The 57,671-nt window shown below is 70.8% G+C and carries 52 protein-coding genes, 1 tRNA gene and 1 rRNA gene (2 of these 54 only partly in view); 38 read left to right on the top strand and 16 right to left on the bottom strand.

The genetic code is table 11. The features are described 5' to 3' along the window. Window positions 1–333 carry the 5' portion of a metallopeptidase family protein gene (locus ACGH48_RS12435; protein ID WP_111085978.1) on the bottom strand. It extends 108 nt beyond the left edge of the window, so only the first 333 of its 441 coding nucleotides appear in the window; it begins with the start codon at window positions 331–333; its stop codon lies beyond the left edge, outside the window. Between the two features lie 78 nt (window positions 334–411). Between ACGH48_RS12435 and ACGH48_RS12430 the strand changes: the two genes are divergently transcribed. Beyond that, window positions 412–627, top strand: a complete 216-nt coding sequence (locus ACGH48_RS12430; RefSeq protein ID WP_111085977.1) for a DUF3499 family protein — start codon at window positions 412–414, stop codon at window positions 625–627. Between the two features lie 104 nt (window positions 628–731). After that, window positions 732–2,210, top strand: a complete 1,479-nt coding sequence (gene ahcY / locus ACGH48_RS12425; protein WP_396288824.1) for an adenosylhomocysteinase — start codon at window positions 732–734, stop codon at window positions 2,208–2,210. A gap of 114 nt (window positions 2,211–2,324) precedes the next feature. On the opposite strand, the gene ACGH48_RS12420 is transcribed toward ahcY, so the two are convergent. Beyond that, entirely contained in the window at window positions 2,325–3,194 is an 870-nt protein-coding gene (locus ACGH48_RS12420; protein WP_123313701.1) for an RDD family protein, read from the bottom strand. Between the two features lie 42 nt (window positions 3,195–3,236). Between ACGH48_RS12420 and ACGH48_RS12415 the strand changes: the two genes are divergently transcribed. Continuing rightward, window positions 3,237–4,235, top strand: a complete 999-nt coding sequence (locus ACGH48_RS12415; RefSeq protein ID WP_396288823.1) for a stage II sporulation protein M — start codon at window positions 3,237–3,239, stop codon at window positions 4,233–4,235. A 12-nt stretch (window positions 4,236–4,247) separates the two neighbouring features. On the opposite strand, the gene ACGH48_RS12410 is transcribed toward ACGH48_RS12415, so the two are convergent. The 5 genes from ACGH48_RS12410 to ACGH48_RS12390 are packed head-to-tail and all read right to left on the bottom strand — an operon-like array spanning window position 4,248 to window position 9,691. Further along, complete coding sequence (locus ACGH48_RS12410) at window positions 4,248–5,600, bottom strand: DUF58 domain-containing protein (protein ID WP_123313699.1); 1,353 nt, start codon at window positions 5,598–5,600, stop codon at window positions 4,248–4,250. After that, window positions 5,600–6,604 (bottom strand): AAA family ATPase, encoded by a 1,005-nt coding sequence (locus ACGH48_RS12405; protein ID WP_395872255.1) that lies wholly within the window; start codon window positions 6,602–6,604, stop codon window positions 5,600–5,602. The genes ACGH48_RS12410 and ACGH48_RS12405 overlap by 1 nt, the downstream gene beginning before the upstream one ends. A gap of 5 nt (window positions 6,605–6,609) precedes the next feature. After that, a complete protein-coding gene (locus tag ACGH48_RS12400) occupies window positions 6,610–7,851 on the bottom strand; it encodes a DUF4350 domain-containing protein (RefSeq protein WP_396288822.1) in 1,242 nt (413 codons plus the stop codon). Beyond that, complete coding sequence (locus tag ACGH48_RS12395) at window positions 7,848–8,489, bottom strand: DUF4129 domain-containing protein (RefSeq protein WP_396288821.1); 642 nt, start codon at window positions 8,487–8,489, stop codon at window positions 7,848–7,850. The genes ACGH48_RS12400 and ACGH48_RS12395 overlap by 4 nt, the downstream gene beginning before the upstream one ends. Beyond that, on the bottom strand, window positions 8,486–9,691 hold the full coding sequence (locus tag ACGH48_RS12390; RefSeq protein ID WP_396288819.1) for a glycerophosphoryl diester phosphodiesterase membrane domain-containing protein: 1,206 nt from the start codon (window positions 9,689–9,691) through the stop codon (window positions 8,486–8,488). The genes ACGH48_RS12395 and ACGH48_RS12390 overlap by 4 nt, the downstream gene beginning before the upstream one ends. Window positions 9,692–10,010: 319 nt before the next feature. Here ACGH48_RS12390 and mtrA point away from each other — a divergent pair, with 319 nt between their 5' ends. The 6 genes from mtrA (at window position 10,011) to secA (ending at window position 18,741) form a co-directional block, all read left to right on the top strand. Further along, window positions 10,011–10,685 (top strand): MtrAB system response regulator MtrA, encoded by a 675-nt coding sequence (gene mtrA, locus ACGH48_RS12385; protein ID WP_123292246.1) that lies wholly within the window; start codon window positions 10,011–10,013, stop codon window positions 10,683–10,685. A 5-nt stretch (window positions 10,686–10,690) separates the two neighbouring features. Further along, the gene (gene mtrB / locus ACGH48_RS12380; RefSeq protein ID WP_260233125.1) at window positions 10,691–12,412 is read left to right on the top strand and encodes an MtrAB system histidine kinase MtrB; all 1,722 of its coding nucleotides are present in this window, start codon (window positions 10,691–10,693) and stop codon (window positions 12,410–12,412) included. Further along, window positions 12,412–14,106: a GerMN domain-containing protein gene (locus ACGH48_RS12375; protein ID WP_123313695.1), complete on the top strand. Its 1,695-nt coding sequence runs from the start codon at window positions 12,412–12,414 to the stop codon at window positions 14,104–14,106. The genes mtrB and ACGH48_RS12375 overlap by 1 nt, the downstream gene beginning before the upstream one ends. Before the next feature lie 100 nt (window positions 14,107–14,206). Continuing rightward, a complete protein-coding gene (locus ACGH48_RS12370; protein ID WP_396288818.1) occupies window positions 14,207–14,926 on the top strand; it encodes a ComF family protein in 720 nt (239 codons plus the stop codon). Between the two features lie 160 nt (window positions 14,927–15,086). Further along, window positions 15,087–15,788: a ribosome hibernation-promoting factor, HPF/YfiA family gene (gene hpf / locus ACGH48_RS12365; protein WP_123313693.1), complete on the top strand. Its 702-nt coding sequence runs from the start codon at window positions 15,087–15,089 to the stop codon at window positions 15,786–15,788. A gap of 169 nt (window positions 15,789–15,957) precedes the next feature. Further along, complete coding sequence (secA, locus tag ACGH48_RS12360) at window positions 15,958–18,741, top strand: preprotein translocase subunit SecA (RefSeq protein ID WP_123313692.1); 2,784 nt, start codon at window positions 15,958–15,960, stop codon at window positions 18,739–18,741. Window positions 18,742–18,809: 68 nt separating this feature from the next. On the opposite strand, the gene ACGH48_RS12355 is transcribed toward secA, so the two are convergent. Then, a complete protein-coding gene (locus ACGH48_RS12355; RefSeq protein ID WP_396288817.1) occupies window positions 18,810–19,250 on the bottom strand; it encodes an Rv3235 family protein in 441 nt (146 codons plus the stop codon). Between the two features lie 118 nt (window positions 19,251–19,368). On the opposite strand from ACGH48_RS12355, the gene ACGH48_RS12350 reads away from it, so the two are divergent. Further along, the gene (locus ACGH48_RS12350) at window positions 19,369–20,868 is read left to right on the top strand and encodes a sensor histidine kinase (RefSeq protein ID WP_123313690.1); all 1,500 of its coding nucleotides are present in this window, start codon (window positions 19,369–19,371) and stop codon (window positions 20,866–20,868) included. A 412-nt stretch (window positions 20,869–21,280) separates the two neighbouring features. Here ACGH48_RS12350 and ACGH48_RS12345 read toward each other — a convergent pair whose 3' ends face one another. Beyond that, window positions 21,281–21,529 carry a WhiB family transcriptional regulator gene (locus ACGH48_RS12345; RefSeq protein WP_017888820.1) on the bottom strand — a complete coding sequence of 83 codons (249 nt, stop codon included), beginning with the start codon at window positions 21,527–21,529 and terminating at the stop codon, window positions 21,281–21,283. Between the two features lie 260 nt (window positions 21,530–21,789). Here ACGH48_RS12345 and ACGH48_RS12340 point away from each other — a divergent pair, with 260 nt between their 5' ends. Then, the gene (locus ACGH48_RS12340; protein WP_396288816.1) at window positions 21,790–22,212 is read left to right on the top strand and encodes a hypothetical protein; all 423 of its coding nucleotides are present in this window, start codon (window positions 21,790–21,792) and stop codon (window positions 22,210–22,212) included. 73 nt (window positions 22,213–22,285) lie between these two features. Here ACGH48_RS12340 and bcp read toward each other — a convergent pair whose 3' ends face one another. Beyond that, entirely contained in the window at window positions 22,286–22,756 is a 471-nt protein-coding gene (gene bcp, locus ACGH48_RS12335; protein WP_111085961.1) for a thioredoxin-dependent thiol peroxidase, read from the bottom strand. Between the two features lie 93 nt (window positions 22,757–22,849). Here bcp and ACGH48_RS12330 point away from each other — a divergent pair. Then, window positions 22,850–22,922 (top strand) — tRNA-Lys (locus ACGH48_RS12330). A 106-nt stretch (window positions 22,923–23,028) separates the two neighbouring features. Here the strand turns inward: ACGH48_RS12330 and ACGH48_RS12325 are convergent. After that, complete coding sequence (locus tag ACGH48_RS12325) at window positions 23,029–23,679, bottom strand: YigZ family protein (protein ID WP_396288815.1); 651 nt, start codon at window positions 23,677–23,679, stop codon at window positions 23,029–23,031. 75 nt (window positions 23,680–23,754) lie between these two features. Between ACGH48_RS12325 and ACGH48_RS12320 the strand changes: the two genes are divergently transcribed. The 7 genes from ACGH48_RS12320 to ACGH48_RS12290 all read left to right on the top strand — a co-directional run bounded on the left by ACGH48_RS12320 (window position 23,755) and on the right by ACGH48_RS12290 (window position 28,727). Next, entirely contained in the window at window positions 23,755–24,195 is a 441-nt protein-coding gene (locus tag ACGH48_RS12320; RefSeq protein WP_123313687.1) for a hypothetical protein, read from the top strand. Next, window positions 24,192–24,653 carry an ImmA/IrrE family metallo-endopeptidase gene (locus ACGH48_RS12315; RefSeq protein WP_396288814.1) on the top strand — a complete coding sequence of 154 codons (462 nt, stop codon included), beginning with the start codon at window positions 24,192–24,194 and terminating at the stop codon, window positions 24,651–24,653. Before ACGH48_RS12320 ends, ACGH48_RS12315 begins: the two co-directional genes overlap by 4 nt. Then, a complete protein-coding gene (locus ACGH48_RS12310; RefSeq protein ID WP_123313685.1) occupies window positions 24,650–25,576 on the top strand; it encodes a hypothetical protein in 927 nt (308 codons plus the stop codon). Before ACGH48_RS12315 ends, ACGH48_RS12310 begins: the two co-directional genes overlap by 4 nt. A gap of 141 nt (window positions 25,577–25,717) precedes the next feature. Beyond that, complete coding sequence (locus ACGH48_RS12305; RefSeq protein WP_111085956.1) at window positions 25,718–25,930, top strand: SCO4848 family membrane protein; 213 nt, start codon at window positions 25,718–25,720, stop codon at window positions 25,928–25,930. A 75-nt stretch (window positions 25,931–26,005) separates the two neighbouring features. Continuing rightward, window positions 26,006–26,683: a response regulator transcription factor gene (locus ACGH48_RS12300; RefSeq protein WP_396288813.1), complete on the top strand. Its 678-nt coding sequence runs from the start codon at window positions 26,006–26,008 to the stop codon at window positions 26,681–26,683. Next, window positions 26,676–28,034, top strand: a complete 1,359-nt coding sequence (locus ACGH48_RS12295; protein ID WP_396288812.1) for a sensor histidine kinase — start codon at window positions 26,676–26,678, stop codon at window positions 28,032–28,034. The genes ACGH48_RS12300 and ACGH48_RS12295 overlap by 8 nt, the downstream gene beginning before the upstream one ends. 48 nt (window positions 28,035–28,082) lie before the next feature. Beyond that, complete coding sequence (locus ACGH48_RS12290; RefSeq protein WP_340196414.1) at window positions 28,083–28,727, top strand: PepSY domain-containing protein; 645 nt, start codon at window positions 28,083–28,085, stop codon at window positions 28,725–28,727. 8 nt (window positions 28,728–28,735) lie between these two features. Here the strand turns inward: ACGH48_RS12290 and ACGH48_RS12285 are convergent, their stop codons facing one another. Both ACGH48_RS12285 and ACGH48_RS12280 read right to left on the bottom strand, forming a co-directional pair. Further along, complete coding sequence (locus tag ACGH48_RS12285) at window positions 28,736–29,050, bottom strand: hypothetical protein (protein WP_148061791.1); 315 nt, start codon at window positions 29,048–29,050, stop codon at window positions 28,736–28,738. 70 nt (window positions 29,051–29,120) lie between these two features. Next, a complete protein-coding gene (locus ACGH48_RS12280) occupies window positions 29,121–30,686 on the bottom strand; it encodes an amino acid permease (RefSeq protein ID WP_123313680.1) in 1,566 nt (521 codons plus the stop codon). A 432-nt stretch (window positions 30,687–31,118) separates the two neighbouring features. On the opposite strand from ACGH48_RS12280, the gene ACGH48_RS12275 reads away from it, so the two are divergent. From ACGH48_RS12275 to ACGH48_RS12260, 4 genes are all read left to right on the top strand, one after another. Continuing rightward, the gene (locus ACGH48_RS12275; protein ID WP_396288810.1) at window positions 31,119–32,501 is read left to right on the top strand and encodes a glycine betaine/L-proline ABC transporter ATP-binding protein; all 1,383 of its coding nucleotides are present in this window, start codon (window positions 31,119–31,121) and stop codon (window positions 32,499–32,501) included. Next, a complete protein-coding gene (locus ACGH48_RS12270; RefSeq protein ID WP_340196415.1) occupies window positions 32,498–33,472 on the top strand; it encodes a proline/glycine betaine ABC transporter permease in 975 nt (324 codons plus the stop codon). Before ACGH48_RS12275 ends, ACGH48_RS12270 begins: the two co-directional genes overlap by 4 nt. Window positions 33,473–33,486: 14 nt before the next feature. Next, window positions 33,487–34,401, top strand: coding sequence for a glycine betaine ABC transporter substrate-binding protein (locus tag ACGH48_RS12265; RefSeq protein WP_396288809.1), 915 nt, complete (start codon window positions 33,487–33,489; stop codon window positions 34,399–34,401). Between the two features lie 107 nt (window positions 34,402–34,508). After that, a complete protein-coding gene (locus ACGH48_RS12260) occupies window positions 34,509–35,672 on the top strand; it encodes a mechanosensitive ion channel family protein (protein WP_123313677.1) in 1,164 nt (387 codons plus the stop codon). 163 nt (window positions 35,673–35,835) lie between these two features. Here the strand turns inward: ACGH48_RS12260 and ACGH48_RS12255 are convergent, their stop codons facing one another. Further along, a complete protein-coding gene (locus ACGH48_RS12255) occupies window positions 35,836–36,027 on the bottom strand; it encodes a hypothetical protein (RefSeq protein WP_111085947.1) in 192 nt (63 codons plus the stop codon). Between the two features lie 93 nt (window positions 36,028–36,120). Here ACGH48_RS12255 and ACGH48_RS12250 point away from each other — a divergent pair, with 93 nt between their 5' ends. Further along, on the top strand, window positions 36,121–37,272 hold the full coding sequence (locus ACGH48_RS12250; RefSeq protein WP_396288808.1) for an SLC13 family permease: 1,152 nt from the start codon (window positions 36,121–36,123) through the stop codon (window positions 37,270–37,272). A gap of 369 nt (window positions 37,273–37,641) precedes the next feature. On the opposite strand, the gene ACGH48_RS12245 is transcribed toward ACGH48_RS12250, so the two are convergent. Then, window positions 37,642–38,610, bottom strand: a complete 969-nt coding sequence (locus ACGH48_RS12245; RefSeq protein ID WP_396288807.1) for a magnesium transporter CorA family protein — start codon at window positions 38,608–38,610, stop codon at window positions 37,642–37,644. A 62-nt stretch (window positions 38,611–38,672) separates the two neighbouring features. After that, window positions 38,673–41,285 carry a hypothetical protein gene (locus ACGH48_RS12240; RefSeq protein ID WP_396288806.1) on the bottom strand — a complete coding sequence of 871 codons (2,613 nt, stop codon included), beginning with the start codon at window positions 41,283–41,285 and terminating at the stop codon, window positions 38,673–38,675. A gap of 135 nt (window positions 41,286–41,420) precedes the next feature. Here ACGH48_RS12240 and otsA point away from each other — a divergent pair, with 135 nt between their 5' ends. The 14 genes from otsA to ACGH48_RS12170 all read left to right on the top strand — a co-directional run. Then, on the top strand, window positions 41,421–43,013 hold the full coding sequence (gene otsA, locus ACGH48_RS12235) for an alpha,alpha-trehalose-phosphate synthase (UDP-forming) (RefSeq protein ID WP_396288804.1): 1,593 nt from the start codon (window positions 41,421–41,423) through the stop codon (window positions 43,011–43,013). Then, complete coding sequence (gene otsB / locus ACGH48_RS12230; protein WP_340196421.1) at window positions 43,006–43,803, top strand: trehalose-phosphatase; 798 nt, start codon at window positions 43,006–43,008, stop codon at window positions 43,801–43,803. The genes otsA and otsB overlap by 8 nt, the downstream gene beginning before the upstream one ends. A 92-nt stretch (window positions 43,804–43,895) precedes the next feature. Next, window positions 43,896–45,590 carry a dihydroxy-acid dehydratase gene (ilvD, locus tag ACGH48_RS12225; RefSeq protein ID WP_123292267.1) on the top strand — a complete coding sequence of 565 codons (1,695 nt, stop codon included), beginning with the start codon at window positions 43,896–43,898 and terminating at the stop codon, window positions 45,588–45,590. Between the two features lie 47 nt (window positions 45,591–45,637). Continuing rightward, on the top strand, window positions 45,638–47,461 hold the full coding sequence (locus ACGH48_RS12220) for an acetolactate synthase large subunit (RefSeq protein ID WP_396288803.1): 1,824 nt from the start codon (window positions 45,638–45,640) through the stop codon (window positions 47,459–47,461). Then, window positions 47,458–47,958, top strand: a complete 501-nt coding sequence (ilvN, locus tag ACGH48_RS12215; RefSeq protein ID WP_022907763.1) for an acetolactate synthase small subunit — start codon at window positions 47,458–47,460, stop codon at window positions 47,956–47,958. Before ACGH48_RS12220 ends, ilvN begins: the two co-directional genes overlap by 4 nt. 51 nt (window positions 47,959–48,009) lie before the next feature. Beyond that, a complete protein-coding gene (gene ilvC / locus ACGH48_RS12210) occupies window positions 48,010–49,035 on the top strand; it encodes a ketol-acid reductoisomerase (protein WP_123313670.1) in 1,026 nt (341 codons plus the stop codon). 212 nt (window positions 49,036–49,247) lie between these two features. Continuing rightward, the gene (locus ACGH48_RS12205; protein ID WP_123313669.1) at window positions 49,248–50,438 is read left to right on the top strand and encodes a mannitol-1-phosphate 5-dehydrogenase; all 1,191 of its coding nucleotides are present in this window, start codon (window positions 49,248–49,250) and stop codon (window positions 50,436–50,438) included. Window positions 50,439–50,499: 61 nt separating this feature from the next. Next, window positions 50,500–50,964: a hypothetical protein gene (locus ACGH48_RS12200; RefSeq protein ID WP_111085937.1), complete on the top strand. Its 465-nt coding sequence runs from the start codon at window positions 50,500–50,502 to the stop codon at window positions 50,962–50,964. Continuing rightward, window positions 50,961–51,341, top strand: coding sequence for a hypothetical protein (locus ACGH48_RS12195; RefSeq protein ID WP_123313668.1), 381 nt, complete (start codon window positions 50,961–50,963; stop codon window positions 51,339–51,341). Before ACGH48_RS12200 ends, ACGH48_RS12195 begins: the two co-directional genes overlap by 4 nt. 78 nt (window positions 51,342–51,419) lie before the next feature. Next, the gene (gene serA / locus ACGH48_RS12190) at window positions 51,420–53,009 is read left to right on the top strand and encodes a phosphoglycerate dehydrogenase (RefSeq protein ID WP_396288802.1); all 1,590 of its coding nucleotides are present in this window, start codon (window positions 51,420–51,422) and stop codon (window positions 53,007–53,009) included. Continuing rightward, window positions 53,009–54,079, top strand: coding sequence for a 3-isopropylmalate dehydrogenase (locus ACGH48_RS12185; RefSeq protein ID WP_396288801.1), 1,071 nt, complete (start codon window positions 53,009–53,011; stop codon window positions 54,077–54,079). Before serA ends, ACGH48_RS12185 begins: the two co-directional genes overlap by 1 nt. A 15-nt stretch (window positions 54,080–54,094) precedes the next feature. Further along, window positions 54,095–55,204: a branched-chain amino acid aminotransferase gene (locus ACGH48_RS12180; protein ID WP_396288800.1), complete on the top strand. Its 1,110-nt coding sequence runs from the start codon at window positions 54,095–54,097 to the stop codon at window positions 55,202–55,204. Window positions 55,205–55,234: 30 nt separating this feature from the next. Then, window positions 55,235–56,005 (top strand): fumarylacetoacetate hydrolase family protein, encoded by a 771-nt coding sequence (locus ACGH48_RS12175; protein ID WP_111085932.1) that lies wholly within the window; start codon window positions 55,235–55,237, stop codon window positions 56,003–56,005. Window positions 56,006–56,466: 461 nt separating this feature from the next. Further along, a 16S ribosomal RNA gene (locus ACGH48_RS12170) occupies window positions 56,467–57,671 on the top strand (it continues 317 nt past the right edge of the window).

The following is a 57,671-nucleotide window of genomic DNA, read 5'->3' as shown; positions in this document are numbered from 1 at the left end:
GTCCTTCTCGGGGCTGCGGTTCACGCGCTCGACGGGGATCCGGAACACGGTGACCCTGCGGGTGTCGCGGTCGATCCGCCACCGGGGCATCGCATCGGGCAGCGTCGCGTCGGTCGGCATGTCGGCCACCTGGAACACCACGCCCGCCAGTTCGTCCGGCCACAGGCCGATCAGGTAGTGGGCGCTGTCGCCGACGATGCGGTCGAACGCCTCGGCGCGGGTGGTGATCGGCGCGAGCTCGGGACCGGTCACGCTCGACCGCCCACCGCGTCCGTGCCGGGACCGTCCTCGACCGCGGTCGACCGGGGTGACGAGGCGGGGCTTGCGACGCATCCCCACATCGTACGCGTGCCGCCGTCGCTCCTGGTCGCTCCGGTCGCCCGTGCGCGCTCCGCTAGGCTCCCTGACGACATGGACGTGAGGATCTGCAGCAAGGTCGCGTGCGCCGCGAGCGCTTCGGCGACCCTGACGTACGACTACGGCGACTCCATGGTCGTGGTCGGGCCGCTCTCCACGCGGGTCGAACCGCACGGCTACGACCTCTGCGCCCGGCACGCCGCCGGTCTGCGCGTCCCGCGCGGCTGGCAGGTGGTGCGGCGCGAGCCGCTGCAGCGCGAGACCGACTGACGGCTCGCGTCCGCGACGCACCAGCGGTGGTGGACGGGAGGCCCGTGGAACGTGACCGACGTCGGCTGGGGACCCGCGCCTCCCGGCATGGAAGACTGATGGGCATGCCCACCGAAGCCCAGACCGCAGCACCGTACCGCGTCGCCGACCTCTCGCTCGCCGAGGCGGGCCGCCACCAGATCCGCCTCGCCGAGAACGAGATGCCGGGCCTGATGGCCCTGCGCGAGGAGTTCGGTGCGTCGCAGCCGCTGGCCGGCGCGCGCATCGCCGGATCGCTGCACATGACGGTGCAGACCGCCGTCCTGATCGAGACGCTCGTCGCCCTCGGCGCGCAGGTGCGCTGGGCGAGCTGCAACATCTTCTCCACGCAGGACGAAGCCGCCGCGGCCGTCGCGGTCGGGCCGACCGGCACGCCGGACGCACCAGCCGGCGTCCCCGTGTTCGCGTGGAAGGGCGAGACGCTCGAGGAGTACTGGTGGTGCACCAGCCGCATCTTCGACTGGACCGCCGAGGCCGCCGCCGTCGGAGCCGACTGGGCCGGTCCGAACCTGATCCTGGACGATGGCGGTGACGCCACCATGCTCGTGCACACCGGTGCCGACGCCGAAGCGGCTGGTGCTGCTCCCGTCGCCGCCGCCGACGCGAGCGCCGAGTGGAAGATCGTGCTCGACACCGTCGCCGCGTCGCTCGAGACGTCGGCCGACCGCTGGACCCGCATCGCCGCGGACATCGAGGGCGTCACCGAGGAGACCACCACGGGCGTGCACCGCCTGTACGAGCTGTCGCGGAACGGGCAGCTGCGGTTCCCTGCGATCAACGTCAACGACTCCGTCACGAAGTCGAAGTTCGACAACAAGTACGGCATCCGCCACTCCCTGCCCGACGGCCTGAACCGGGCGACCGACGTCCTGATGGGCGGCAAGGTCGCGTTCGTCGTCGGCTACGGTGACGTCGGCAAGGGGGCGGCCGAGGCGCTGCGCGGCCAGGGCGCCCGCGTCATCGTCAGCGAGGTCGACCCGATCTGCGCGCTGCAGGCCGCGATGGACGGCTACCAGGTGGCGCGACTGGCCGACGTCGTCGACACCGTCGACATGGTCATCACCTGCACGGGCAACCTCGGCGTCGTGGGCGTCGACGAGATGCTCGGGCTGAAGCACCTGGCCATCGTCGCCAACGTCGGGCACTTCGACAACGAGATCGACATGGCCGGCCTCGAGTCGCTGCCCGGTGTGGAGAAGGTCGAGATCAAGCCGCAGGTGCACGAGTGGCGCCTGCCGACCGGTCGGTCGATCCTGGTGCTGTCCGAAGGGCGGCTCATGAACCTCGGCAACGCCACCGGGCACCCGTCGTTCGTGATGAGCAACTCGTTCACGAACCAGGTCCTGGCGCAGATCGAGCTGCACACCCGTCGTGACGAGTACCCGACCGGGGTCTACGTGCTGCCGAAGCACCTGGACGAGAAGGTCGCGCGCCTGCACCTGGGCGCCCTCGGGGTGGAGCTGACGGAGCTGCGTCCCGAGCAGGCGGCGTACATCGGCGTCCCGGTCGAGGGACCGTTCAAGCCGGAGCACTACCGCTACTGAGCGGTCGCGCGGCCGGCGGCGCGCCGCGGCCACGCGGAACCAGGTTCCGGACACAGCACTGCGCAACGGCGTGGTGCTGTGTCCGGAACCTGGTGCCGTGCCGAACGCGCGGCGCTAGCGCGGGAAGCCCGGCGGCCGCGCCGACGCCGACGCCCCCGCCGCGGTGAGCACCGCGACGCGGGAGCGCAGCGCCTGCACGTCCCGCCCGCGCCGCAGCACGACGACACCGGCGAGGAACACCTCGGCGGGGACCGGCGGCACCGGGTGGGCGAAGGCCGCGACGTCCGCGGCCAGCGCGCGGGCGGCGGACTCCCGGAGCTCGGGGCGCATCACGGCGGCCCCGCGGAAGAACGCGCCGAGCCGGTTCTCGAGCCGCTGCGGCAGCGCCGAGACGTCCGCGACCGTCGCCCAGGCCGCGAGCTCCGGCGGCAGCACGACCTGGGGGTCGCGCTGCTTCGGCAACCGCTCGTGCTGCACGACGGTGCCGGCGAGCAGGTCCCCGAGTCTCCGTGGACGACTGCCGAACAGTGCGACGAGCAGCGCCACCGACCCGAACGTCATCCACAGTTCGAACAGTCCGACGAGTGCGCGGGTGAACGCGTGCCGGAACCCGATGGCACCGCCGTCGACGCGGACGACCCGGGTGCCGACCGCGTACCGCCCGACGCTGCGGCCCCGCGTCACCGTCTCGACGGCGGCCGGCACGAGCACGAGCACGGCGACGAACAGGGCGATGCTCAGCGCGGCGCCCCACGCGTCGTCGACGCCGCTCGGCCAGAGCCGGGACACCCCGAACACCAGGAGCAGGTACAGGACGAGCAGGCACACCCCGTCGAGGAGGGCCGACGCCAACCGCAGCACGAGTCCGGCGGGCTGCACGTCGAGCGCGACCGCCTCGCCGACCACGAGCTCGTCGGCGGTCTCGTCGAGGGCGAGCGAGAACCGGGCATCGGCGAGGTCGCGCGGCGTGCGGGGCTTCGACATGGGATCATTCTGTCGGAAGTCGGCCGACACGAGGGGGAACACGTGGACCTGGACGCCTACGCCGAGGTGCACCGCGACCGGTGGCAGGAACTCGACCGCCTCGCGCGCGCCCGACACACCACCGGTGCCGACGTCGACGAGCTCGTCTCCGGCTACCAGGCCGCCGCGACGGACCTGGCCCGCATCCGCGGTGCAGCGCCCCGCACGGCGACCGGTGACCGGTTGTCCCTCACGCTGTACCGCGCCCGTCTGCGCTTCACCGGCACCCCGGTCGACCCGCTCACCGCGGTCGCCCTGTTCTTCACCCGGCAACTGCCCGCTGCGCTGTACCGGATCCGCTGGGTGACGATCTGGGTGGCGCTGGCGACGGCGGCGATCGGCGCGATCGTGGCCGTGTGGATCACGACGACCCCGGGGGCGACGGCGACCTTCGGTACGCCGGAGGCGCTCCGCCAGTACGCCACGCAGGACTTCGTCGACTACTACTCCGACCACGGCCTCGGCGCGTTCACGGCGCAGGTGTGGACGAACAACGCGTACATCGCGGCGACCATGGTCGCGTTCGGGATCACGGGCGTCTTCGTGCCGTTCTCGATCATGCAGAACGCCGTCGGGCTCGGGGTGTCCGCCGCGATCATGCACTCGCAGGGTCGCCTGGCCGACTTCTTCCTCTACATCGCCCCGCACGGCCAGCTCGAGCTGTACTCGGTGTTCCTCGCCGGCGGGGCGGGCCTGATGATCTTCTGGTCCTGGGTGGCGCCGGGTCCGCACCGCACCCGCGCGCAGGCCCTCGCCGAGGACGGCCGAGCACTGATCACGATCGCGGTCGGCCTGACGCTGACCCTGCTGCTCTCCGGCCTGGTCGAGGGCGTCGTCACCCGCCAGGACTGGCCGTGGCCGGTCAAGATCGGCATCGGGACGGTCGCCCTCGCAGCGGTCCTCGCGTACCAGTGGGTGCTCGGCGGTCGTGCGTACCGTGCCGGGGAGCGTGGCGACCTCGACGAGTTCGAGCGCGGCACGTCCGCGCTGGTCGCCGGGTAGCGGCGGGTCGGTTCAGAGCCGGCCCGTGGCCTTCGCGCGCAGGTAGGCGTCCGCCACGAGCGGCGGGACGTCCTCCGGTGCGCCGCGGACCACCTCGGCGCCGGCACGTCGTGCGACGTCGGCGACGCCGTCGGCATCGAGCAGCGTGCGTTCGGCGGCGGCCCGTCGGTACACGTCGCGCTCCGCGCCGGTGGGGAGGCCCGGCACGCGTCCGCCCCGCGCCGTGCGGACCGTCGTGGCCGGGTCCACCCCGCCGCGTGCGGTCCGCTGCACCGCCGGGTCCTCGATGCTCGTCACCACGACGGCGTGCCGCCGGGTGAGCCGGGGCAGCACCGCCAGCAGGTCACCGGAGGCACCGACCGAGTCGAGGCTCGACGCCAGGACGACGAGCGCTCGGGACGTCGTGATCGAGTCGACGAGCGCCGGCACCGCGGACCAGTCGGTCGCGGCGAGTCCGGGTTCCGCCATCGCGAGGGCCTCGCCGAACCGCTGGACGACGTCAGTGCGCGTGGCACCGTGCACGCGGTCGTGGACGCTGTCGTCGAGGACCGCCAGGTCGACCCGGTCGCCGGCGGCTGCGGCCAGGGCGCCGAGGAGCAGTGCGGACTCGATGAAGGTGTCGAGGCGTGGTTCATCCGCGACCCTGCCGGCTCCGGCACGTCCGGCGTCGACGACGACCACGACCCGGCGGTCGCGCTCGGGACGCCAGGTGCGGACCACGAGGTCCTGCCGTCGGGCGGTCGCCCGCCAGTCGATCGAGCGGACGTCGTCGCCCCGGACGTAGTCGCGCAGTGAGTCGAACTCGGTGCCGTGGCCGCGGAGCTGCAGGGTGGTCTCGCCGTCGAGCTCGCGCAACCGGGCCAACCGCGACGGCAGGTGCCGTCGCGAGCGGAACGGCGGGGTCACGACCAGTTCACCCGGAGCCGCCACCACCCGCTGTCGAGCGGCGAGACCGAGCGGACCGAAGGCCCGGACCGCGACGCCGGCGGTGCGGCGGCGGCCGCGGCGGAACGGGGTGAACCGCATCCGTGCCGTCCGTCGTTCACCCGCGGGGACCGTCATCCGGATCCGGCGCGGCCGGTGCCCGGCGGAGGGTTCCCACATGTCGCGGACGATGCCCCGGAGCACCCGCCCGCCGTCGTTCGCGAGCACGAGCGTGCCGTCGGCGGTGCTGTCGCGCCGGGCCAGTCGCGGCATGCGCCGTTCGACGCGCACGCGTGTCAGGTCGGCGGCGAGCAGGACGTCGAGGGCGGCGGCGAGCAGCACGACCACGACCCACGCCAGACCGGCCCACCCGCTGGCGAGCAGCACGGTGGGCACGATCGCGACGGCGAGCAGCGCGACGAACCGGCCGGAGACCGCCACTAGATCGGCACCCGCACCTGCTCGAGCACCTGCTGGAGCACCCCGTCGGCGCCGACGCCCTCGAGCTCGGCGTCGGCGGCCACCCGGAGCCGGTGCCGCCAGACCGGCAGGGTCATCGCCTGCACGTGGTCGGGCGTGATGGCGTCGTAGCCGGTGAGCCACGCCCAGGCCTTCGCCGCGGCGAGCAGGGCCGTCGCACCGCGCGGGCTGACCCCGACCCGGACGGACGGTGCCTGGCGGGTGGCGCGGGCGAGGTCGACGATGTACGCCAGCACGTCGTCGCGGGCACCGACGGCACGGACGGCGCGTTGCGCGGCGAGGACCTCGTCGACGCCGACCACGGGGGTGATGCCGGCCGACCGGACGTCTCGCGGCACGAAGCCGTCGGCGTGCCGGCGGAGGACCTGCCACTCCACGTCGCGCGGCGGGATGTCGAGCGTCAGCTTCATCAGGAATCGGTCGAGCTGCGCTTCGGGGAGCGTGTAGGTGCCCTCGAACTCGATCGGGTTCATCGTCGCGGCCACGAAGAACGGGTCGGGCAGCAGCCGGGCGTCGCCGTCCACGCTGACCTGCCGCTCCTCCATCGCCTCGAGCAGGGCGGACTGGGTCTTCGGGGGCGTGCGGTTCACTTCGTCGGCGAGCAGCACGTTGGTGAAGACGGGGCCCTCGCGGAACGGGAACGTCCCGGTGGAGGCGTCGTACACGAGCGACCCGGTGACGTCGCCGGGCATCAGGTCCGGCGTGAACTGGATCCGCTTGGTGTCGAGCGACATCGCGGCGGCCAGGCTGCGGACGAGCAGGGTCTTGGCGACGCCGGGAACGCCCTCGAGCAGCACGTGCCCCTGCGCCAGGAGTCCGACGATCATGCCGGACACCGCGCCCTCCTGTCCGACGACGGCCTTGGCGACCTCGGCCCGGACGCGCCCGAAGGCGTCGCGCAGGCCGGCGTCGCCCGGGACGGGGTCCTGCCGGGGTCGGTCGTGCTGGTCGGGGACTGCTGGCAGGTCGGTCACGGTCGTGCTCCTGGTCGGTCGTGGTCGGTGCTGGGACGGTCGCCCGAGGCGGATCGTCGGACGGCCCGTTCGAGGTCGTCGAGTGCCCTCGTGCCCTCGACGAGGGCGCGGTCGTCGGTGGTCGGACCGCCGACGAGGACGGCGCCGACGCGGTCGTGGGGGATGCCGGTCGCGCGGGCTGCGGCGCGGACGACGTCGTCGACGTGCGCGGAGCGGGGGAGTCCCAGCAGCCGACCGATCCGGCGGACCGCGGCGACGCGGAGGGTGTCCAGGGCATGGGTGCGGTCGTGGGTACGGGCGTACATCCGGGCCCGGCCCTCGGTGGTCTCGGCGGCGCGGACCACGACGGGCATCCGTTCGACGACGAGCGGCCCGAGGCGGCGGCCGCGCCACACCGCGGCGGCGACGGCGACCAGGGCGAGCAGCGCGATGCCGCTCGGCACCCACGGCGGCGCCAGCTCGCCGAGCGTCGGGGCCGCGTCGGGTGCGCCGACGGTCGGCGTGTACCAGGTGAGGCGGTCGTCAGCGCCGAGCAGCCCGAGGGCGAGCGCGGCGTTCCCGGCGGTCGTGATCGTGTCGTTGCGGAGGGCCGACGTGGTGCCGACCAGGGTGACGTCACCGCCGGGCGTCGCCGCGCGGACGAGTCCCCAGGCCCGGTCGTCGCCGCTGCCGGACGGCGCGCACCGGTCCGCGTCGGGGTCGTCCACCGTGTAGCCGTACCCGTCGGTGGACACCCGCGCTGCCGATGCCGCGGCCGGGATCGCACACGACGCGGTCGACACGGTGTCGCCGCCCCCGGGCGCCGTCGCCGTCGTGACGTCGAGCCCGAAGGACGTGAACGGCGTGGAGTCGACACCCACCAGGACCACGTGCTCCGCGGTCCGGGCGATGCGCTCGGCGACCGCGGGGTCGAGGACCCCGTCGGAGTCGTCGACGAACACCGTGCCGCCGTCGATCCCGTCCGCACGGTCGGTGACCCGGACGGAGGTGCCCCGCTGCTCCAGGACACGGACCAGCGCAGCCGATCCGCTCGCCGTGGTGGACGTCGGGTCGAGCGGCCGGCGGTCCGGGCCCTCGGCGCCCTGCACCACGGCGGTGAGCACGGCGAGCACGAGTCCGACGACCACGATCGCGGCCCAGAAGCCGAACCGGAACCGGCGGCCCTCGGGCTGCTCCGGTGCCGGTGCGCCCGAGCGCGGCGTCGCGGTCGCGGTGGCGGTGGCGGTGTTGGTGCTCATGCCGGCACCTCCGGCCCCACGGACCTGGCCGGACGGGCCTGGCGCACGGCGTGCTCGGTGTCGAGGACCCGCCGGGCGGTGGCCTCGTCGGTGTCGAGCCCGAGGTAGCGGACGGCGTCGAAGGCCGTGGCGGCGCCGTCGAGCGCGGCGGCTTCGGCGGGGAACGGGACGGCTGCGCGGGCGGCGATGGTCCGGGCGGTGGCACCGGGGACGTCGGGGACGAGATCGCGCTCGCCGAGACCGCGGGCGGTCGCACGGAAACCGTCGAGGACCGCGGCCGACCAGTCGCCCCGGCGGATCGCGGACCGGGCGGCGTCGAGCAGTTCCCGGGCGGACCGGAGGTCGTCGTCGTCGAACACCCCGCCGGTGTCGTCCGTGCCGCTGCGTGCGCGACGTCGGGGGAGCCCGCGGGCGAGGACCACGAGCACCACGACGGCGACGAGCACCACGATCGCGATCACCAGGGCCGTGCGGGCTGCGACGGGGGAGTCGAGTCCGTCGGCGCGGAGCGACCCGAGCCAGTCCAGGAACGTCCGTGACGCGCGGTCCCACCAGGTCACGTGGGCGCCGTCGTAGGCGGGCCGATCGAGTTCGCGTTCGAGCAGGCGGCGGGCCTCGTCGGGGTCGACCGCGGTCATGCGGTCCCGTCCGGCGGACGGTGCTGTCCCTGCTGCGGCGGGTGGTGCGGCCACGGTTGCTGCTGCCCGGGCCAGGGCTGCTGCGCCTGCTGTTGTCCGGGCCATGCCTGCGGGGGTTGTCCGGGCCACTGCTGCGGCTGCTGCTGGGCCCAGGGCTGCTGCTGCCCGGCCCACTGCTGCTGCGGCCACGGCGGTCGGGCGACCGGTGCCGACGGGCCGAACGGGTCGGCCGGCTGCCCGGTGTCCAGGTGCGACGCGATGCGCTGGTCGAGGGCCTCGGTCCGGATCCGCCGGTCGATGGTCAGGAAGGTGACGACCGCCGCGCTCAGCACGTCGGTGATGCACTGCACGGCGATCGCGAGCAGGCTGCCGATGACGATCAGGACGAGGGCGCCGCCACCGATCCCCGATGACGCGTCGGTCTGCCCGAGCGGGTCGAACACCCCGCCGACCAGCACCGCCCCGATGGTGAGCGGCGCCGAGGCGATCGACGCCGCGACGCCGAACATCACCTGCACGAGCAGGAGGATGCCGAAGGTCCGCCAGAACGCACCGCGGGTCAGCCGCCACGACTGCGCGGCGGCGGCGAACACCGGTCGACCCTCGAGCGCGATGGTCGGCACCGTGAAGGCGAAGCGGATGCCGAGCCAGGTCAGGACCACGCCGAGGCCGAGGACCATCAGGAAGACGGCGAGCACGAACCACCCGGCGCTGGCGTCCCCGGCGCCGAGCGCCGCGAAGAACGCGACGAAGACCACCACGACGACGATGCCGACGACGAGACCCGCGCCGATCTGCACGAACATCCACCCGACGACCGGCCACCGCCGCCCGGCGAGCAACGCCCAGAGGCCCCGGAACGTCGCACGGCGGCCGAGCACGCGCTGCCCGGTGTCCGCGGCGACGGGCGCGACGAGGAACCCGCGCCCGAGGTACGCCAGGAACGGCAGGCCGATCGTCAGCAGGATCCACAGCGTCACCGAGCCCGCGACGATCGTGTCGCCACCACCGTTGCCGTCGAACGCGGTCATCATCCGCGACTGCAGCGCCTGCTGGCCGAAGGTGCTGACGAGGGTGGAGAGCAGCCCGAGCACGCCGCTGAGCAGCACGCTCCAGAGCAGCAGGACGCGGGCGTTCCTGCGGAAGACCGTGAACGCGCCGCTGAGGACGTCACCCAGCCCGAGCGGGCGGAGGGGGATCACCGGACGCGAGCCGGACGGCTGTCGGTCGCCGGGCGGTCGACCCGGCCCCGGGGCGGGCGGTCGCGGCGCGGAGGAGTGGGGCGGGCCTCCCGGCTGCTCGTGCCCCTGCCACGGACCCTGCTGTCCCGCACCCTGCCGTCCACCGCCCGGCGTCTGCCAATCGGACATGACCTCGGCCCCCTTCGTCGTGTCGGTCCGCGCGGCGACGCGCGGTCCACGTCCATCCTGGCGGAAAACGCCGCGTGACGGGGCCTCGGCTATCGTGTGGGGACACGTGCCGACCCGGCACCACCCGCACGCCACACGGAGTCCACATCACATGACACCGCGCATCCTCGTCGTCGACGACGACCAGGCCCTCGCCGAGATGATCGGCATCGTCCTCCGCTCGGAGGGCTACGAACCCGAGTTCAGCGCCGACGGCAACGACGCCGTCGACGCGTTCCACAGCACGAAGCCGGACCTCGTCCTGCTCGACGTGATGCTCCCGGGCATCGACGGCATCGAGGTCTGCAAGCGCATCCGCGCCGAGAGCGGCACGCCGATCATCATGCTCACCGCCAAGAGCGACACCGCCGACGTCGTCCTCGGCCTCGAGAACGGTGCCGACGACTACGTCGTCAAGCCGTTCAACCCGAAGGAGCTCGTCGCCCGCATCCGCACCCGGCTCCGACCGAGCGCCACCGACGCCACGGTGCTGCACGTCGGTGACGTGACCGTCGACGTCGCCGGGCACGAGGTGCGCCGCGGCGACACGGTCATCGCGCTCACCCCGCTCGAGTTCGACCTGCTCCGCGCGCTCGCCGAGAAGCCGAACCAGGTCTTCACCCGCGAGATGCTCCTCGAGCAGGTCTGGGGCTACCACTACAAGGCCGACACCCGCCTGGTGAACGTGCACGTGCAGCGCCTGCGCGCGAAGATCGAGCACGACCCCGACAACCCGAAGACCGTCACCACGGTCCGCGGCGTCGGGTACCGCGCCGGAGGAGCCTGACCACCGTGCCGCCCGCCCCGCCCGCCGGCACCGGTCCCGGCACGGCATCCGGTGCCGCCCCCGGCGCGGCCACCGTGTCGATCGGCGTGGTCGGCCGCGGTCGGCGACGGATGCGGCGCTGGGTCCGTCGTGGCTGGCGGCCCGTCGCGTACGTGTGGCGACGGTCCCTGATGTTCCGCTCGGTCGCCATCACCGTGATGACGACCGGACTGGCCGTCGGGATCATCGGCACCGCCGTCATGGTGAGCATCTCGACGAACGTCTACTCGCAGCGCCGCGACCAGATCGAGTCGGAGTCGGCCCGGGCGACCATCGTCGCGCAGGGGATCTTCGACGCCGCCACCGCCGCCGAGGACAACAACCAGTCCGAGCTCGAGACGCTGCAGAACGAGGCGCAGCAGGCGATCCTGTCGAACACGACCAGCCCCGGCGGCACGAGCATCGCGATCGAGCGGAGCCCGGACCAGTCCACCCCGCAGACGCTGCAGACCATCGCGAGCCAGGACTTCCCGGACGCCGTGATCACCGACGCCCTGCGCAAGGAGGTCGGCGCGAACACCGGCAAGCTCAGCCTGCAGCCCGTGCAGCTCGACGACGACGGCCGCCGCGTCCCCGGGCTCGCCGTCGGCTCGACGCTGCAGATCCCGAGCGCCGGCCAGTACGAGCTGTACCTGGTCTACGACCTGTCCGACGCGCAGCAGACCCTGGACTTCGTGTCGCAGACGCTCTCGATCGGCGGCGTCGCGCTCATGGTGCTCATCGCCCTGGTGACCTCGCTCGTCGTCCGGCTGGTCGTGGTCCCGATCCGCGAGGCAGCGGAGACGAGCCGCAAGATCGCCGCCGGCCGTCTGGACGAACGCATCCCGGTGCGCGGCCAGGACGACCTGGCGACCCTCGCGCGCAGCTTCAACGGCATGGCCGAGGCCGTCAGCCGACAGATCACGCAGCTCGCCGAGCTCTCCCGCGTGCAGCAGCGCTTCGTGTCCGACGTGTCCCACGAGCTGCGCACCCCGCTCACCACGATCCGGCTCGCCGGCGACATGCTCTTCGACTCGCGGCACGCGTTCGAGCCGTCGGTCGGTCGCTCGGCCGAACTCCTGCACGCGCAGGTGGAACGGTTCGAGCTGCTGCTCGCCGACCTGCTCGAGATCTCCCGCTACGACGCCCAGGCCGTCCAGCTCGACACCGAGCCGTCGGTGCCCGCGGCGCTCGCCGCGGACATCGTCGAGGAGTTCCGCCCCCTCGCCGAACGGGCCGGCATCGACCTGCAGCTCGCCACCCCGGGCGGCCACACCACGATGCGGCTCGACGCCAAGCGGGTCCGCCGCATCCTGCGCAACCTGGTCGGCAACGCGATCGAGCACGGTGACGCCAAGCCCGTCCAGGTCGTCGTCGACAGCGACGCCCGCACGGTCGCCATCGCCGTGCGCGACCAGGGCGTCGGCATGCCGCCGGAGGACGCCGCCCGGGTGTTCGACCGGTTCTGGCGGGCCGACCCGAGCCGCAAGCGCACCATCGGCGGCACCGGTCTCGGGCTCGCGATCAGCCTGGGCGACGCGAAGCTGCACGGCGGTCGGATCGACGTGTGGTCCCGTCCCGGCCACGGGTCGACGTTCGTCCTCACCCTGCCCCGGAACGAGCAGGGCACCGCCGCGACGTCGGCGATACCGCTGCCCGAGCTCGACGAGTCGTACGACGGCCCCCGCGCCGTGCGAGAGGAGTCCTGATGCGTTCCCGTCCCCGTCCCCGGCTCCGGCACGTCGTCGCCGCGGCACTGGCCGCCGTCAGCGTGCTGGCGCTCACCGCCTGCGCCGCCATCCCCGTCGACGGCGCCGTCCGCACCGGCCAGACGATCAAGGACGAGTCGCTCTCCGGCGTCGACTTCCGGCCGGACAAGCCGATCACCGGCTCCGACCAGACGGCGATCCTGCGCGGGTTCATCGCGGCGGCGACCGGTGCGCAGGACAACTACGCGATCGCCCGGCAGTTCCTGGCCTCGGACTTCTCGCAGCAGTGGAACCCGCGCCAGGGCGTCACGATCCGCGACGGCAGTGGCACCGTCGAGCGCGCCGACGACCGCGAGCTGACGTACACGCTCACCGCGAGCGCCACCGTCGACTCCGAGGGGGAGTACACGCAGGCGGTCCGCCCGACCTCGTCCACGCTGACGTTCCAGTTCACCCGCGAGGACGGCGAGTGGCGCATCGCCTACGCCCCGGACGGCATCATCCTGTCCCCGGTCAGCTTCGACTCGGTCTTCCAGCAGCACGCCCTGTACTTCTACGACCCGACGTTCCGGTTCCTCGTGCCGGACGAGCGCTGGTTCCTCGCCCGCTCGTCCACGAGCACGCGCATCGCCAGCGCCCTGCTCGCCGGCCCCGCCGACTGGCTGAAGGGCGCCGTGGTCTCGTCGTTCCCGGAGGGCACCCAGCTCTCCCTGAACGCCGTCACCATCGACAGCGGCACCGCGCTCGTCGACCTGTCCAGCGACGCGCTGGGCGCCAGCACGGTCGACCGCGTCCGGATGCGCGAGCAGCTGAGCAAGTCCCTCGCCTCGGTCGCCACGATCTCGTCGGTGTCGATGACCATCGAGGGCGCGAGCGTGTCCGTGCCCGACTCGGGTGGGGCGAACGCGCAGCAGAACCCGGACGTGGACCCCCGACCCCTCGTCGACGAGGACGGCGTCGTCGGCTACGCGGCCACGGGCACCGGCAAGGTCGCGAAGCTCGGCGGCGGCGTCGGCGACACCGTGGCCGACCTCGACCCGACCTCGATCGCGCTGTCCGCCTCCGGCACCACGGCCGCCGTCGGCAACCGCGACGGCGCCGTCGTCGTGCGCGGCGACGACCACCTGCGCGTCGACGCGCGCGAGGACCTGGTCGCCCCCTCGATCGACGACCTCGGGTTCGTCTGGGTCGGCCAGTCGTCGGACACCCGCCGGATCACCGCGTACGGCCTCGGCGGCGACCCGCACCAGGTCGCGACGTCGTTGCCGCGCGGCGAGCTCGTGTCGTTCCAGGTGTCCCGCGACTCCACCCGGGCACTCGCCCTGATCGAGACCGCGGACGGCCCCGGCCTGTACGTCATGGCGGTCATCCGCGGGTCCGACCGGTCGCCGACGTCGTTCGGTGCAGCCGTCCGCGTGCAGGCGGCCACCGGCGACGCGGTGGGGGCGACGTGGGTGAACGACACCGACGTGGCCTCGGTCGGGCAGACCACGGCCGGGCCGAACGTGGTGCGGACCACCATCGGCGGCCAGTCGAGCACCCTGCCGAAGCCGGACGGTCGCGCGACGTCGATCAGCGGCGGGAGCGGCGGCGCACTGCTCCTCCGGATGTCGAGCGGGTCGGTGCTGCAGTCCACCGGCGGCGGCTGGGACACGACCGGCGTCACCGCGGACGTGCTCGGCGTCCAGCGCTGACGACGCGGTCTCCCCTCCACACCCACCCCGGCCAGGAGGCCCGTCCACCGTCCGCACCGCCGGCCCGCGCCCGCCGTCCGGTCGCCACCACACTCGTCGCATGCGCACCGAGGACCAGCCCACCGCCGGGACGACCACCGCGGAGTCGACCGCCCCGAGCTCGCCCACGCCGTGGCGGGACGCCGCGTTCGCCGTGCTCGGCCTGTTCCTGCCGGTGGAGTGCCTGGGCTGCGGACGCCCGGACCGTGCGCTCTGCCGGGCCTGCCGCGCCGACCTGGCCGCACGTCCGCGTCGGGTGCGCCTCGTCGCGGGGGTCCGGCTCGACGCGGCGTTCGAGTACGAGGGGCTCGTCCGCGGGCTGCTCCTCGAGCTGAAGCTCCGGAGCCGGGTCGACGTGGCACGTCCGCTCGGCGGTCGGTTCGGCACGCTCGTCCGCGCGGCGCTCGCCGAGGCCCCTGCCGGCACGGTGGTGCTGCGGGTGCCGCCGTCGCGGGCCGGGGCACGGCGGCGCGGCTTCGACCCCGTGGTGCTGCTGCTCGCCCGCGGCGGCGTCCGCGGCACCGGGCGACTCCGGCGGGTACGGGTACGGGGACGGGGCGGACCTGCGGACGGTGGGCCGGGCCAGAAGGAACGGACGGCGATCGAGCGGGTCGCGGCGACCGTCGGCACGCTGCGGGCCCACGGGGTCGAGCGGCGGGACGTCGTGCTGGTGGACGACGTCGTGACGACCGGCGTCACGATGGCCGAGGGCGTCCGCGCGGTGCGGGCCGCGGGCGGTCGGGTCGTCCGGTGCGTCGCCGTCGCGAGCGTCGAGGACTGACGCCTCGGTGAACACCGGGTGACCACTGTGCGTCCGGTGAGTGTCCGGCGGACTCGCCGCCGCACCGTGACGCCGGACCAGCCGCGGGTCTAGCCTCGCGACAAGGCGTTCGGGTTCGCCGGATGGAGGCGACGCGCCGAAGCTCGATGGGAGCCGCGACATGGACGTGACGATCACAGGCCGGAACGTCGGGGTCACCGACCGATTCCGCACCTACGTCGAACAGAAGTCCGAGAAGATCGACGTGCTCGCTGACCGTGCGCTCGCCTTCGAGGTGCGCATCAGCCGCCACCACGAGAAGTCCGGCGGCAGCCAGGGCGAGGACCGCATCGAGCTCACGCTCATCGGTCCCGGGCCCCTCGTGCGGGCGGAGTCCGCGGCGTCCGACAAGTACGCCGCCTTCGACCTCGCTTTCGCCCGCATCATGGAACGCCTGCGCCGTGCCCGCGACCGGCGCAAGGTGCACCGCGGTCGTCACCGTCCGACCTCGGTGGCCGAGGCCGCCGGCAGCGCCTTCGACGGCATGGGGGTGGTCCCCGCCGACGGCCGACTCATCGAGGACGTCGCCACCGGCGCGGTCCCCGTCGTCGACGAGCAGACGACGGAGGAGGACGACACCGAGGTCTACAGCCCCGTGGTGATCCGGCACAAGGTGTTCGAGGCCGCCCCGATGACGGTCGACGACGCCCTGTACTTCATGGAGCTCGTCGGGCACGACTTCTACCTGTTCGTCGACGCCGAGACCCACCGCCCGAGCGTGGTCTACCGGCGCAAGGGCTGGGACTACGGCGTGATCGGCATCGACGACCAGACCGGCGCCACGGCGTCGGCGGACGCCGAGCCCGCCGCCGCGCTCGCCTGACGCGATCGCCGCGGACTCGTCCGACCCGGTGTGCGCGGCCCGTTCGCGGGCCGCGCACACCGCTGTTCCCACACCGACGTCCCTCACAGCGCACGGCACCGGTGGGTTGCTAGCATGACTGGTCGATCGGGCGCGCAGGTCGCGCACGACGACCCCGTAAGGAGCTCACGTGGCAAACGTGCTGGAGAAGGTCCTCCGCATCGGCGAAGGACGCACCGTCCGCCGGCTGAAGGCGTACGCCTCGGCGATCAACGACCTCGAGGACGACTTCTCGAGCCTCACCGACGAGGAACTCCAGGACGAGACGAAGGAGCTGCGCGAGCGGTACGCCAACGGCGAGACCCTCGACGACCTGCTGCCCGAGGCGTTCGCCGCCGTGCGGGAAGCAGCGAAGCGCACCCTCGGCATGCGGCACTTCGACGTGCAGCTCATGGGCGGCGCGGCCCTGCACCTCGGCAACATCGCCGAGATGAAGACCGGTGAGGGCAAGACCCTCGTCGCGACCACGGCGGCCTACCTCAACGCGATCCCGTCGCGCGGCGTGCACGTCATCACGGTCAACGACTACCTGGCGTCGTACCAGTCCGAGATCATGGGCCGCGTCTTCCGCGCCCTCGGCATGACGACCGGCTGCATCATCGCCAACCAGACGCCGGCCGAGCGCCGCGAGCAGTACGCCGCAGACATCACCTACGGCACGAACAACGAGTTCGGCTTCGACTACCTGCGCGACAACATGGCGTGGCAGGCCTCCGACATGGTGCAGCGTGGCCACTTCTTCGCCGTCGTGGACGAGGTCGACTCGATCCTCATCGACGAGGCCCGCACCCCGCTCATCATCTCCGGCCCGTCCTCGGGCGAGGCCAACCGGTGGTTCACCGAGTTCGCCTCGATCGCGAAGCGCCTGACCCCGGGCGAGGACTACGAGGTCGACGAGAAGAAGCGCACGGTCGGTGTACTCGAGCCCGGCATCGAGAAGGTCGAGGACTACCTCGGCATCGACAACCTGTACGAGTCGGCGAACACCCCGCTCATCTCGTTCCTGAACAACTCCATCAAGGCCGTTGCCCTGTTCAAGCGCGACAAGGACTACGTCGTGATGAACGGCGAGGTGCTCATCGTCGACGAGCACACCGGCCGCATCCTGATGGGCCGTCGCTACAACGAGGGCATCCACCAGGCGATCGAGGCGAAGGAGGGCGTCGAGGTCAAGGCGGAGAACCAGACCCTCGCCACCGTCACGCTGCAGAACTACTTCCGGCTCTACCAGAAGCTCTCCGGCATGACCGGTACCGCCGAGACCGAAGCGGCCGAGTTCATGTCGACCTACAAGCTCGGCGTGGTCCCGATCCCGACGAACAAGCCGATGCAGCGCATCGACCAGACCGACCTGGTCTACAAGAACGAGAAGTCGAAGTTCGAACAGGTCGCCGAGGACATCGCCGAGCGCCACGAGCAGGGCCAGCCCGTCCTCGTCGGCACCACGAGCGTCGAGAAGTCCGAGTACCTGTCGAAGCTCCTCGCCAAGAAGGGCGTGAAGCACGAGGTCCTCAACGCGAAGAACCACGCGCGTGAAGCGGCGATCGTCGCCCAGGCCGGTCGCCTCGGCGCCGTGACCGTCGCGACGAACATGGCCGGTCGCGGCACCGACATCATGCTCGGCGGCAACTCCGAGTTCCTCGCCGTGCAGGAGATGCACGCCAAGGGCCTGTCGCCGACCGAGACCCCCGACGAGTACGAGGCTGCGTGGGACGAGGTCTTCGCCCGCGTCAAGGCCGAGGTCGAGGTCGAGGGCGACAAGGTCCGCGAGGCCGGTGGGCTCTACGTCCTCGGCACCGAGCGTCACGAGTCCCGCCGCATCGACAACCAGCTGCGTGGTCGTTCCGGCCGTCAGGGCGACCCGGGCGAGAGCCGTTTCTACCTGTCGCTGACCGACGACCTGATGCGCCTGTTCAACTCCGGTGCCGCCGAGAGTCTGATGGGCCGCTCGAACGTGCCGGACGACCTGGCGATCGAGAACAAGCTCGTCGGCCGTGCGATCCGTTCCGCCCAGGCGCAGGTCGAGGGCCGGAACGCCGAGATCCGCAAGAACGTCCTGAAGTACGACGACGTCCTGAACCGCCAGCGCGAGGCGATCTACAGCGACCGTCGTCACATCCTCGAGGGCGACGACCTGCACGACCGTGCGCAGTCGTTCCTCAAGGCCGTCATCGACGACGTGATCGACACCCACACCGGTGAGGGTTCGCCGGACGACTGGGACCTCGACGCCATGTGGACCGAGCTCGGCACCCTCTACCCGATCTCGATCTCCATCGACGAGGTCATCACCGAGGCCGGCTCGAAGGGCAAGGCGTCGCGTGACTTCCTCGGCCGCGAGATCCTGTCCGACGCCAAGCTCGCCTACCAGCAGCGTGAGGAACTCCTCGGCGACGAGGCCATGCGCGAGCTCGAGCGCCGCGTGGTCCTGTCGGTGATCGACCGCCGCTGGCGCGACCACCTGTACGAGATGGACTACCTCAAGGACGGCATCGGCCTCCGCGCGATGGCGCAGCGCGACCCGCTCGTCGAGTACCAGCGCGAGGGCTACGCCCTGTTCCAGACGATGATGGGGCAGATCCGCGAAGAGTCGGTCGGCTACCTGTTCAACCTCGAGGTCCAGGTGCAGTCCGACGGCGAGAACGCCGTGATCGAGGCCAAGGGTCTCGGTGAGGACGAGGTCTCCGGCCTCGAGTACTCGGCGCCGTCGATCGACGGCGAGGTCGAGGTGCGCGACGAGAAGGGTCGCCTCGAGCAGGCCGCCACGGCGCGCGCGCAGCAGGCCCAGGCCGAGGCCGAGGCCGCTGCCGAGCCCGAGCAGGGCTCCGCGTTCGGCAACGCGGCCACGGCCTCCGGCCAGGCCGCCGCGGCGGGCAACCGCGCCGAGCGTCGTCAGGCGTCGAAGAAGAACTAGCGTCCGCACGAGACGGACAGGAGGCACGGTGCCAGCTGGCACCGTGCCTCCCGTCCGTTCCGGTCCCGCTACAGGACGCCGATCGCGGTCGCCCGCCACTTGCCGTGCCGCGTCTCCAACCGCATCGCCACCGCGCGCGCGTGACTGCGCGTGTGCACGACGACGGTGGCCTCGGCGACCCCGTCGGCCGGTCGGCAGACGAGCACGCTGCCCACCCGCAGCACGGGTCGCGCCCGCGACCGACGGTGCACCGAACGTGCGTGCGCGGCCACCGCTGCGCGCTGCTGCAGGTGACGGTGGACGTCGTCGGTGATCCACCGGGCGATGCTGTCGACCTCGCGCGACCCGGTCAACACCTCCGCGACGCACAAGCCCAGTGCGCGGGCGGTCTCGGCGGGGTCCGGCGGGCCGGTCACCGGCTCATCGGCCGGTGGCGGCCCGACGATCGTGAGTGGCGGCGCGTGCGCCGTCGTCGTCGTGTGGTCGATCCGGCGTGCCTGCTCTGCCACCCCTGCCCCTTCCGTTGCTGGAGCGAGCGTATGGGGCGTGCAACATGCGAAATACGGAGCGTCTGGGCCTGTGGAGAGCGCGACCTTCTCCACAAGTCGGCGCACCTAGACTGGCGGGGTGTCGACCCTCAGTGACCTCGTCCTCGCGCAAGGCCGTTCCTCCGAAGCCGACGTGGAGTGGCTCCACCTGCTCGTGGGGGACTGGCAGCTCCTCGCAGACCTGTCCTTCGCCGACATGGTCCTGTGGGTGCCGACCGCCGAGGACGGCTCGTTCGTCGCCGTCGCGCACGCCCGTCCGAGTTCCGCAGCGACGCTGTTCTACCGCGACATCGTCGGGCAGGAGATCCGCGAGGAGTGGCGCGGCCAGGTGACCGAGAGCTTCGCCGGGTCCCGCGTCGTCGACTCCGCCGAGCCCGACTGGTACGAGGACACCCCCACCCGGGTCCGCGCGATCCCGGTGCTGCGGCGCCTCAGCGCGAAGAGCGCGCAGACCACCGAGCGGCCGATCGCCGTCGTCACCCGGCACTCCAACCAGGACGAGATGCGGACGCCGAGCCGCCAGGAACTCAACTTCACCGCGAGCGCGAACGACCTGTTCGGCATGATCGCGACGGGTGACTTCCCGGACCTCGGTGCACCGGCTGGCCCGCGCCGTGGTGCTCCCCGGGCCAGTGACGGTCTGCTGCGCCTCGACACCGCCGGCATCGTCACCTTCGCCAGCCCGAACGGCCTGAGCGCCTTCAACCGCATGGGCTTCGAGGGCGAGCTGGAGCGGAAGTCCCTCGCCGAGGTCACCACCGAACTCATCGGCGCGCAGCTCGACGTCGACGAGTCCCTGCCCCTCGTCGTCACCGGTCGTGCTCCGTGGCGGGCCGACATCGAGTCGAAGGGCGTGACGGTGTCGCTGCGGTCCATCCCGCTCCGCGACCACGGCGACCGCATCGGTGCGATCGTGCTCTGCCGCGACGTGTCCGAGCTCCGGCACCAGGAGCGCGAGCTCATCACCAAGGACGCGACGATCCGCGAGATCCACCACCGCGTCAAGAACAACCTGCAGACGGTGGCGTCCCTGCTCCGCATCCAGGCCCGTCGCACGCATTCCGACGAGGCGCGGACCTCGCTGCAGAACGCCATGCGCCGGGTGGCCGCCATCGCGGTCGTGCACGACACGCTGTCGAGCGGCCTGAGCCAGACGGTCGACTTCGACGACGTGTTCGACTCGGTGCTCAAGCTCGTCACCGAGGTCGCCGCGTCGCACAACACGACCGTGCACCCGAAGAAGACCGGCGAGTTCGGCGTGCTGCCGTCCGAGGCCGCCACACCGCTCGCGCTCGGGCTCACCGAGCTCGTCACGAACGCCGTCGAGCACGGGCTGGACGGCCGCGACGGCGAGGTCGAGATCGTCGCCCGCCGCTTCGACGACCACCTGGAGATCGAGGTCCGCGACAACGGCGTGGGTCTGCCCGAGGGGAAGGTCGGGTCGGGCCTCGGCACCCAGATCGTCCGCACGCTCATCCAGGGCGAGCTCGGCGGCACGATCGACTGGCACACCCTGACCGGCAGTGGCACCGAGGTGACGATCACCATCCCGTTCCGCTGGCTGACGGCCACCGCCTAGCCCCGGGGGCGCGCCGCGCCGCTCGCTCGTGAGGTTCCGAAAGTTGCGCACCTCGGCGTGCGATCGCGCGTGTTGCGGAACCTCCGTGATCGACGCGCGGCGTGTTGTGGAACCCGGGCGGCTGTCGGACGGGAGGCCCGTGGGTGCGTTGCCACGGGCCTCCCGTCCGTCGTTCGGTCGCCTCTCGGGCCGCGCCGAGGTTCCGAAATCTGCGCATCTCGGCGTGCGATCGCGCGTGTTGCGGAACCTCGACGGTCAACGCACGGCGTGTTGTGGAACCCCGAGGACCAGTGCACGGCGTGCCGCCGCGCCCCGCGCCCCGCGCCACGCGCCGCCACTCCCGCCTGCGCGCACGACGACGCCCGCCGTCCCCGAGGGGACCGCGGGCGTCAGTGCGTCAGGCGGGACCGGGTCAGGAAGCGCGACGGGCGCGGGCGGCGCGACGCTTCAGCGCACGACGCTCGTCCTCGCTGAGGCCACCCCAGACACCGGAGTCCTGGTTGTTCTCGAGTGCGTACTGCAGGCACATCTCGGTGACCGTGCAGCGCGCACAGACCGACTTGGCCTTCTCGATCTGATCGACGGCGGGCCCGGTGTTCCCGACGGGGAAGAAGAGCTCGGGGTCCGCGGTGAGGCAAGCTGCCTTGTCACGCCAGTCCATGTGTGGTGCTCCTTGATGTCGATGCTCGAACGGCAGGCCGGGGCCGGGGTTCGGGGGATCGGAACGCTGACCATGCATGAGGCATGAGGGGACAACTGTGGGGAGGAGTCCGCTGGAAGCGAGTCTGACGCCCGCGTGACGCTCGGGGGAGGAGCGACGAACCACGGGAGACGCACACCACATCGTGCCGTCCAAACGACCTCGAATATCGTTCCATACTGGTAGGGGCAAATCAAGGGTTCCGATGCTGGAGGATCACTGTGCACGATGACGACCCGACCGCGGTCGACCGTCCTGAGCCACGCTCACGCGCCTTGATCGGCCTGCTGGTGGTGGTCGGCCTCGAGTTCGCGGCGCTCGTCGTGGTCACCGTCGTGCTCGTCGTCGAGCTGATCGTCGCACCGGCGTCGAGCCTGGCCTCCGGGATCGCCCTGACGATCCTGTCGGCCGTCGCGGCGCTCTGGCTCGGTGCGCTGCTGAACGGCCTGTGGAAGCGGCGCGCGTGGGTGCGCTCGGGGATCATCGTCTGGCAGGTGCTGCAGGGCGCCATCGCGATCGGCGCGTTCCAAGGCGTCTTCCGTGAACCGGCGGTCGGTTGGGTCCTGCTGATCCCCGCACTGCTCGGCATCACCTTCGTGCTGTCGCGGTCGGTGACGGCCGCGCTCGCGCGTCCGGCCGAGTAGACGCGAGCGAGAGACGGACGGGAGGCGCGGTGCCAGCTGGCACCGCGCCTCCCGTCTCGCTGTGGTCCGGTCCTCAGACCAGGCCGAGCTTCTTCCGCAGGCTCGCCACGTGTCCGGTCGCCTTGACGTTGTACAGCGGCAGCTGCACGGTGCCGTCCTCGTCGACGACGATCGTGGAGCGGATCGTGCCGGTCACGATCTTGCCGTAGTTGTTCTTCTCGCCCCACGCGGCGTACGCCTTGTGCACCGCGAGGTCCGGGTCGCTCAGCAGCGGGAACGTGAGCGCCTGCTCGTGCTGGAAGGTCTTGAGCTTCGCCTGCTCGTCCTTCGAGACGCCGAGCACCTCGTAGCCGGCTGCCTGCAGCGACGACATGTTGTCGCGGAAGTCGCAGGCCTCGGTGGTGCACCCGGGGGTGGACGCCGCCGGGTAGAAGTACACGATGACCTTCTTGCCGCGCAGTGCGGCGAGCGAGTGCTCGACGCCGTCCTGGTCCGGCAGCGTGAAGTCGGGGGCGGTGTCGCCGGCGGCGAGACGGTCGGTCATGGTGCTCCTGTTCGCTCCGTGCCCACGAGTGGTCGTGAGCACGCAGAACCCATGCTATTGTTGATTCCCGTTGCGGCACGGAAGCCGGAACATGCACCTCTAGCTCAATTGGCAGAGCAACTGACTCTTAATCAGTGGGTTCTCGGTTCAAGTCCGAGGGGGTGCACCGCAATCGCGAAGGCCCCGACTCATCGAGTCGGGGCCTTCGTGCGTTCCCGGGGTGTGGACGGGTTCCGAGCGGGACACGCCCGAGATGCGTCCGGCGGTCGGATTCAGGCGGCGGCCACGTCGACGATCCGTTCCTCGCCCACGACGAGGTCGACCGCACCGGCCGAGGCTGCTGCGAGGTCCGCGGTCAGGGTCGGCAGCGCGTCGGCGGGCACCCAGACCTCGAACGTCGCCGCAGGTCCGTACACCGTCGCACCGAGGGACGCGTGGTGGTGCCGGACCCAGTCGCGCAGGACGTTGTCGAGCCGGCCGGCCTCGGCGTGTGGGACGTCGAAGTGCACCTGCGTGAGCGCCTCGCGTCGGACGAGCGCGGCGGTGTCCAGGGCTTCGGAGACCGAGCTCGAGTAGGCGCGGGCGAGTCCGCCGGCGCCGAGCTTCACGCCGCCGAAGTAGCGCGTCACGACGGCGACCACGTCGGTCAGGTCGCGGCGCCGGAGCACCTCGAGCATCGGCACGCCCGCCGTGCCCGAGGGCTCGCCGTCGTCCGACGACCGTGCCTGGTCGCCGAGCGTGCCGGTGACCATCGCGGTGCAGTTGTGCCGGGCGTCCCAGTACCGGCGCTTCACCTCGGCGATGACGCGCTCGGCGTCCGCCACGTCCGAGACGGGAGCGACCGTGGTGACGAACCGCGACTTCGTGATGACGATCTCGTGCTCGACCGGTTCGGCGATCGTCGACGGGAAGCTGCGGGCCATGCCCCGAGGCTAACGGCGTGCACCGTGTCCGCCGCGCTACGATGTCGTGCACGCAAGGCTGGGGAGGAGTCCGACATGGAGACCGGTGATCCGAGGGGCGGGGTCCTGGACGCCGCCGAACTCGCACGGCGCATCAACCTGCTGCTCGACTTCGAGGAGTCCCAGCGCGGGACCCCGGTGCCGTTCGCCTCCATCGAGGAGTACGTCGCCAGCCGGGGTGGTTCGCTCTCGCGGGCGAAGTGGACCTACATGCTCTCCGGCGACGGCCGACGGAACCGCGACACCGAGCTCCTGCGGCTCCTCGCCGGGTTCTTCGAGGTCGACGAGCGCTTCCTGCTCGAGGACAGCGACGTCCCCGAGCGCATCGGTGCGCAGCTCGCCCTCGTCCGCTCGCTGCGCTCCGCCCGCGTGAGCGGGTTCGCCGCACGCACCTTCCCCGGCGAGCTCTCACCCGAGGCGCTGCGGCGCATCGCCGAGGTGCTCGAGGAGGAATCACAGCGCGGGAGCGTGGCATGACCGACCCGCTGCTCGAGTCCTTCTGGGTGCGCGGAGCGGCCGAGGAGTGGTCCGACGTCGACCAGGCCGTCGCGGCCGCTGCCGTCGTCGTCGACAAGCCGATCGTCGTCCGCGAAGAGGCCTTCCTCGCGACGGAACCCGTCTGCGGCTTCGTCGCGACGCTCGAGCACGCGCACCTGATCATGATCTCGCCGACCGCGTCGCCCACCTTCCGGGCGTTCGTCATCGGACACGAGCTCGGCCACGTCCTGCACCGGCACCAGGAGCACGCACCGCAGTCGGCGTACATCCGCGACGTCATCCCGGACCTGCCCGAGTACAAGGTCGAGCGGGCCCTGGCGCGGGGGATGTTCTCGAACACGTACGAGCACGAGGCCGAGGTCTTCGCCGACGAGCTCGCGACGCTCATCCGACGGCACCGGGGCCGTCCGAGCGCCTTCCGCGGGGTCTTCGGGTGATCGTCGCCGTCGTCCAGGCGGTGCTGCTCATCGCCGGGACGATCGCGCTCTTCGTCCTGCAGCGCGGGCAGGACCGCACCCTGGCGGTGACGTTCCTGTTGTTCGCCGCCACCATCGTCACGAACGTCGATCCGCTGTACCGCGGGCTCGACCCGCTGCTCGGTGGGTTCAACGTCGTGACGGTGGTCAGCGACTGCCTGATGGTCGCCGGCACGAGCACGCTGCTGTGGGGCGTGGCCAAGGCGGTGGGAGCGGCCCGGCCGTGGCTCCGGAACGCGATCGTGGTGTCGTTCGCCGCGGTCGTCATCGTGGTCGTCGTCGCCTTCACGGTCCTGGACAAGCCCGCCACCACGACGACGTTCATGCTCGACGCCGGATCGCACCCGGCCGCAACGGTCTACTCGATCGCACAGACCCTGTACCTCGGGGTGGCGCTCGGCGCGACGGGGTTCATCTGCGTCCTCCGGTTGCGCGAGGCACGGACGACGACGGACCTGGTCGGGCTGTGGGTGCTGGTGCTCGGCGGCGTGCTCGGGGTCGTCCGGATGGTGGTCGTCGTGGTCATGGACCTGGCGCACGTCCTGGGTGACCTGGACCGGATGCGGTCCCTCGCGCTGCCGTACGACGTCACCACGCCGGGCGCCGTGATCTGCGTCTCGACGGGGATGCTGTTGCTGGTGATCGGCCACCGGGTCTCGCGACGTCGCCGCACCCGGCGGGTCGATGCGGCGCTGCGCCGTCTCGCACCGCTGCACGAGCGGATCGGCGCGGACAACGCCTACCCGTCGACGGACGACCCCGCCACGCGGTTGAGCCGCGCGATCGTCGAGGTCAACGACGGGCTCCGGCGGTCGCGTGCGTCGTTGACCGATGCCGAGCGGGCAGCACTCGCCGAGGCCGAAGCGGCACTCGACGCCGCGTAGCCCGAACGGGTGGCTCGACGGTCCGCGGACGCCCGTGTAGGGTTTGTAGCAAGTGCTACAGATCTTGTGGCCCGTCGGGTGGGTCTCGGCCGCGTTGGGGGCGGCCGAGCACCACCGACACTCGTTGTCTAGACTCGGACGGTGCTCGTCTTCGCCGCAGTCGTCCTGTTCATCGGTGCCGTCTTCAACGTCGTCACCTGGCCGCGCTTCTTCCAGCGCGTCGCCAAGGACACCCGGGCACGTGACGCCGCGGGCAAGCCGACGACGTTCTACACGGTGCACCTCGTGCTGCTGCTCATCGCGCTCGCGATCGCCGTGGCCGCGGTCGTCGCCGGCATCCTGCTGCTCGTCTGAGCCGTTTGCCGTCCGCCGTCGGGCGTCCGCCGTCGCTTCAGCGCTGCTTCAGCGGCGCACGGCAGGATCGTCGCCATGCGCGTGCTGGTGGTCGATGACGAGGTACGGCTCGCCGACGGCGTCCGTCGTGGCCTCGAGGCCGAGGGGTGGGCCGTGGACGTCGCCCACGACGGGGTCGACGGTCTCTGGCACGCCCGCGAGTTCCGGTACGACGCGATGGTCCTCGACCTGATGATGCCGGGGATGAGCGGATGGGCGGTGTGCGCGCAGCTCCGGGCCGACCAGGACTGGACGCCGGTGCTCATGCTCACCGCCAAGGACGGCGAGTGGGACCAGGTCGACGCCCTCGACGCCGGTGCCGACGACTACGTCACGAAGCCCTTCTCGCACCCGGTCCTCGTCGCGCGCCTGCGTGCGCTCGTCCGCCGTGGTGCGCGGGAGCGTCCGACGGTGCTCACGGTCGGTGACCTCGTCGTCGATCCCGCCGCGCGGTCGGTGACGCGTGCGGGGACCGTCGTCGACCTGACCAGCCGGGAGTTCGCGGTGCTCGAGTACCTCGCCCGACGGGCCGGGCAGGTGTGCTCGAAGCGCGAGGTGATCGAGAACGTCTGGGACGTCGACTTCGAGGGCGACCCGAACATCGTCGAGGTGTACGTCGGGCACCTCCGCCGCAAGCTCGATCGGCCGTTCGGCCGGACGTCGCTGGAGACCGTCCGCGGTGCGGGCTACCGGCTGGGAGCAGACGGTGGCTGACCGCGGCCGCACCCGTCCCCGGCGGTTCCGGTCCGTCCGCGCACGGACGACGCTCGGCGCGGGCGTCGTGGTGCTCGCAGCGCTCGTCGTCGGTGCCGTGGGCTTCGTCGTCGTCCTCCGCCTGGTGCTGCTCGACGGCGTGCGGACCGCTGCCGAGGCCGGGCTCGAACAGGTGTCCTCACGGGTCGAGTCCGACGGCGCCGGGGCGGTGACCGACTACGAGGACGTCCTGGTGCAGGTGATCGGTGACGGCGGCTCGGTCCTCGCGCACGGCGAGGACGCCGACGCCCCGGCGCTGTCCACGGCCGACGAGTCCCGGTGGTCGCACGACGGTGAACGCTGGCTGCTCGTCTCCGACGACGTCGACCTGCCCGGTGGGGGTGAGGCGACCCTGGTGTACGGCGTCTCCCTCGAGCAGACCGACACCGCGATCCGGACCGCCGTCGTGCTCCTCGCCGTCGGGGTGCCGGTCCTCGTCCTCGTGCTCGGGATGGTGACCTGGTCCGTGACCGGGCGGTCGTTGCGGCCGGTGGAACGGATGCGGACCGAGGTCGAGACGATCCGCGCTGCCCAGCCGGACGCCCGCGTCGTCGTGCCGGAGACCGGAGACGAGATCGCCCGGCTCGCGACCACCATGAACGCCATGCTCGACCGTCTCGACCGGTCGGCTGCCGGGCAGCGGCGGTTCGTCTCCGACGCGTCGCACGAACTGCGGTCGCCCATCGCGTCCATCCGCCAGCACGCCGAGGTCGCCGCCGCACACCCGGACCGGACCGACGTCGGCGAGTTCTCCGACGTCGTGCGCTCCGAGGCCGTGCGGCTGCAGGACCTGGTGACTGGGCTGCTCGAGCTGTCGCGGCTCGACGAGGGCGGCACCGGCACGCGACGCCCCGTGGACCTCGACGACCTCGCGCTCGGCGCCGTCGCGCGGGCGCGGGCACGGGTGCCGGCCGGCGCGACCGACGACAGCACGATCCGGGTCGACGGTTCGGGGATCTCCGCCGCGCGCGTGCTCGGCGACGAACGGCTTCTGACGGGGGTGGTCCGCAACCTCGTCGACAACGCCGTCCGGCACGCCGTGTCACGCGTCACGGTGGCGCTCGTCGAACAGGACGGCGCTGCGGTGCTGACGGTCGACGACGACGGTGGCGGGGTCCCCGCGGGCGAGCGCGACCGGGTGTTCGAGCGGTTCGTCCGGCTCGACGAAGCCCGCAGCCGTGACGCCGGTGGTGCCGGCCTTGGCCTGGCGATCGTGCGGGACGCCGTGCGGGCACACGGCGGCGAGGCGACGGTGACGGACTCCCCGCTCGGCGGGGCGCGCTTCGTGGTCCGCATCGCACTCGGCGGCTGAACAGGCGGCTTCAGGTCTGCTTCAGCACCCCGCCGACATGCTCGTCCCATGACCTTCCGCACCCAGCTCCAGAAGCCCTCCGCCCGCCGCGTCGCCGCCCTCGCCGCCCTGCCGGTCGTGGCCGCACTCGCCCTCACCGGCTGCTCCACCGACGACACGGCCAACGGCTCGTCCGACTCCGCCGCCTCGTCCTCGAACGGGTCGTCGACCACCGGCGCCACCGGCGGGGATTCCACGACCGCGGCCTCCGCCGCGTCGAACGACGCCCTGCTGGCCGCCGTCGCGACCGCGCGGAAGAGCGTCGGGTCCGGCACCGTGATCTCGGTCGAGCAGGAGCAGCGCGGCAGCGCCTACGAGGTCCTCGTCGTGACGAAGGACGGCACCGAGCACGAGGTGCACACCGACGCAGACGGCACCGGTGTGACGGGCACCCCGCAGACCGAGACCGCGGACGCCGACGACCGGGCCGAGCACGAGCGGTTCGTCGCAGCGGCCGACCTCGACGTCAGCAAGGCCGTCAGCGCCTTCGAGGACCTGCACGCCGGTGCGATCACCGAGCTCGGCCTCGACGACCACCTGGGCAAGGTGGTCTGGGAGGGTGACGTCGTCGACGGGTCCGGGACGAAGCACAGCGTCCGGATCGACGCCGGTTCGGGTGACGTCGTCACCGACCAGGTCGACACCGACGACTGACCCGACCGTCAGTCGGCAAGCGGCGGCCCGAGCACCTTCCGGACCGCCAGCGCGGCGAGCTGCTCGTCCGAGGTGTCGAGCAGCACGCGGAACGTCTCCGGTCCGGTGACGAACTCGACGCACACGGCGTCCTCGTCACACGGCCCGAGGCGCCACCCCGACACCGCGTCCATCGGCACGGAGACCCGGGCCGCACGCTGGTAGTCGGTCTCTGCCTCGAGGCGGTCGGGGAACACCCGCAGGCGTCCGTACGCGCCTCGCCAGCTCAGCTGGAGATCGAGGGTGGGTGGAACAGACGCAGGGGAGACAGAGCGGTCCGGCACCCGCCGATCGTACCGACGGGTGCCGGACCCACTGCACTCCGCGAGGACCGTGCTGCGCTCCGGGGACAGATCAGGCGGAGTCGCCGGACCCGTCGTGCTCGGTGCCGCCACCGTCGCCGTCACGACGGACCTGGTTCGCCGGGTCGCGCACCCCGATCGGGTACGGACCGGTGACGCCCTGTCGGAGCGACGCGATGCGCAGGATGCGGTCGCGCTGCAGGAACCAGCCGACGACGAGCAGCGGGATCACGATGACCAGGGACGCGATCGTGTAGGTGCCCACCGGGTAGTCGATGGCCATCAGGACGATCACGGACGCCAGGAACGCCAGGGTGAGCCACGCGGTCACCGGGGCACCGGGCAGCTTGAAGGACGGCTCCTTCGCCAGCCCTTGCTTCGCCCACGACCGGAGTCGCATCTGGCAGAGGATGATCGTGCCCCACGCCGTGATGATGCCGAGGCTCGCGATGTTCAGCGCGATCTCGAATGCCTGACTCGGGACGAAGTAGTTCAGGACGACACCGGCGACGGTGAAGCCGGCGGTGAGCAGGATGCCGGCGTACGGCACACCGCCCTTCGACATCTTGGTGGTCCACTTCGGCGCCGAGCCGTTCATGCCCATCGAGTGCAGCGCACGACCGGTCGAGTACAGGCCGGCGTTGAGCGAGGACAGGGCTGCCGTGAGCACGACGAAGTTCATGATGCCGCCGACGATCGACCCGACCTGCGGGTTGCCGAGCGACGAGAAGAACGTCACGAACGGGCTCTCGCCCTCCTTGTACGCGGTGTACGGCAGGAGCAGGGAGAGCAGGATGATCGACCCGACGTAGAAGACCGCGATGCGGAACACGACCGAGTTGATGGCGCGGGGGATGACCTTCTCGGTGTTCTGCGTCTCACCGGAGGCCGTGCCGACGAGCTCGATCGCCGCGTACGCGAAGACGACACCCTGGATCACGATGACCGCGGGGAGCAGCCCGTTCGGGAACAGCCCGCCGTTGTCACCCCAGATCGAGAAGCCCGTCCGGACGGCTTCGCCACCGGCCTCGACCGGGAACGCGAAGACGAGCCAGATGATCGCGACGACGAGGAACGCGACGAGCGCGGCGACCTTGATGAGGGCGAACCAGAACTCGAGTTCGCCGAACACCTTGACCGCGACCATGTTGGCGGCGAGCACGACGATCAGGGCGATCAACGCGAGGAGCCACTGGGGTGCAGCGGTGAACGCGGACCAGTACTGCAGGTAGATCGCGACGGCGGTGGTGTCGACGATCGAGGTCATCGCCCAGTTCAGGAAGTACATCCAGCCGGCGGCGTACGCGAACTTCTCGCCGTAGAACTCCCGGGCGTACGAGATGAACGACCCCGACGACGGGCGGTGCAGCACGAGTTCGCCGAGGGCCCGCAGGATGAAGAACGCGAAGATGCCGCAGATCAGGTAGGTCAGCGCGAGCGCAGGGCCCGCGGTGTGGAGTCGTCCACCTGCACCGAGGAAGAGTCCGGTGCCGATGGCCCCACCGATCGCGATCATCTGCAACTGCCGGGGCTTCAGTCCGTGCTGGTAGCCCTCTTGCTCGTGCGAGAAGTCGTTCGCCGGGGCTCGGTTCACGCCCGTGTCGTTCTGCGCTGTCATGCGCGACAACCTACATGCGCGTGGAACCGGGGCGGCACACAAACCTCCGAACGAGCTGATCTGTAACGAGACGGTCACGATCCCGATCCCCGTGTGCGTGGGCGACACGCCGGTGACGGGGTACATCGGTGCCCGGATTCCGGCGGACGCCGATTGTGATCGGGGGACAGGACACCGGTAGGTTTGAACGTCCCCACAGGCCCGTTGGCCGGGGACACGACGACCAGGACGCGTCCACGGCCAGCAGCGCCGGGGCCGTACGGTCGGCCGGACCGGGACCGCCCCGAGCGTGGTCCCCGCGTGCGTGATCGCTCGCTCTGCGCCGTTGCGCGGGGCTCGACGTGGCCGCGCGCACCGTCCCGGGCGACCCGTTCGCAACCACACCGTCGCCGCACGCGCGCTCCGTCCGCCGTGGCGACGCGAGGAGATCAGTTGTCCATCGCACCACCCGAGAGCCGGCACACCCCGTCGCCGGACCCCACCAGCACGTCTCCGGACGCCACCACGTCGCCGGCGGTCAGCGTCCGCGACGTCTACAAGGTGTTCGGCCGCCGACCCGCCGAGGCCGTCCGACGCCTCGCCGCCGGCGCCACCCGCGACGAGGTCCGCGAGCAGGGATCGGCCGCGGTCATCGACGCGTCCTTCGACGTCCGACCCGGCGAGATCTTCGTCGTCATGGGGCTGTCCGGCTCCGGCAAGTCGACCCTGATCCGGATGCTCAACGGCCTGCTCGAGCCCACCGCCGGCAGCGTCGAGATCGGCGGCCGGACGGTCACCGGCGCGACGCCGAAGGGGATCCGCGACATCCGTCGGTCCAGCGTGTCGATGGTGTTCCAGCACTTCGCCCTGCTGCCGCACCGCACCGTGCTCGAGAACGTCGCGTTCGGGCTCGAGGTGAACGGCGTCGACAAGGCCACCCGGCTCGCGAAGGCCCGCGAGGTCATCGACCTGGTCGGCCTGGACGTCTGGGCCGACGCGAAGCCCGACGAACTGTCCGGCGGCATGCAGCAGCGCGTCGGCATCGCCCGCGCCCTCGCCGCCGAGACCGACGTCCTGCTCATGGACGAGGCGTTCAGCGCACTCGACCCGCTGATCCGCCGCGAGATGCAGGAGCAGCTCGTCGACCTGCAGCAGCGGCTCGGCAAGACCATCGTCTTCATCACGCACGACCTGAACGAGGCGATGTTCCTCGGTGACCGGATCGCCGTGATGCGCGACGGCCGGATCGTGCAGATCGGGACGCCGGAGGACATCCTGACCGACCCGGCGAACGACTACGTCGCCCAGTTCGTGCAGGACGTCGACCGCGCCCGCGTGCTCACCGCCGCCAGCGTCATGGAGCCGGCACGCGCCACCGTCCCGCTCACCGTCGGTCCCCGTGGCGCGCTGCGCACCATGCGGGACCTGCAGACCGCCGCGCTCTTCGTCACCGGACGGGGCCGGAAGCTCGAGGGCTGGGTCCGGGACCGCCACGTGATGCGCCAGGTGAAGGCCGGCGACACGAACCTCGACGCGATCGTGAACACCGAGTACGCCCGGGTCGCTCCCGACACCGCGCTCACCGACCTGTTCGAGCTCGCCGTCGAGTCGCCCTTGCCGATCGCCGTGGTCGACGACGAGGGCCGCCTGCTCGGCGTCGTGCCGCGCGTCACGCTGCTGGCCGCGCTCGGCAACGTGCCGACGTCGACCATGCCGATCCCGGTGCTCGAGCCGGTCACCCGCATCTCCGACTCCGACATGGACTCGACCCTCGCCGCGACCGGCGAGACGCCCGCCGACGCCGGCGAGCCCGCCACCGAAGGAGACCACGCATGATCACCCCCGGTACCAACTCCTTCGGCGACTTCCACCTGCCCCTCGGCACCTGGGTCGCCGCGGTGGTCGACTGGATCACCACCTACCTGTCCGGCTTCTTCGACGTCGTGCGCTACGTGTTCACGTGGATGGACGCGTGGATGGAGTACTTCCTGTCCACCCCGCCGTTCTGGGTCGTCGTCGCGGTGCTCGTCGTGCTGGCGTTCCTGGCGAAGGGCTGGAAGCTCGCGCTCGGCGCAGCGATCGGGCTGCTGTTCATCGTCAGTGTCGGGCAGTGGACGAACGCGATGAACACCCTCGCGCTCGTCGTCGTCGCAGCCGGCCTGGCCGTGATCCTCAGCATCCCGCTCGGGGTGTGGGCCGCCCGGTCCGACGCCGCGAGCCGGATCATCCGCCCGGTGCTCGACTTCATGCAGACGACCCCGGCGTTCGTCTACCTGATCCCGGCGCTGCTGCTGTTCCGCGTCGGCGTCGTCCCCGGCATCGTCGCGACGATCGTGTTCGCGATGGCCCCCGGCGTCCGGCTCACCGAGCTCGGCATCCGCGGCGTCCCGAGCGAGGTCGTCGAGGCCGGTGCCGCCTTCGGGTCGAGCCCGTGGCGCATCCTGCGCCAGATCCAGCTGCCGTTGGCGAAGGCCAGCATCATGGCCGGCGTCAACCAGGTCATCATGCTGTCGCTCTCGATGGTCGTCATCGCCGGCATGGTCGGCGCCGGCGGACTCGGCGAGCAGATCGTCGCCTCGCTGAACCGCATCGACGTCGGTCTCGGGGCGGAGGCCGGTCTGTCGGTCGTGGTCCTGGCGATCCTGCTGGACCGTCTGACCGCAGCGCTCGGCGGTGACGCGAGCGGTGCCTCCCGGCCCTGGAAGCGCAAGCGGAAGCCCACCGTGACCGCGACGCCGAACGCGGCGACCGCGCAGACCGCCGCCACCACCGAAGCGGTCAGCGACCGTCAGACCGTCGACGCGTGAGGAAGGAACAGATCATGAAGCGAACCAAGCGCACCCTCGCGGCGGCCGTCCTCGCCGTCGCCACCGCAGTCGGCCTGTCCGCGTGCATGCCGCCCGGGTACTACGGGGCCTCCGGCACCGTCGACAACGGCGACCAGAAGTCGATGCACGTCGTCGTCTTCAACGGCTGGGACGAGGACACCGCCGCCAGCTACCTCTGGAAGTACGTGCTCGAGCAGAAGGGCTACGACGTCCAGCTGACGAACTCCGACGTCGCGCCGGCCTACACGGGCCTGGCATCCGGCGACTACGACGTCGTGTTCGACACCTGGCTGCCGAACACGCACAAGGAGTACATGGACACGTACGGCAAGGACCTGACGGACCTCGGCGCCTGGAACGAACAGGCGTCCCTGGAACTCGCCGTGCCGGAGTACTCGGACATCGACTCGATCGACGAGCTCAAGGCGCACGCGTCCGACTTCGGCAACAAGATCATCGGCATCGAGCCCGCCGCCGGTGAGACGAAGGTCGTGTCCGAGCAGGTCATCCCGCAGTACGGGCTGGACGGCATGGACTTCATCACGAGCTCGACGCCGGCGATGCTCGCCGACCTCAAGGCCTCGATCGCGAAGAAGGAGGACGTCGTCGTGACGCTGTGGCGTCCGCACTGGGCGTACGACGCCTTCCCGATCAAGGACCTGAAGGACCCGAAGGGTGCGCTCGGCAAGAACGAGGAGATCCACACGATCGCCAAGAAGGACTTCGCCGACGAGTTCCCGCAGGCGTCGAAGTGGATGGAGGACTTCGCGATGGACTCCGACACCCTCTACTCGCTCGAGAACGCGCTCGTGAACAGCGGCGCGAAGGCCAGTGAGTACCCCGCGATCACGGAGAAGTGGGCTTCCGAGCACCAGGACTTCGTCGATTCGCTCACGTCCGGCGAGTAGTCAGCAGGTCGGACAGGAGGCCCGGTGCGCGTCGTGCGCACCGGGCCTCGTCGCGTGCGTGGCCGGGTTCCTGAACGACGGCTGTCGTGCGTTGCTTCGATGGAGGGATGGACATCCTCCTCCGACTCCTCGTCGCGATCGGGTTCGCCCTCCTCATCACCGCCGCCGCCGCGGTCGTCCTGCACCTGGTGCTCCGGACGATCGCGCGCCGGGAACGGTGGGCCGGCGTGCTCTCGCGGCGGGCGAAGCACCCGTTCCGCACCACCCTGCTCGTGGTCCTGCTCTGGATCGCGTTCACCTCGAGCGTCCCGCGCGACGCCGACGCGTACCCGTGGCGCGACGAGGTCGTGCACGGCTTCCTGATCGTCACGATCGCCGTGGGCTGCTGGCTGGCGTGCCAGATCGCGATCTTCCTCGAGGACCTCGGTCTGCACCGGTTCCGCATCGACGTCCCCGACAACCGGCAGGCTCGCCGCATCCGCACGCAGGTCCTGATCATCCGACGGCTGACCGTCGCCGTCCTCGTCATCATCGCCGTCGGCGCGATCCTGCTCACCTTCGACGGCGTCGAGGCGGCGGGCGCGAGCGTGCTCGCGAGCGCCGGACTCATCTCGGTCGTCGCCGGTCTGGCAGCGCAGTCGACGCTCGGCAACGTCTTCGCGGGCATGCAGCTCGCGTTCTCCGGGTCGATCCGCGTCGACGACGTCGTCGTGGTCGAGCAGCAGTGGGGGCGGATCGAGGAGATCACCCTCACCTACGTGGTCGTGCACCTGTGGGACGACCGGCGCTTCGTGCTGCCGTCGACGTACTTCACGAGCACGCCGTTCGAGAACTGGACGCGCACGAACAGCGAACTGCTCGGCGCCGTCGAGATGGACCTGGACTGGCGGGTCCGGCCGGGGGAGATGCGCGAGGAGCTCGACCGCATCCTCGACCGCACCGAACTGTGGGACCGCCGCGTCAAGGTGCTGCAGGTGACCGACGCCGTGCAGGGGTACGTGCGGGTCCGGGTCCTCGCGACGTCGCACGACGCCCCGTCGCTGTTCGACCTGCGCTGCTACATCCGCGAGGAGCTCGTCGAGTGGATCCAGCGCACCCACCCCGACGCCCTGCCGGTCCAACGCGTGCTCATGGTCGACGAGACGGCGCCGCGGCGGCGCACGGCGTCGACCGCTGCCGACTCGGCGCTGTTCGCGCCGGGTCAGGAGGACCGCGCGGCGCTCTTCACCGGCCCGATCCAGACGTCCGACATCCCGCCGTCGGAGCGCTGATGGGCGCGACCGGCGCTGCGGAACCAGGTTCCGGACACAGCACCGCGGGATCGCGTGGTTCCGTGTCCGGAACCAGGTGCCGTGGACGGGGCTGACGACGGACGGGAGGCCCGTGGCGGATCCGCCACGGGCCTCCCGTCCGTCGTGTGGCCGCGGTCTGGACCTACGGCTGGCGCGCCTTGACGGCGCGGTCGTCCTCGACCACCGTGCCGATCGCCACGATCGTGGTCGCGATCCACGCGACCCACGTCAGGGCGAGCCGCCAGTCGCGGGGTCCCTGGCGGGTGGTCTGGAGCACGCTGTAGCCGCTGATGAGCGAACTCCACACCGCACCGTTGAACATGAACTTGCGCACAGAGGCCTCCTGTCGTCGTGCTCCCAACGCTACCGGTCAGTACATTGGAGCGCCGCCGGACACCCTGCCCGGCGCACTCGTGGAGGAGCGCCCGTGCGTCAGGCCGTCATCGGAGCAGTGCTGCTCGTCATCGGCGCGGTCTGCGTCGCCCTCGGGCTGCTGCCGCTCGACGACCTCGGGGTCCTGGCCGAGCGGGTCCTGCCCGTCCTCGGGTTCGTCCTCGGGCTGACGATCGTCGCCGAGCTCGCCGCGGACGCCGGCGTGTTCGACCGACTCGCCGACGTCGCCGCGCGGGTCGGCGGCGGACGCACGATCGGGCTGTGGGGTGCGGTCGTCGTCCTCGCCGTGCTCTGCACCGTGTTCCTGTCCATCGACACCACCGCGGTGCTGCTCACCCCGATCGTGATCTCGCTGGCACGGCGGGTGGGTCTGCCGCCGATGCCCTTCGCGCTGACCACCGTCTGGCTCGCGAACACCGCGTCCCTGCTGCTGCCGGTGTCGAACCTGACGAACCTGCTCGCCGTCGACCGGATGGGGCTGGGCGGCCCGCTGCCCTTCGCCGGGCTCATGGCCTGGCCGGCGGTCGCCGGTGTCGTCGTGCCGTGCGTCGTCCTGCTCGTGGTGTTCCGCGGCAAGCTCTTCGGGCGCTACACGCCGGTCTCGGTGCGCCGTCCGTCCGACCCGGTGTCGTTCTGGGCGGCGTCGGCCGTGCTCGTCGCGCTCGTCGTGGCGCTGACCGCCGGGGTGACGGTGTGGATCGCGGCCGTCGCCGGTGCCCTCGTGCTCGTCGTCGTCGCGGCCTTCCGGTCGCCGACCGAACTCCGGCCGTCGCGCGTGCCGTGGTCGACGCTGCTCTTCGCCGCCGGGCTGTTCGTGGTCGTCGAGACCCTGCACAGCACGGGGCTCACCGACCCGCTCGTGCAGGCGCTCGGCGACGGCACCGGGACCGGGCCCCTCCTGCTGCTCGGCGGCGGGGGAGCGGTGGCGGCGAACGCGATCGACAACCTGCCCGCGTACCTGGTGCTCGAGCCGGCCGCCGGGCACGAGGCCGTGCGGTACGCCGCGCTCCTCATCGGCGTGAACGCCGGGTGTCTCGTGACACCGTGGGCGTCGCTGGCGACCCTGCTGTGGCACGCACGGCTGTCGGCCGAGGGCGTGCACCTGTCGTGGGGGAAGTACATGGCGCTCGGGTGCGTCGCGGCGCCGCTCACCGTGGTCGCCGGGGTGCTCGCGCTCGCGATCTGAGGCGGGGTCGCCGGTCACCGATCGCACCGTGGGTGCCGATCGAACGGTGCGTGTTCGGTCGTTCGGTGCGGTGCCGGCTGCCTGGTGCGAGCTCGTGGTGGCGCACGGTGCGGTCAGTCGTGCACCGGCCGAACAACCTCGCACCGTGCGCGCGCTGGGTGGCGCACGGTTCACTGCGTCGCACGGTGCGTGTTCGGTCGTTCGGTGCGGTGCCGGCTGCCTGGTGCGAGCTCGTGGTGGCGCACGGTGCGGTCAGTCGTGCACGGCGCAGCGAAGCCTGCACGGTGCCGTTCCTTCTCATCCGCAGCGGTCAACAGACCGAGCTCGCACCGGCCGAACAACCTCGCACCGTGCGACGGCTGCGGGCGGTCAGAGCCAGTCGCGCCGCTTGAACGAGACGTAGAGCAGCAGCGACGAGACCACGGCGAGACCGACGGCCAGGGACAGACCGGACCAGTGCCCCTCGCCGGGGAACGCGACGTTCATGCCGAAGGCGCCCGTGATCGCGGTGGGCACGGCGATGATCGCGGCCCAGCTCGTCACCTTCTTCATCACGGTGTTCTGTCGGTTCGACGACAGGTTGAGGTTCGTGTCCAGGACGCTCGAGACCGCGTCGCGCAGCTGCTCGACGGAGTCCGAGATCGACACCAGGTGGTCCTCGACGTCGCGGAAGTACGGTCGGATGCCGTCCGCGATCGTCTCCGCGTCGCCGTGCAGCAGCGAGGCGACACTGTCGCGGGTCGGGACGACGAGGCGCCGGAGCACGCCGAGGGCCTTGCGCAGACGGAACGACCTGCGTTGGATCTGCTGCTCGCGGGCGTTGCCCCGTTCGAACAGGTCGTCCTCGAGGTCGTCGATGCGCCGTTCGATGTCCTCGACGGTGTCGGTGGCGTGGTCGACGACGGCGTCGAGCAGTGCCCACACGAGCCACGGGACCCCGTGGCCGGCGATGTCGGCGTTCGCCGTGAGCCGGTGCTCCATCGCCGAGGTGTCCACGTCGGCGCCGTGGATGGTGACGAGGGCGTGCTCGGTGACGAACGCCTTGACCTCGTGCGTGACGAGTTCGCCGTCGTCGCCGAGCCCGCCGACGTCGTAGACGACCAGGAACAGGCTGTCCCGGTAGCGGTCGAGCTTGGCGCGCTGGCCGTGCTCGACGGCGTCCTCGACGGCCAGGGCGTGGATGCCGAGTTCCGCTTCGACCTGCTCGAGGTCGGCGTGCGTGGGGTCGGTGTAGTCGACCCAGACGATGCCCGATTCGGCGATGACGTCCGAGATCCGGTCGACCGGGAAGTCCTGCTCCGTCGCGTCGCCGCCCCGCCACGCCCGTGTCCTGACCATGCGCGTCAGCCTAGTGAGACGGCCGGCCCGGGGATCCCAGGCCGGCCGTCGTGGTGCGTCCGTCAGTACGCGGAGACGAGCTTCCCGTCCTCCACCTTCAGGTACTGGTTCACGTCGAAGCTGTCCTCGCCGTGCTCCTTGTCCCCGAAGTACGAGGTGTAGTCGTACTCGACGACGCCGTCCTTCGTGCTCTGCACCATGACCGTGCCAGAAGCGGAGGCCTCGACCTCGACCTCGGGCATCGTCGTGACGTCGTAGCGGACGGCACCGTCGGCGTCGTACGGGCCGTACCAGGGGCACCCGCTCAGCGCGCTGAGGTCGGTCTTCGTGGCGCAGTCGTCGATCAGGTCGGCCACGTACTCCTCGGCGTCCTGCTGCAGCGCCTTCGTCGCGGTCGGCGAGAAGTCGACGTACCCGGAGGACGTCGCGCCGACCGACACCTGCTCGGTGCCGCCGGTGAAGTACTTCGTCCCGCCGACCTCGACCTCGTACGTGCCGGGGTAGGCGAGGGAGGTGAACCGGCCGTCGCTGATCTCGCCGATCTCCTTGCCGCCGACCGTCACCGGGGCGCCCTCGAGCACCTCGGACGCGGTCAGGGTGACGGTCTGGGCGAGCGGCTCGGTGACGCGCCACTCGTCCTTCACCAGGAACGAGGTGCCGGTGCGCCGCAGGCTGACCTGGCCGGAGCGGTTCTTCCCGTCCTGGGTGTAGCTGACGGTGGCGAGGGCACTGTCACCGCTCGTCGACACGCGGCCGACGCGGATGTCCGACGGGCGGTCCTTCGCGCTCTTCAGCACCGCGGTGTCGAGCATGGCGGCGTCGGACGGCACCTCGCTGAGTCGCGCGGCGGTGTCAGCGTCACCGCTCGCGATGGCCTGCACGTACGACTTCACGGTCGGGGCCGGACCCCACACGTTGGCGCGGAGCACCCCGGTGGTGACGGCGCCCGCGATGACGACGACGACCACGGCGCCGCCGGCGATGAGCGAGCGGACCAGGATCTTCTTGGCGCGCGGCGACATCGGAGCGGGTGCGGGGGCACCACCGCCGACGAACGGCTGCGCGGGCTGGCCGGGGTGGCCGACACCGGGGGTCGCCGACCACGCCGCGCCGGTCGGGTCCGCGGTCGGGGCCGGGAACGCCCCCGGAACAGCCGCACCGGCAGGCGAGTACGTGCCGGGCGCAGCCGAGCCGGCAGGCGGGTACGTGCCGGGCGCAGCCGAACCGGCGGGCGGGTACGTGCCGGGTGCGGGCGATCCCGCCACCGGGGACGTGCCGGGGGCCGGCGATCCCGCTGCCGGGAACACCGGCGCGGCCGCCGGACGCGGGTCGGCACCGACGAGGCGCGACGTCCGCAGCACGACGCCACCGCCGAGGCGGGGGAGCAGCACGGGTGCGAGGTACCGTGCCACGGCCTCGATCGCGCCGCCCCAGAGGGCGAACACCAGCGGCGTCCACGGGGCGATCCCGACCGAACCACTGCCGCTGACCGCGCTGACGCCCGTCGCCTGGTACGACACCAGACCGGTGCCGAGCACGAAGAGCAGCAGCCCCAGGGCGAACCACACGACCGGGGTCACGACCCAGTCCAGCGTGGTGCGGAACCGGTCGTTGCGGCGGACGGCGAGCGCGAGGCCCGCGACGACCGAGGTCACGACGACGAGCAGGACGACGAGCCAGGTCCAGCCGCCGGCGCCGCCGAAGACCGACGCCGTGCTCCCGGCCGAGCCGAAGCCGGACAGCCCGACGCCGCCGAGGAACCCGAGGGCGGTGAGGGCGACCGCGACGTTGCCGACGAGCACCGGCAGCGCCGCACCCCACGAGGGCTGCCCGATCAGGGCGACGACGATGACGACGACGGTCACCAGCACGACGAGCACCGTGAGCTGGGACGCCGCGACGCGAAGGGTGCCGAGGACACGACCGGCGAACACGTTCCGGCCGAGGAGCGCCGACGGACGTGCGAGCACCGCGGCGAGTGCGCCGATCACGAAGGCGCCGAGGATGCTGCCGAGGCCGACCGCGTGCACGGGGTCGATGGCCGCGCCCGGGACGGCGGGGAACCGGATGGCCAGGATGCCCGCGGCGGCGTTGGTCAGCACCGTGGTGACCAGCCCGGACAGGACGGCGGTCAGCACGATCGGGGTGCGCCCGAGGTCGCGGGTGCGGATCCGGCGGGTGAGGACGACGGCCAGCACGACCTGTGCCGCGAGCACGAGCACCGGGACGACGGCGAGCGCGCCGGACCCCGACCCGAGGAAGCCGATCGAGCCGGACAGGTGCAGCCGGCCCAGGTCGGCGAGGGCGACCAGCTGGGCGGGCGTGCCGAGCAGGACGCTGACCCCGGAGAGCAGCGACTGGACGTCGGGCGTGCTCCCGGAGCCGAGGCCGGGCGTGCTGCCGGTCGATCCCGATCCGACGGAAGCGGATCCCGATCCGCCGGCTGCGAGCACGGCGACGGTGAGGAGCAACGAGATCGCGGCCACGACGTAGGCGGCGACCCAGCCGCCGACGGCGGCGAGCACGGACGCCAGCCAGTCGCGGCCGGTCACCGACCGCAGCAGACGGCCGAAGGCGTCGGACGGCTGCGCGGCGCCCGGCACGGTCTGGCTCGGCTGTCCCGGCTGTCCCGGCTGGAGGGGCGGAACGGGCGGGTTCGGTGGGTTCGCGCTCATGGCTGGTGGGTCCTCTCCGACCGGGAGGCCGATGCCGCACGCCAGCACCCGTGTCCCCCCGACACGCACCCGAAGCGTACCGGAACCGCCGATCCGCCGTGAATCCGCTGTCCGGGCGCTGGTAGATTCCGACCCGTGTCTGCACCTTCTCCTTCGTCCACCAAGTACGCCTTCGTCGTCGCCTCGAACCGCCTCCCGGTGGACCGTGTCGTCGACCAGGACGGCAACGAGGGATGGCGGCACTCGCCGGGTGGCCTCGTCACCGCACTCGAACCCGTGATGCGCGCGAACGACGGCGCCTGGGTCGGCTGGGTCGGCCAGCCCGAGGTCGAGGTCGAGCCGTTCGACAACGAGGGCATCCACATCGTGCCGGTCCCGCTGTCCGACGAGGACGTCGAGGAGTACTACGAGGGCTTCAGCAACGACACGCTGTGGCCGCTCTACCACGACGTCATCGAGCACCCGAGCTACCACCGCGACTGGTGGAACGCGTACAAGCGGGTCAACGAGCGCTTCGCGACCCAGATCGCCGAGATCACCGAGCAGGACGGCATCGTCTGGGTGCAGGACTACCAGCTGCAGCTCGTCCCGGCGTTGCTCCGTGCCAAGCGTCCCGACCTGACGATCGGGTTCTTCAACCACATCCCGTTCCCGCCCGTCGGCATCTACGCCCAGCTGCCGTGGCGCGCGCAGATCCTCGACGGCCTGCTCGGCGCCGACGTCATCGGCTTCCAGCGCCACGACGACGCAAGCGACTTCCTCCGCGCGGTCCGCCACATCAAGGGCTACACGACGAAGGGGCAGACGATCGACGTGCCCGTCGACGACCCGGACGCCCCGCGCAGCCGCAAGGGCATCACGGTCCGCCACGTCGAGGCCCGCCACTTCCCGATCTCGATCGACGCCGAGAGCTTCGAGGCGATCGCCCGCCGACCCGAGGTGCAGGAGCGTGCCCGCGAGATCCGCGAGAGCCTCGGCAACCCGAAGACGGTGCTGCTCGGGGTCGACCGCCTCGACTACACCAAGGGCATCCGGCACCGGATCAAGGCCTTCGGCGAACTCGTCGAGGACGGCCGCATCAAGGTCGAGGACGCCGCCCTCATCCAGGTCGCCAGCCCGAGCCGCGAGCGCGTCGACACCTACGCCACGCTCCGCGACGAGATCGAGCTGAGCGTCGGCCGCATCAACGGCGACCTCGGGGTCATCGGCCACCAGCCGATCTCGTACCTGCACCACGGCTACCCGCGCGAGGAGATGGTGGCGCTCTACCTGGCGGCCGACATCATGCTCGTCACCGCGCTGCGGGACGGCATGAACCTCGTCGCCAAGGAGTACGTCGCAGCGCGGTTCGACAGCGACGGGGTGCTCATCCTGTCCGAGTTCGCCGGTGCCGCCGACGAACTGAAGCAGGCCGTCATCGTCAACCCGCACGACATCGGCGCGTTGAAGGACAGTATCGAGCGCGCGATCGAGATGCCGCGCCGCGAGCGCTCCACGCGGATGCGTGCGCTCCGCAAGCGGGTCCGGGACAACGACGTCGCGCGCTGGTCGCGCTCGTTCCTCGAGGCGCTCGACCGTCACGCCCCGCGGAACGCCCAGCTCGACCCGTCCGCCGTCGACCCGGCGGACCGACACCGTGAGGCGCAGACCGACAACATGTCGATCTTCGACCAGGACGCGCAGTCCGCCAGGGCTGCCGAGGACACCCGGGAGGCACGTGATGACTGAGCACACCACGCACGTCGACGAGACGGCGGCTCCAGGGCTCGACGCCGCGCTGGACGCGCTGGCCCGCGCCGGGCGCGTGATCGTCGCCCTCGACTTCGACGGTACGCTCGCGCCCTTCGCCGACGAGCCGTCGCAGGTCGGCGCCCTGCCGGGGTCCTGGGCCGCGGTCCTCACGCTGCACCGCGCGAAGGACACCGAGGTGGTGCTCGTCTCGGGCCGTCCGCTCGGCAGCCTCGCGGCCGTGTCGCACGCGCCGCAGGACATGGCGCTCGTCGGGTCGCACGGCGTCGAGTGGCGCGTGGACGGCCACGACGAGGCGGCCCTCACCGACGACGAGGTCGCACGGGTCGCACGGATCGGTGCGGCGCTCGACGAGGTCGGCGCCCGCCACCCGGGCGTGGTCATCGAGCACAAGCCGGCCGGCCACGGCGTGCACACCCGTCGGGTGAGCGCCGAGGTCGCCGCGCAGGCGAACGCCGATGCGAGCCGAGCGGCGCACGAGGCCGACCCCGACGTGCTCGAACGCGGCGGCAAGGACATCGTCGAGTTCGCCGTCCGGCACGTCACCAAGGGCGACGCCATCGCGCGGCTGCGCGAGCTCCACGGTGCCGACGCGGTGTTCTTCGCCGGTGACGACGTCACCGACGAGGACGGCTTCCGCGTGCTCGGCGACGGTGACGTCGGCGTCAAGGTGGGTCCGGGGGAGACCCGTGCCGGGTACCGCATCGCGGACCCGGCGGCCCTGACCGGCGTCCTGAAGCAGCTCGCTCGCCTGCGTGCGACGCGCTGACCAGGGTGATCCGGGCCTCCCGGTCGGACTCCAGAACATGCGAACGCATGTTGATGTCCAACTGGTATCCCAAAGCGTCCTAGACTCGCTCCATGCCTGATATCGACGTCAAGCCGCGCAGCCGGGTCGTCACCGACGGGATCGAAGCAACCACCTCGCGTGGCATGCTGCGGGCCGTCGGTATGGGAGACGAGGACTGGAGCAAGCCGCAGATCGGCATCGCGTCCTCGTGGAACGAGATCACGCCCTGCAACCTCTCGCTCGACCGCCTCGCGCAGGGCGCCAAGGAAGGCGTCCACTCCGGTGGTGGCTACCCGCTGCAGTTCGGCACCATCTCGGTCTCGGACGGCATCTCGATGGGCCACGAGGGCATGCACTTCTCGCTCGTCTCGCGTGAGGTCATCGCCGACAGCGTCGAGACCGTCGTCAACGCCGAGCGCCTGGACGGCACCGTCCTGCTCGCCGGCTGCGACAAGTCCCTGCCGGGCATGCTCATGGCCGCCGCGCGCCTCGACCTCGCGAGCGTGTTCCTCTACGCGGGCTCGGTCATGCCGGGCTACGTGAAGCAGGCCGACGGCACGATGAAGGAAGTCACGATCATCGACTCCTTCGAGGGCGTCGGTGCCTGCAAGGCCGGCACCATGTCCGAGGAAGAGCTGAAGAAGATCGAGTGTGCCATCGTCCCGGGTGAGGGCGCCTGCGGTGGCATGTACACGGCCAACACCATGGCGAGCGTGGCCGAGGCCCTCGGCATGTCGCTGCCGGGCTCCGCCGCCCCGCCGAGCGCCGACCGCCGCCGTGACTACTACGCGCACCGCTCCGGCGAGGCCGTCGTCAACATGCTCGAGCACGGCATCACCGCTCGCCAGATCCTCACGAAGGAAGCCTTCGAGAACGCGATCGCCGTCGCGATGGCGCTCGGTGGTTCGACGAACGTCATCCTGCACCTGCTCGCCATCGCCTACGAGGCCGAGGTCGAGCTCTCGCTGGACGACTTCAACCGCATCGGTTCGAAGGTCCCGCACCTGGCCGACATGAAGCCCTTCGGCAAGTACGTCATGGTCGACGTGGACCGCAACGGCGGCATCCCGGTGATCATGAAGGCGCTGCTCGACGCCGGCCTGCTGCACGGCGACTGCCTCACCGTGACGGGCAAGACCGTCGCCGAGAACCTGGCTGAGATCGACCCGCCGGCGCTGGACGGCGAGGTCTTCCGCACGCTCGACAACCCGATCCACGAGACCGGCGGCCTGACGGTCCTGCAGGGGACCTTCGCCCCCGAGGGTGCCGTGGTGAAGACCGCGGGCTTCGACGCCGAGGTGTTCGAGGGCCCCGCACGGGTCTTCGACCGCGAGCGCGCCGCGATGGACGCCCTCACCGAGGGGAAGATCCAGAAGGGCGACGTCGTCGTCATCCGCTACGAGGGCCCCAAGGGCGGCCCGGGCATGCGCGAGATGCTCGCCATCACCGCGGCCATCAAGGGCGCGGGCCTCGGCAAGGATGTACTACTCTTGACCGACGGACGATTCTCAGGCGGCACAACCGGCCTGTGCATCGGCCACATCGCACCCGAGGCAGTGGACGCAGGTCCAGTTGCCTTCGTGCGCGATGGCGACCGCATCCGTGTCGACATCGCGGCTCGCTCGCTCGACCTACTGGTCGACCCGACCGAGCTGGAGGCCCGCCGTGACGGCTGGGCCCCGCTGCCCCCGCGCTACACCCGCGGAGTCCTCGCGAAGTACGCCAAGCTCGTGAAGTCCGCCGCCCAGGGCGCGGTCACGGGCTAGCGTTCGACACACGCACCATCGCCACCTCTCCAGGCAAGGACCACCTCATGCCCACGGAAGCAACTCCGCTGTCCGCGGCCGCCGGTGCACGCCGGTCGCCGGAGATCCTGACCGGCTCGGGAGCCGTCCTCCGGACGCTCGAGCACCTCGGGATCACCGACGTCTTCGGCCTGCCCGGCGGTGCGATCATCCCGTTCTACGACGAGCTCATGGCGTCGAAGACGATCCGCCACATCCTCGTCCGCCACGAGCAGGGCGCCGGCCACGCCGCCGAGGGCTACGCCTCGGCGTCCGGCAAGGTCGGCGTCGCCATCGCGACGTCGGGCCCCGGCGCGACGAACCTCGTCACGGCGATCGCCGACGCCTACATGGACTCGGTGCCGTTCATCGCGATCACCGGCCAGGTGTTCTCGACGCTGATGGGGACCGACGCGTTCCAGGAAGCCGACATCGTCGGCATCACGATGCCGATCACGAAGCACTCGTTCCTGGTCACCGACCCGGCCGACGTGCCCGCGACCCTGGCCGCGGCGCACCTCATCGCGACGACCGGTCGCCCCGGCCCCGTGCTGGTGGACATCACGAAGGACGCCCAGCAGAAGTCGGCGCCCTACGTCTGGCCGCCCAAGATCGACCTGCCGGGCTACCGGCCGGTCACCAAGGCGCACGGCAAGCAGATCACCGCGGCCGCGCAGCTCCTGGCCGAGGCCGAGCGCCCGGTGCTCTACGTCGGTGGTGGCGTCATCCGCTCCCGCGCGACCGGCGAGCTCCTCCGCTTCGCCGAGGCGACGGGTGCACCCGTCGTGACGACGCTGATGGCACGAGGGGCCTTCCCCGACTCGCACCCGCAGCACCTCGGCATGCCCGGCATGCACGGCACCGTCCCGGCGGTGCTCGGGCTGCAGGACAGCGACCTCATCATCGCGCTCGGCGCCCGGTTCGACGACCGCGTGACCGGCAAGGCCGACGAGTTCGCGCCGAACGCCAAGGTCGTCCACGTCGACATCGACCCCGCCGAGATCTCGAAGATCCGCTTCGCCGACGTCCCGATCGTGGGCGACGCGAAGGAGGTCCTGGTCGACCTGCTCGACGCCTGGGGCGGCATCGCCGTCGACGACCGCGCCTCGACGGCCGACTGGTGGGCGAAGCTCCACCAGCTCAAGGTCGACTTCCCGCTCGGGTACGCGGAGCCGACCGACGGTCTGCTCGCCCCGCAGGCCATCATCAAGCGCATCGGCGAGCTCTCCGGTCCCGAGGCGGTCTACGCCTCCGGTGTCGGGCAGCACCAGATGTGGTCGGCGCAGTTCATCAAGTACGAGCGCCCGAACGCGTGGCTGAACTCCGGCGGCGCGGGCACGATGGGCTACTCCGTCCCCGCGGCGATGGGTGCGAAGGTCGCCGAGCCGGACCGTGTGGTCTGGGCGATCGACGGCGACGGCTGCTTCCAGATGACGAACCAGGAACTCGCGACCTGCGTCATCAACGACATCCCGATCAAGGTCGCGATCATCAACAACTCGTCGCTCGGCATGGTGCGGCAGTGGCAGACGCTGTTCTACGACGGCCGCCACTCGTTCACCGACCTCGAGACCGGCCACGACTCGCGCCGCGTGCCCGACTTCGTGAAGCTGGCCGACGCGTACGGCGCCCTCGGCATCCGCGTCGAGAAGGCGGACGAGGTCGACGCGGCCATCCAGCTCGCGCTCGAGACGAACGACCGCCCCGTGGTGATCGACTTCGTCGTGAGCCGTGACTCGATGGTGTGGCCGATGGTCCCGCAGGGAGTCAGCAACTCGTCCATCGAGTACGCCCAGGCCCTCGCACCCACCTGGGACGACGAGGACGCCGACATGACGGGGGAAACCGCATGAGCCACGTCCTGTCCCTCCTCGTCGAGGACAAGCCCGGTCTGCTGACCCGCGTCGCCGGACTGTTCGCCCGCCGCGGGTTCAACATCGAGTCGCTCGCCGTCGGCAACACCGAGGTCGACGGCCTCAGCCGGATCACCGTCGTCGTCGACGTCGAGGACCTCCCGCTCGAGCAGGTGACGAAGCAGCTCAACAAGCTCGTCAACGTCATCAAGATCGTCGAACTGGACTTCTCGCAGTCCGTCCAGCGCGAGCACATGCTCGTGAAGGTCCGCGTCGACAACCAGACGCGGTCGGCCGTGCTCGAGGCAGTGAACCTGTTCCGCGCACAGGTCGTCGACGTCGCGAACGACTCGCTCATCGTCGAGGTGACCGGAGACCCCGGCAAGATCCAGGCGATCCTCCGCGTCCTCGAGCCCTACGGCATCAAGGAGCTGGCCCGCGCGGGCCTGCTCGGCATGGGACGCGGACCGAAGAGCATCACCGACCGGGTGCGCTGACCAGCGGTCCGCCACCCCCACAGACCACCAGAACCAAGGAGACACACCCTCGTGACTGACATCGTGTACGACGCCGACGCCGACCTGACGCTCATCCAGGGCAAGAAGGTCGCCGTCATCGGCTACGGCTCGCAGGGCCACGCCCACGCCCTCAACCTCCGTGACTCGGGTGTCGAGGTCAAGATCGGCCTCAAGGAGGGCTCGAAGAGCCGCCAGAAGGCCGAAGAGGCCGGTTTCGAGGTCCTCACCCCGGCCGACGTCACCGCCTGGGCCGACGTCGTCGTCATCCTCGCGCCGGACCAGGTCCAGCGCATCGTCTACGCCGAGGACATCCGCCCGAACCTCAAGCCGGGCGCGACCCTCGTCTTCGGCCACGGCTTCAACATCCGCTTCGGCTACATCGAGGCCCCCGAGGGCGTCGACGTGTCGCTCGTCGCCCCGAAGGGCCCGGGTCACACCGTCCGTCGCGAGTACGAGGCCGGCCGCGGCGTCCCCGTCATCGTCGCCGTCGAGGTCGACGCGTCGGGTTCCGCCTGGGACCTCGCGTGGTCGTACTCCAAGGCCATCGGCGGTCTGCGCTCCGGCGGCATCAAGACGACCTTCACCGAGGAGACCGAGACCGACCTGTTCGGCGAGCAGGCCGTCCTGTGCGGTGGCACCTCGCAGCTCATCCAGTACGGCTTCGAGACCCTCGTCGAGGCGGGCTACCAGCCGCAGATCGCGTACTTCGAGGTCCTGCACGAGCTCAAGTTGATCGTCGACCTGATCTGGGAGGGCGGCCTCACCAAGCAGCGCTGGTCGATCTCCGACACCGCCGAGTTCGGTGACTACGTCTCCGGCCCGCGCGTGATCTCGCCCGACGTCAAGGAGAACATGAAGGCGGTGCTCGCGGACATCCAGAACGGTGCCTTCGCGAAGCGCTTCATCGACGACCAGGACGCCGGTGCCCCCGAGTTCAAGGCGCTCCGCGCCAAGGGCGAGGGCCACCCGATCGAGGCGACCGGCCGCGAGCTGCGCGCGCTCTTCGCGTGGAAGCAGAACGACGGCGACTACGTGGACGGCTCCGCAGCGCGGTAGTCTTCCGAGGAACACTCGATGACGAGGCGGCGGTGCAGCCCTTGCACCGCCGCCTCGCGACGTGACCCGAACGTTATGCAGCAGCTCTTCTCCAGCCCCGACGCCGTGGACCGGCGTCCCTTCGGCGTGCGCCCGGACGATGCGCGACAGCCGTCGGCCGTGATCCGCACGTGCGGTCAGGGGCGGACCGACCAGCATGGGATGATCATCGGATGGCGGTGACGAAACGAGCGGTCCACATCGGCGCCGGCAAGATCGGGCGCGGGTTCGTGGGCCAGTTCCTCGTGGCGAGCGGCTACGAGCTCACCTTCGTCGACGTCGACGACCGTGTGGTGTCCGCGTTGAACGAAGCCGGACGCTTCGTGGTGCACGAGGTCGGCGAGATGCCGGTCGAGCACCTCGTCTACGGCTTCCGGGCGCTCAGCAGCAAGACCGACCGCGACCGCGTGGTCCAGGCCATCGCCGAGGCGGACGTCGTGACGACCGCCGTCGGCGCCCGCACGCTCCCGCTCGTCGCGCCGCTCATCGCCGAGGGGCTCGCGGCCCGGCCGCTCGAGCGTGGCGACGTGACGGTCGTGGCGTGCGAGAACGCGTTCAACGCCACCGACTCCCTGCACGCGAGCATCCGTCGTGCGCCGGTGCTCGAGGACCGCGACATCGCCGCCGTCTTCGCGAACTGCGCGATCGACCGCATCGTCCCCGACCAGTCCGGCGTGCTCGGCCAGTCCGGTGGCCTCGACGTCGTCCTCGAGCCCTTCTACGAGTGGGTCATCGAGCGCACGCCGTTCCTCGGCTCCGACGCCGAACCCCCGACGATCGAGGGCGTCACGTGGGTCGACGACCTGCAGCCCTTCGTCGAGCGCAAGCTCTACACGGTCAACACCGCGCACGCGACGGCCGCCTACCACGGCTACGTCCGCGGCATCCGGCTGATCCGCGAAGCCCTCGAGGACGACGCCGTCCGTGCCGAGGTCGACGGCGTCCTCGCCGAGACCACCGCGCTGCTCGTGGCGAAGCACGGCTTCGACCCGGAGGAGCACGCGCGCTACGTCGCGGCGAACCTCTCGCGCATCGCGAACCCGCACCTGCCCGACACCACCGTGCGCGTCGGACGGAACCCGCTCCGCAAGCTCGGTCGGCGCGAGCGGTTCGTCGGTCCGGCCGCGCAGCTCGCCGAACGCGGCCTGCCCGTCGGTCACCTGCTCGGTGCCGTCCGCGTCGCGCTCGCGTTCGATGACGAGAACGACCCGGAGTCGATCGAGCTGCACGCGCTGCTCCGCTCCGGCGCGACGGCGCACGCGCTCACCGAGATCCTCACCGGGCTGATGGAGAGCCACCCGCTGTTCCCCGCCGTGCGCGAGGTCGTCGCCGAGGTGCTCCAGACGCAGCCCGCCGACGCCTGAGCGGTCGTCCCACCGGGAACCCGTGGTCTCCCCGAGCGCTGGTCCCTCGTAGGATCGAGGCATGAACACGGCAGCATCCCCACCCGACGGGTCGGTCGACCCGGACGTGACGAACGCCGTCGACCACGACGACGAGGCGCTCAGCTGGGGTGACGCCGACGACGCCACCCACGTCGACGCCGCGCACAACCCGGTCGCCGTCAAGGACCGTGGCGACCGCGACCCCGAGGCACCGGAGACCTCCGGCGCACTCGTCGGGTTCGGCGTGTTCGGTGGGCTCTACCTGCTCTACACCGTCGCCTGGCTGCTGACGGCGTCCACGTCGTACGTCTCGGGTGTCGACACCGTCCTGACGGTCTTCGTCGAGGTGCTCCGGTTCCTCGCCATCCTCGCGCCGGCGCTGTGGTTCACGGTCGTGCTGTGGGCCGCCCGGGGCAGCCGGACCCGGACGCGACTGCTCTGGATGCTGCTCGGTGCCGTCGTGCTGTTCCCGTGGCCGTTCCTGCTGACGCGGAGCTTCGGGTGACCGCCGCGACGCCGGCCGCACGCCGGTCGCCCGGCCCGATCGTCGGCCGCGTCGCCGTCTGGGTCGTGTTCGCGGTGCTGTTCGCCTACATGACGGTGCAGGCGGTGGGGAACCTCACGCAGATCTCGCAGCGGGTGGACGAGTTCAACGCCTTCCTCGCGACGACCTCGGGCGGGGAATCGCTGCAGGCGAGCACGCCCTGGCTGTGGCTGGTCCTGGACATCCTGATCGCCCCCGTCGCGTTCGTGGCCGCCCTGGTGATCACGCGTCGTGCGCGGCTGACCGTGACCGTCGCCGTGTTCGTCCTCGCCTTCGCGGCGGCCGGCGCGCTGTGGCTCGACCTGCAGCTGTTCGTGCCGAGCCTGCTGCAGTTCTAGACGAGCGCGGTCGTAACGGACCGCGCACGTCGATAGCATGGTGGGATACCAACCGTCTCTCGTGAGGAAACAGCAGCTGTGTCGAAGCCGGTCGTCCTGATCGCCGAAGAACTCTCGCCCGCCACGGTCGACGCCCTCGGGCCCGACTTCGAGATCCGGAACGTGGACGGCACCGAACGGCCCGCGCTCCTGTCGGCCCTCGCCGACGCGGATGCCGTGCTGGTGCGTTCCGCCACCAAGGTCGATGCCGAGGCGATCGCCGCGGCCCCGAACCTCAAGGTCGTCGCCCGTGCCGGTGTCGGCCTGGACAACGTCGACATCAAGGCGGCGACCACCGCCGGTGTGATGGTGGTGAACGCGCCGACGTCGAACATCATCTCCGCCGCCGAGCTCACCGTCGGGCACATCCTGTCGCTCGCCCGCCACATCCCGGCCGCGCACGCGTCGCTGGCCGCCGGCGCCTGGAAGCGCTCGTCCTACACGGGTGTCGAGCTCTACGAGAAGACCGTCGGGATCATCGGTCTCGGCCGCATCGGCGCGCTCATCACGCAGCGCCTGCAGGCCTTCGGCGTCCAGGTCATCGCCTACGACCCCTACGTCACGACGGCTCGCGCCCAGCAGCTCGGGGTCGAGCTCGTCTCCCTCGACGACCTGCTGCGGCGTGCCGACTTCGTCACGATCCACATGCCGCGCACCCCCGAGACCCTCGGCATGATCTCGGACGACCAGTTCGCGCTCATGAAGCCGACGGCGTTCGTCGTCAACGTCGCCCGCGGCGGTCTGATCGACGAGGACGCCCTGCACCGCGCGCTGACCGCGAACACCATCGCGGGCGCCGGCCTCGACGTCTTCGTGTCGGAGCCGCCGAAGGACTCCCCGCTCGTCTCGCTGCCCAACGTCGTCGTCACGCCGCACCTCGGCGCCTCGACCGACGAAGCGCAGGAGAAGGCCGGCGTCTCGGTCGCGAAGTCGGTGCGCCTCGCGCTCGGCGGCGAGCTCGTGCCGGACGCGGTCAACGTCGCCGGTGGCGTCATCGACCCGTACGTCCGTCCGGGCATCCCGCTGGTCGAGAAGCTCGGTCAGGTCTTCACGGCCCTCGCCACCTCGCCCGTGACGAGCATCGACGTCGAGGTCCACGGCGAGCTCGCCGAGTACGACGTCAGCGTGCTCAAGCTCGCAGCGCTCAAGGGCGTCTTCACCGACGTCGTCAGCGACCAGGTGTCGTACGTCAACGCCCCGCTCATCGCGGAGCAGCGCGGCGTCACCGTGCGGCTCATCACCGAGACCGACAGCCCCGAGTACCGCAACGTGCTCACGATCCGCGGCGCCCAGTCCGACGGCCCGGCGATCAGCGTCTCCGGCACGCTCACCGGTCCGAAGCAGGTCGAGAAGCTCGTCGAGATCAACGGCCACGACGTCGAGGTCCCGCTCGACCGGCACCACGTCGTCATGGAGTACGTCGACCGCCCCGGCATCGTCGCGGTCTACGGCAAGGAGTTCGGCGAGGCCGGCATCAACATCGCGGCGATGCAGATCTCGCGCGAAGCCGCCGGCGGACAGGCGCTCAGCGTCCTGACCGTCGACTCCCCGGTGCCCGCCGAGATCCTCGAGCACGTCGGCCGGGCCATCGACGCCTCCTCGCTCCGCGAGATCGACATCACGCTCTGATGGACGTCCGGACGCTCAAGCTCGCGGTGATCCGCGGGGACGGCATCGGACCAGAGGTCGTCGACGAGGCGCTCAAGGTCCTGCACGCCGTGACCCCGGACGACCTCGTCATCGAGGAGACCACGTTCTCCCTCGGCGCGACGCGGTACCTCGAGACGGGTGAGATCCTCACCGAGGACGACATGTCCGCCATCGCATCGCACGACGCGATCCTGCTCGGCGCGGTCGGTGGGGACCCCCGCGACCCCCGCCTGGCCGGTGGGATCATCGAGCGTGGACTCCTGCTGAAGCTGCGCTTCGCGTTCGACCACTACGTCAACCTGCGGCCGACCAAGGTGTACGACGCCGTCGCGACGCCGCTCGCCGCACCGGGCGCGGTCGACTTCGTCGTCGTGCGCGAGGGCACCGAGGGGCCGTACGTCGGCAACGGCGGTGCGATCCGGACGGGGGCTCCGCAGGAGATCGCGACCGAGGTCTCGCTGAACACCGCGTTCGGTGTCGAGCGGGTCGTGCGGTACGCCTTCGACCTGGCGGACCGTCGGGCACGGAAGCACCTGACGCTCGTGCACAAGAGCAACGTCCTGGTGCACGCTGGCGCCCTGTGGCAGCGCACGGTCGCGGCCGTCGGTGCGGAGTTCCCGGACGTCACGGTGGACTACCAGCACGTCGACGCGGTGACGATCCACATGGTGAGGGAACCTGCTAGGTTCGACGTCATCGTCACCGACAACCTCTTCGGCGACATCATCACCGACCTGGCCGGCGCGATCAGCGGCGGCATCGGTCTGGCGGCCTCGGGCAACATCAACCCGGACGGCACCTTCCCCAGCATGTTCGAGCCGGTCCACGGCTCCGCGCCGGACATCGCGGGTCAGCAGAAGGCCGATCCGACGGCCGCCATCCTCTCCGTCGCCCTGTTGCTCGACCACATCGGCCGCAGCGACCTCGCGACGGCGGTGACGCGGGCCGTCGAGGCGGACCTGGCAGACCGGGGCACCACGCAGCGTCGCACGGCCGAGATCGGCGACGCCATCGCCGCCGCGGCCACGGCACGCACCACCACCGCCTGAGAAGGAGCCCTCCCCATGAGCACCGACACCGCCTTCGGACTCGAGTTCGCCACCACCCCGTCCGCGGACCGTCGCGCCGCAGCCGAGCGCGAGGAGATCCTCGCCGACCCGGGCTTCGGCAAGCACTTCACGGACCACATGGCCACCGTCGAGTGGACGCTCGATGACGGCTGGCACGGCGCCTCGATCCACCCGTACGGGCCGCTCATGCTCGACCCGAGCGCCAGCGTGCTGCACTACGCGCAGGAGATCTTCGAGGGGCTCAAGGCGTACCGGCACGCGGACGGCTCGGTGTGGTCGTTCCGCCCGGACGCCAACGCTCGCCGGTTCCAGCGGTCTGCCCGCCGGCTGGCGCTGCCGGAACTGCCGGTCGAGGCGTTCGTCGAGTCGATCCGGCAGCTCGTGCAGGCCGACGTCGACTGGGTGCCGTCCGCGCCCGAGACGAGCCTGTACCTGCGGCCCTTCATGATCGCGACCGAGTCGTTCCTGGGGGTGCGGGCGGCCCAGGCGGTGGCCTACCACTGCATCGCCAGCCCGGCAGGGGCGTACTTCACCTCCGGCCCGAAGCCGGTCTCGATCTGGCTGTCCACCCAGTACGCCCGCGCGGGCAAGGGCGGGACCGGTGCCGCCAAGACGGGCGGCAACTACGCGTCGTCGCTGCTGCCCCAGCAAGAGGCGTACGAGCACGGGTGCCAGCAGGTCATGTTCCTCGACTCGGTCGAGGGCAAGTACCTCGAAGAGCTGGGCGGCATGAACGTCGTGCTCGTGCGGTCCGACGGAACGCTCGTCACGCCCGACTCCGACTCCATCCTCGAGGGCATCACGCGCGACTCGATCCTGCAGCTGGCGGAGGACCGCGGCCTCACGGTCGAGAAGCGCCGCGTGACCCTCGACGAATGGCGCGACGGTGTGGCCGACGGCTCCATCACCGAGGCGTTCGCGTGCGGGACGGCCGCCGTCGTGACCCCGATCGCGGAACTCCGTGGCGAGGGCTTCACGATCGGCTCGCCGACCGAGGGCGCCGGGGAACTCACCATGTCCCTGCGCGACGAGCTCACCGACATCCAGTACGGCCGTCGTCCCGACCCGCACGGGTGGATGACGAAGCTGACCGACGCGTCCTGATCGACGCTCGGGCGTGGGTAGGGTCGAACGGTGAAGATCGCACGGTTCAGCAGCAAGGGTGAAGACCCCCGGTACGGCATCCTCGACGAACGGCACCTGGTGGTGCTCGCCGGAGACCCCATGTACCAGGGGTTCGAGACCACGGGGGAGCGCGTCGCACTCGCCGACGCCAAGCTCCTCGCCCCAGTCATCCCGCGGTCGAAGGTCATCGGGGTGGGGCTCAACTACCTCGAGCACGCCTCGGAGATGGACGAGCGCGCCGGCGACGACCCGGTGGTGTTCCTCAAGCCGAACACCTCGGTGATCGGGCCCGACGAGCCCATCCGGCTGCCGGCCGACATCGGTCGCGTCGACCACGAGGGCGAACTCGCCATCGTGATCGGTTCGCTCGCCAAGAACGTCCGGCGCGAGGACTTCGCGAGCGTCGTCCTCGGGTACACGATCGCGAACGACGTGACGGCCCGCGACCTGCAGGCCCGCGACGGCCAGTGGACGCGGTCGAAGGGGTTCGACACGTTCTGCCCGCTCGGCCCGGTCATCGAGACCGAGATCGACCCGTCGGACATCCGCATCGAGACCCGGGTGGACGGCGACCTGCGTCAGGCGGGCTCGACGAACGAGATGGTCCACGACATCCCGTCGCTGGTCGAGTTCGTGTCGTCGATCTGGACCCTGCTGCCCGGAGACGTCATCCTGACCGGTACCCCGGCGGGCGTCGGTCAGATCCGCGACGGCGAGGTCGTCGAGGTGACGATCTCCGGCATCGGCACACTCAAGAACCCCGTGATCGCTCGCCACTGACCCGGCTCGTCACGGCAACGGCCCGTTCCCTCTGGGGAGCGGGCCGTTCCGCGTCCGCGGGTCGATCAGGGCGACACGCCCGGGATGCCGCCTGGCTTGGCGCAGCCGTCCGCCCCTGCGTAAAGTAATCACTCGTTGCCACGGCGGCGGAGAACGGAACGGCTGAGACGGTCCCTGGGTTCACCTGGAGATCTTGTCCGCCACGGTTCTTCCCCGGGTAGCGGATTTCATAGCCTCTCTGGCGGAGCATCTTCGGGTGTCGAGTGGGGGGTGCGTCTGGTCCTTGAGAACTCAACAGCGTGCACATTGTCAATGCCAATTTATTGATTGACCTCGTGCCTGGCCTTCCTTCGGGTTGGTTGGGTTTGAGGCAATTCCTTTTGGATTGAAGATTGTCAGTAGACAGTCAACAGTCAGAATCAACTCGGTCTGGCACCTTTCGGGTGTTGGGTCTGTATTTTTTTACGGAGAGTTTGATCCTGGCTCAGGACGAACGCTGGCGGCGTGCTTAACACATGCAAGTCGAACGATGATGCCCAGCTTGCTGGGTGGATTAGTGGCGAACGGGTGAGTAACACGTGAGTAACCTGCCCCTGACTCTGGGATAAGCGTTGGAAACGACGTCTAATACTGGATATGATCACTGGCCGCATGGTCTGGTGGTGGAAAGATTTTTTGGTTGGGGATGGACTCGCGGCCTATCAGCTTGTTGGTGAGGTAATGGCTCACCAAGGCGACGACGGGTAGCCGGCCTGAGAGGGTGACCGGCCACACTGGGACTGAGACACGGCCCAGACTCCTACGGGAGGCAGCAGTGGGGAATATTGCACAATGGGCGAAAGCCTGATGCAGCAACGCCGCGTGAGGGATGACGGCCTTCGGGTTGTAAACCTCTTTTAGTAGGGAAGAAGCGAAAGTGACGGTACCTGCAGAAAAAGCACCGGCTAACTACGTGCCAGCAGCCGCGGTAATACGTAGGGTGCAAGCGTTGTCCGGAATTATTGGGCGTAAAGAGCTCGTAGGCGGTTTGTCGCGTCTGCTGTGAAATCCCGAGGCTCAACCTCGGGCTTGCAGTGGGTACGGGCAGACTAGAGTGCGGTAGGGGAGATTGGAATTCCTGGTGTAGCGGTGGAATGCGCAGATATCAGGAGGAACACCGATGGCGAAGGCAGATCTCTGGGCCGTAACTGACGCTGAGGAGCGAAAGCATGGGGAGCGAACAGGATTAGATACCCTGGTAGTCCATGCCGTAAACGTTGGGCGCTAGATGTAGGGACCTTTCCACGGTTTCTGTGTCGTAGCTAACGCATTAAGCGCCCCGCCTGGGGAGTACGGCCGCAAGGCTAAAACTCAAAGGAATTGACGGGGGCCCGCACAAGCGGCGGAGCATGCGGATTAATTCGATGCAACGCGAAGAACCTTACCAAGGCTTGACATACACCGGAAACGGCCAGAGATGGTCGCCCCCTTGTGGTCGGTGTACAGGTGGTGCATGGTTGTCGTCAGCTCGTGTCGTGAGATGTTGGGTTAAGTCCCGCAACGAGCGCAACCCTCGTTCTATGTTGCCAGCGGGTTATGCCGGGGACTCATAGGAGACTGCCGGGGTCAACTCGGAGGAAGGTGGGGATGACGTCAAATCATCATGCCCCTTATGTCTTGGGCTTCA

The organism is Curtobacterium pomorum (assembly GCF_044497295.1).
GTDB lineage: Bacteria > Actinomycetota > Actinomycetes > Actinomycetales > Microbacteriaceae > Curtobacterium.
This window is presented reverse-complemented; position numbering and strand designations above follow the sequence as displayed.

What these genes read in the sequence shown, in the direction of transcription:
- ahcY (WP_396288824.1), top strand. Translation starts at nt 732, where the DNA reads ATGCCCACCGAAGCCCAGACCGCAGCACCGTACCGCGTCGCCGACCTC.
- ACGH48_RS12370 (WP_396288818.1), top strand. Translation starts at nt 14,207, where the DNA reads ATGCGCACCGAGGACCAGCCCACCGCCGGGACGACCACCGCGGAGTCG.
- ACGH48_RS12290 (WP_340196414.1), top strand. Translation starts at nt 28,083, where the DNA reads ATGACCTTCCGCACCCAGCTCCAGAAGCCCTCCGCCCGCCGCGTCGCC.
- ilvD (WP_123292267.1), top strand. Translation starts at nt 43,896, where the DNA reads ATGCCTGATATCGACGTCAAGCCGCGCAGCCGGGTCGTCACCGACGGG.
- ACGH48_RS12220 (WP_396288803.1), top strand. Translation starts at nt 45,638, where the DNA reads ATGCCCACGGAAGCAACTCCGCTGTCCGCGGCCGCCGGTGCACGCCGG.
- ACGH48_RS12280 (WP_123313680.1), bottom strand. Translation starts at nt 30,686, where the DNA reads ATGACAGCGCAGAACGACACGGGCGTGAACCGAGCCCCGGCGAACGAC.
- ACGH48_RS12315 (WP_396288814.1), top strand. Translation starts at nt 24,192, where the DNA reads ATGACCGACCCGCTGCTCGAGTCCTTCTGGGTGCGCGGAGCGGCCGAG.
- ACGH48_RS12430 (WP_111085977.1), top strand. Translation starts at nt 412, where the DNA reads ATGGACGTGAGGATCTGCAGCAAGGTCGCGTGCGCCGCGAGCGCTTCG.
- ACGH48_RS12200 (WP_111085937.1), top strand. Translation starts at nt 50,500, where the DNA reads ATGAACACGGCAGCATCCCCACCCGACGGGTCGGTCGACCCGGACGTG.
- hpf (WP_123313693.1), top strand. Translation starts at nt 15,087, where the DNA reads ATGGACGTGACGATCACAGGCCGGAACGTCGGGGTCACCGACCGATTC.
- ACGH48_RS12325 (WP_396288815.1), bottom strand. Translation starts at nt 23,679, where the DNA reads ATGGCCCGCAGCTTCCCGTCGACGATCGCCGAACCGGTCGAGCACGAG.
- ACGH48_RS12345 (WP_017888820.1), bottom strand. Translation starts at nt 21,529, where the DNA reads ATGGACTGGCGTGACAAGGCAGCTTGCCTCACCGCGGACCCCGAGCTC.
- mtrA (WP_123292246.1), top strand. Translation starts at nt 10,011, where the DNA reads ATGACACCGCGCATCCTCGTCGTCGACGACGACCAGGCCCTCGCCGAG.
- ACGH48_RS12185 (WP_396288801.1), top strand. Translation starts at nt 53,009, where the DNA reads ATGGACGTCCGGACGCTCAAGCTCGCGGTGATCCGCGGGGACGGCATC.
- otsB (WP_340196421.1), top strand. Translation starts at nt 43,006, where the DNA reads ATGACTGAGCACACCACGCACGTCGACGAGACGGCGGCTCCAGGGCTC.
- ACGH48_RS12180 (WP_396288800.1), top strand. Translation starts at nt 54,095, where the DNA reads ATGAGCACCGACACCGCCTTCGGACTCGAGTTCGCCACCACCCCGTCC.
- bcp (WP_111085961.1), bottom strand. Translation starts at nt 22,756, where the DNA reads ATGACCGACCGTCTCGCCGCCGGCGACACCGCCCCCGACTTCACGCTG.
- ACGH48_RS12400 (WP_396288822.1), bottom strand. Translation starts at nt 7,851, where the DNA reads ATGAGCACCAACACCGCCACCGCCACCGCGACCGCGACGCCGCGCTCG.
- ACGH48_RS12300 (WP_396288813.1), top strand. Translation starts at nt 26,006, where the DNA reads ATGCGCGTGCTGGTGGTCGATGACGAGGTACGGCTCGCCGACGGCGTC.
- ACGH48_RS12420 (WP_123313701.1), bottom strand. Translation starts at nt 3,194, where the DNA reads ATGTCGAAGCCCCGCACGCCGCGCGACCTCGCCGATGCCCGGTTCTCG.
- ACGH48_RS12205 (WP_123313669.1), top strand. Translation starts at nt 49,248, where the DNA reads ATGGCGGTGACGAAACGAGCGGTCCACATCGGCGCCGGCAAGATCGGG.
- ACGH48_RS12265 (WP_396288809.1), top strand. Translation starts at nt 33,487, where the DNA reads ATGAAGCGAACCAAGCGCACCCTCGCGGCGGCCGTCCTCGCCGTCGCC.
- ilvN (WP_022907763.1), top strand. Translation starts at nt 47,458, where the DNA reads ATGAGCCACGTCCTGTCCCTCCTCGTCGAGGACAAGCCCGGTCTGCTG.
- ACGH48_RS12260 (WP_123313677.1), top strand. Translation starts at nt 34,509, where the DNA reads ATGGACATCCTCCTCCGACTCCTCGTCGCGATCGGGTTCGCCCTCCTC.
- ACGH48_RS12245 (WP_396288807.1), bottom strand. Translation starts at nt 38,610, where the DNA reads ATGGTCAGGACACGGGCGTGGCGGGGCGGCGACGCGACGGAGCAGGAC.
- ACGH48_RS12270 (WP_340196415.1), top strand. Translation starts at nt 32,498, where the DNA reads ATGATCACCCCCGGTACCAACTCCTTCGGCGACTTCCACCTGCCCCTC.
- ACGH48_RS12320 (WP_123313687.1), top strand. Translation starts at nt 23,755, where the DNA reads ATGGAGACCGGTGATCCGAGGGGCGGGGTCCTGGACGCCGCCGAACTC.
- ACGH48_RS12375 (WP_123313695.1), top strand. Translation starts at nt 12,412, where the DNA reads ATGCGTTCCCGTCCCCGTCCCCGGCTCCGGCACGTCGTCGCCGCGGCA.
- ACGH48_RS12240 (WP_396288806.1), bottom strand. Translation starts at nt 41,285, where the DNA reads ATGAGCGCGAACCCACCGAACCCGCCCGTTCCGCCCCTCCAGCCGGGA.
- ACGH48_RS12395 (WP_396288821.1), bottom strand. Translation starts at nt 8,489, where the DNA reads ATGACCGCGGTCGACCCCGACGAGGCCCGCCGCCTGCTCGAACGCGAA.